Annotated in this window: 58 protein-coding genes and 2 pseudogenes (1 of these 60 running past the window's edge); 4 read left to right on the top strand and 56 right to left on the bottom strand. The window is 60.5% G+C overall.

Annotated features, from left to right (window positions below; translation table 11 throughout):
- Positions 1–354: 354 nt before the first annotated feature.
- The 10 genes from KGA88_RS11825 to ccmA form a co-directional block, all read right to left on the bottom strand.
- Positions 355–762 carry a hypothetical protein gene (locus KGA88_RS11825; protein WP_110659696.1) on the bottom strand — a complete coding sequence of 136 codons (408 nt, stop codon included), beginning with the start codon at positions 760–762 and terminating at the stop codon, positions 355–357.
- Positions 763–777: 15 nt separating this feature from the next.
- The gene (gene ccmI / locus KGA88_RS11830; protein ID WP_223591180.1) at positions 778–1980 is read right to left on the bottom strand and encodes a c-type cytochrome biogenesis protein CcmI; all 1203 of its coding nucleotides are present in this window, start codon (positions 1978–1980) and stop codon (positions 778–780) included.
- Complete coding sequence (locus KGA88_RS11835) at positions 1973–2446, bottom strand: cytochrome c-type biogenesis protein (RefSeq protein WP_223591182.1); 474 nt, start codon at positions 2444–2446, stop codon at positions 1973–1975. The genes ccmI and KGA88_RS11835 overlap by 8 nt, the downstream gene beginning before the upstream one ends.
- Complete coding sequence (locus tag KGA88_RS11840) at positions 2443–2979, bottom strand: DsbE family thiol:disulfide interchange protein (protein WP_223591184.1); 537 nt, start codon at positions 2977–2979, stop codon at positions 2443–2445. Before KGA88_RS11840 ends, KGA88_RS11835 begins: the two co-directional genes overlap by 4 nt.
- Positions 2976–4964, bottom strand: a complete 1989-nt coding sequence (locus tag KGA88_RS11845) for a heme lyase CcmF/NrfE family subunit (protein ID WP_223591186.1) — start codon at positions 4962–4964, stop codon at positions 2976–2978. The genes KGA88_RS11840 and KGA88_RS11845 overlap by 4 nt, the downstream gene beginning before the upstream one ends.
- A 3-nt stretch (positions 4965–4967) precedes the next feature.
- On the bottom strand, positions 4968–5423 hold the full coding sequence (gene ccmE / locus KGA88_RS11850) for a cytochrome c maturation protein CcmE (RefSeq protein WP_110659692.1): 456 nt from the start codon (positions 5421–5423) through the stop codon (positions 4968–4970).
- Entirely contained in the window at positions 5420–5596 is a 177-nt protein-coding gene (gene ccmD, locus KGA88_RS11855; protein WP_008055370.1) for a heme exporter protein CcmD, read from the bottom strand. The genes ccmE and ccmD overlap by 4 nt, the downstream gene beginning before the upstream one ends.
- Positions 5593–6348 carry a heme ABC transporter permease gene (locus tag KGA88_RS11860; protein WP_007980756.1) on the bottom strand — a complete coding sequence of 252 codons (756 nt, stop codon included), beginning with the start codon at positions 6346–6348 and terminating at the stop codon, positions 5593–5595. The genes ccmD and KGA88_RS11860 overlap by 4 nt, the downstream gene beginning before the upstream one ends.
- 92 nt (positions 6349–6440) lie before the next feature.
- Positions 6441–7109 (bottom strand): heme exporter protein CcmB, encoded by a 669-nt coding sequence (ccmB, locus tag KGA88_RS11865; RefSeq protein WP_007980754.1) that lies wholly within the window; start codon positions 7107–7109, stop codon positions 6441–6443.
- Positions 7106–7741 (bottom strand): cytochrome c biogenesis heme-transporting ATPase CcmA, encoded by a 636-nt coding sequence (gene ccmA / locus KGA88_RS11870; protein WP_223591188.1) that lies wholly within the window; start codon positions 7739–7741, stop codon positions 7106–7108. Before ccmA ends, ccmB begins: the two co-directional genes overlap by 4 nt.
- A 199-nt stretch (positions 7742–7940) precedes the next feature.
- Here ccmA and KGA88_RS11875 point away from each other — a divergent pair, with 199 nt between their 5' ends.
- Positions 7941–9515 (top strand): flagellar hook-length control protein FliK, encoded by a 1575-nt coding sequence (locus tag KGA88_RS11875; protein WP_223591190.1) that lies wholly within the window; start codon positions 7941–7943, stop codon positions 9513–9515.
- Positions 9512–9841: an EscU/YscU/HrcU family type III secretion system export apparatus switch protein gene (locus KGA88_RS11880; protein WP_223591192.1), complete on the top strand. Its 330-nt coding sequence runs from the start codon at positions 9512–9514 to the stop codon at positions 9839–9841. Before KGA88_RS11875 ends, KGA88_RS11880 begins: the two co-directional genes overlap by 4 nt.
- Before the next feature lie 181 nt (positions 9842–10022).
- On the opposite strand, the pseudogene KGA88_RS11885 reads toward KGA88_RS11880, so the two are convergent.
- From KGA88_RS11885 to KGA88_RS11915, 7 genes and pseudogenes are all read right to left on the bottom strand, one after another.
- A pseudogene (locus tag KGA88_RS11885) lies at positions 10023–10097 on the bottom strand (DUF2802 domain-containing protein); the annotation flags it as partial.
- Between the two features lie 38 nt (positions 10098–10135).
- Positions 10136–11200, bottom strand: coding sequence for a DUF6396 domain-containing protein (locus KGA88_RS11890; RefSeq protein WP_223591194.1), 1065 nt, complete (start codon positions 11198–11200; stop codon positions 10136–10138).
- An 81-nt stretch (positions 11201–11281) separates the two neighbouring features.
- Entirely contained in the window at positions 11282–12316 is a 1035-nt protein-coding gene (locus KGA88_RS11895; protein WP_223591196.1) for a DUF6396 domain-containing protein, read from the bottom strand.
- Complete coding sequence (locus tag KGA88_RS11900; protein WP_223591199.1) at positions 12317–14278, bottom strand: phospholipase D-like domain-containing protein; 1962 nt, start codon at positions 14276–14278, stop codon at positions 12317–12319.
- Positions 14279–14280: 2 nt separating this feature from the next.
- Positions 14281–17157, bottom strand: coding sequence for a type VI secretion system Vgr family protein (locus KGA88_RS11905; RefSeq protein WP_223591201.1), 2877 nt, complete (start codon positions 17155–17157; stop codon positions 14281–14283).
- A gap of 35 nt (positions 17158–17192) precedes the next feature.
- Positions 17193–18272, bottom strand: a complete 1080-nt coding sequence (locus KGA88_RS11910) for a hypothetical protein (RefSeq protein WP_223591203.1) — start codon at positions 18270–18272, stop codon at positions 17193–17195.
- A gap of 9 nt (positions 18273–18281) precedes the next feature.
- Positions 18282–18536 carry a PAAR domain-containing protein gene (locus tag KGA88_RS11915; protein ID WP_150673909.1) on the bottom strand — a complete coding sequence of 85 codons (255 nt, stop codon included), beginning with the start codon at positions 18534–18536 and terminating at the stop codon, positions 18282–18284.
- A 231-nt stretch (positions 18537–18767) separates the two neighbouring features.
- Here KGA88_RS11915 and KGA88_RS11920 point away from each other — a divergent pair.
- Positions 18768–18895 (top strand): annotated as a pseudogene (locus KGA88_RS11920) (flagellar biosynthesis protein FlhB); the annotation flags it as partial.
- Positions 18896–19051: 156 nt separating this feature from the next.
- On the opposite strand, the gene KGA88_RS11925 reads toward KGA88_RS11920, so the two are convergent.
- The 15 genes from KGA88_RS11925 to flhA all read right to left on the bottom strand — a co-directional run bounded on the left by KGA88_RS11925 (position 19052) and on the right by flhA (position 34484).
- Positions 19052–19549 carry a hypothetical protein gene (locus KGA88_RS11925; RefSeq protein WP_223591206.1) on the bottom strand — a complete coding sequence of 166 codons (498 nt, stop codon included), beginning with the start codon at positions 19547–19549 and terminating at the stop codon, positions 19052–19054.
- 297 nt (positions 19550–19846) lie between these two features.
- Complete coding sequence (locus tag KGA88_RS11930; RefSeq protein WP_110663368.1) at positions 19847–20239, bottom strand: DUF2802 domain-containing protein; 393 nt, start codon at positions 20237–20239, stop codon at positions 19847–19849.
- Complete coding sequence (locus tag KGA88_RS11935; protein ID WP_007980742.1) at positions 20240–20725, bottom strand: chemotaxis protein CheW; 486 nt, start codon at positions 20723–20725, stop codon at positions 20240–20242.
- A gap of 73 nt (positions 20726–20798) precedes the next feature.
- Positions 20799–21737, bottom strand: a complete 939-nt coding sequence (locus KGA88_RS11940; RefSeq protein WP_223591208.1) for a CheW domain-containing protein — start codon at positions 21735–21737, stop codon at positions 20799–20801.
- 262 nt (positions 21738–21999) lie between these two features.
- Positions 22000–22788, bottom strand: a complete 789-nt coding sequence (locus KGA88_RS11945; RefSeq protein ID WP_223591211.1) for a ParA family protein — start codon at positions 22786–22788, stop codon at positions 22000–22002.
- Positions 22789–22831: 43 nt separating this feature from the next.
- Entirely contained in the window at positions 22832–23722 is an 891-nt protein-coding gene (gene motD, locus KGA88_RS11950; RefSeq protein ID WP_223591213.1) for a flagellar motor protein MotD, read from the bottom strand.
- Positions 23723–23737: 15 nt separating this feature from the next.
- On the bottom strand, positions 23738–24478 hold the full coding sequence (locus KGA88_RS11955) for a flagellar motor protein (protein WP_085716992.1): 741 nt from the start codon (positions 24476–24478) through the stop codon (positions 23738–23740).
- Positions 24478–25608 carry a chemotaxis response regulator protein-glutamate methylesterase gene (locus tag KGA88_RS11960; RefSeq protein ID WP_110661499.1) on the bottom strand — a complete coding sequence of 377 codons (1131 nt, stop codon included), beginning with the start codon at positions 25606–25608 and terminating at the stop codon, positions 24478–24480. Before KGA88_RS11960 ends, KGA88_RS11955 begins: the two co-directional genes overlap by 1 nt.
- Positions 25609–25656: 48 nt before the next feature.
- A complete protein-coding gene (locus KGA88_RS11965; RefSeq protein WP_223591215.1) occupies positions 25657–27927 on the bottom strand; it encodes a chemotaxis protein CheA in 2271 nt (756 codons plus the stop codon).
- A 54-nt stretch (positions 27928–27981) separates the two neighbouring features.
- The gene (locus KGA88_RS11970; protein WP_110661503.1) at positions 27982–28770 is read right to left on the bottom strand and encodes a protein phosphatase CheZ; all 789 of its coding nucleotides are present in this window, start codon (positions 28768–28770) and stop codon (positions 27982–27984) included.
- 21 nt (positions 28771–28791) lie between these two features.
- Positions 28792–29163, bottom strand: a complete 372-nt coding sequence (locus tag KGA88_RS11975) for a chemotaxis response regulator CheY (protein ID WP_003183998.1) — start codon at positions 29161–29163, stop codon at positions 28792–28794.
- 167 nt (positions 29164–29330) lie between these two features.
- The gene (fliA, locus tag KGA88_RS11980; protein ID WP_007894214.1) at positions 29331–30071 is read right to left on the bottom strand and encodes an RNA polymerase sigma factor FliA; all 741 of its coding nucleotides are present in this window, start codon (positions 30069–30071) and stop codon (positions 29331–29333) included.
- Complete coding sequence (fleN, locus tag KGA88_RS11985; protein WP_007975361.1) at positions 30068–30898, bottom strand: flagellar synthesis regulator FleN; 831 nt, start codon at positions 30896–30898, stop codon at positions 30068–30070. Before fleN ends, fliA begins: the two co-directional genes overlap by 4 nt.
- A 116-nt stretch (positions 30899–31014) precedes the next feature.
- The gene (gene flhF, locus KGA88_RS11990; protein WP_223591218.1) at positions 31015–32343 is read right to left on the bottom strand and encodes a flagellar biosynthesis protein FlhF; all 1329 of its coding nucleotides are present in this window, start codon (positions 32341–32343) and stop codon (positions 31015–31017) included.
- A gap of 11 nt (positions 32344–32354) precedes the next feature.
- Complete coding sequence (gene flhA, locus KGA88_RS11995) at positions 32355–34484, bottom strand: flagellar biosynthesis protein FlhA (RefSeq protein ID WP_110661507.1); 2130 nt, start codon at positions 34482–34484, stop codon at positions 32355–32357.
- A gap of 222 nt (positions 34485–34706) precedes the next feature.
- On the opposite strand from flhA, the gene KGA88_RS12000 reads away from it, so the two are divergent.
- Positions 34707–35261, top strand: a complete 555-nt coding sequence (locus KGA88_RS12000; RefSeq protein WP_223591220.1) for a cytochrome b — start codon at positions 34707–34709, stop codon at positions 35259–35261.
- Between the two features lie 92 nt (positions 35262–35353).
- Here the strand turns inward: KGA88_RS12000 and flhB are convergent, their stop codons facing one another.
- The 24 genes from flhB to fliD all read right to left on the bottom strand — a co-directional run.
- Positions 35354–36493 (bottom strand): flagellar biosynthesis protein FlhB, encoded by a 1140-nt coding sequence (gene flhB / locus KGA88_RS12005; protein WP_223591222.1) that lies wholly within the window; start codon positions 36491–36493, stop codon positions 35354–35356.
- Positions 36494–36496: 3 nt separating this feature from the next.
- Complete coding sequence (gene fliR, locus KGA88_RS12010; RefSeq protein WP_223591224.1) at positions 36497–37282, bottom strand: flagellar biosynthetic protein FliR; 786 nt, start codon at positions 37280–37282, stop codon at positions 36497–36499.
- A 3-nt stretch (positions 37283–37285) separates the two neighbouring features.
- Positions 37286–37555 (bottom strand): flagellar biosynthesis protein FliQ, encoded by a 270-nt coding sequence (gene fliQ, locus KGA88_RS12015; RefSeq protein WP_007948918.1) that lies wholly within the window; start codon positions 37553–37555, stop codon positions 37286–37288.
- The gene (gene fliP, locus KGA88_RS12020; protein ID WP_110659566.1) at positions 37552–38310 is read right to left on the bottom strand and encodes a flagellar type III secretion system pore protein FliP; all 759 of its coding nucleotides are present in this window, start codon (positions 38308–38310) and stop codon (positions 37552–37554) included. Before fliP ends, fliQ begins: the two co-directional genes overlap by 4 nt.
- On the bottom strand, positions 38310–38723 hold the full coding sequence (fliO, locus tag KGA88_RS12025) for a flagellar biosynthetic protein FliO (RefSeq protein WP_263296104.1): 414 nt from the start codon (positions 38721–38723) through the stop codon (positions 38310–38312). Before fliO ends, fliP begins: the two co-directional genes overlap by 1 nt.
- Before the next feature lie 30 nt (positions 38724–38753).
- A complete protein-coding gene (gene fliN, locus KGA88_RS12030) occupies positions 38754–39200 on the bottom strand; it encodes a flagellar motor switch protein FliN (RefSeq protein WP_095944071.1) in 447 nt (148 codons plus the stop codon).
- Between the two features lie 66 nt (positions 39201–39266).
- The gene (gene fliM / locus KGA88_RS12035; RefSeq protein WP_103394738.1) at positions 39267–40235 is read right to left on the bottom strand and encodes a flagellar motor switch protein FliM; all 969 of its coding nucleotides are present in this window, start codon (positions 40233–40235) and stop codon (positions 39267–39269) included.
- Positions 40236–40244: 9 nt separating this feature from the next.
- Positions 40245–40748, bottom strand: coding sequence for a flagellar basal body-associated protein FliL (gene fliL, locus KGA88_RS12040; protein ID WP_110659564.1), 504 nt, complete (start codon positions 40746–40748; stop codon positions 40245–40247).
- A 183-nt stretch (positions 40749–40931) separates the two neighbouring features.
- Positions 40932–42296 carry a flagellar hook-length control protein FliK gene (locus KGA88_RS12045; protein ID WP_223591228.1) on the bottom strand — a complete coding sequence of 455 codons (1365 nt, stop codon included), beginning with the start codon at positions 42294–42296 and terminating at the stop codon, positions 40932–40934.
- A 99-nt stretch (positions 42297–42395) separates the two neighbouring features.
- Complete coding sequence (locus KGA88_RS12050; protein WP_223591230.1) at positions 42396–42746, bottom strand: Hpt domain-containing protein; 351 nt, start codon at positions 42744–42746, stop codon at positions 42396–42398.
- Positions 42747–42776: 30 nt separating this feature from the next.
- Positions 42777–44483, bottom strand: coding sequence for a fused response regulator/phosphatase (locus tag KGA88_RS12055; protein WP_223591232.1), 1707 nt, complete (start codon positions 44481–44483; stop codon positions 42777–42779).
- Positions 44484–44488: 5 nt separating this feature from the next.
- A complete protein-coding gene (locus tag KGA88_RS12060) occupies positions 44489–44788 on the bottom strand; it encodes an STAS domain-containing protein (protein ID WP_110659560.1) in 300 nt (99 codons plus the stop codon).
- 89 nt (positions 44789–44877) lie between these two features.
- Entirely contained in the window at positions 44878–45327 is a 450-nt protein-coding gene (gene fliJ, locus KGA88_RS12065) for a flagellar export protein FliJ (RefSeq protein WP_110659559.1), read from the bottom strand.
- 6 nt (positions 45328–45333) lie between these two features.
- Entirely contained in the window at positions 45334–46692 is a 1359-nt protein-coding gene (fliI, locus tag KGA88_RS12070) for a flagellar protein export ATPase FliI (protein ID WP_110659558.1), read from the bottom strand.
- Entirely contained in the window at positions 46682–47479 is a 798-nt protein-coding gene (fliH, locus tag KGA88_RS12075) for a flagellar assembly protein FliH (RefSeq protein WP_223591242.1), read from the bottom strand. Before fliH ends, fliI begins: the two co-directional genes overlap by 11 nt.
- Before the next feature lie 4 nt (positions 47480–47483).
- On the bottom strand, positions 47484–48503 hold the full coding sequence (fliG, locus tag KGA88_RS12080; protein ID WP_007983391.1) for a flagellar motor switch protein FliG: 1020 nt from the start codon (positions 48501–48503) through the stop codon (positions 47484–47486).
- Positions 48496–50283: a flagellar basal-body MS-ring/collar protein FliF gene (gene fliF / locus KGA88_RS12085; RefSeq protein WP_110659556.1), complete on the bottom strand. Its 1788-nt coding sequence runs from the start codon at positions 50281–50283 to the stop codon at positions 48496–48498. Before fliF ends, fliG begins: the two co-directional genes overlap by 8 nt.
- A 16-nt stretch (positions 50284–50299) precedes the next feature.
- Positions 50300–50626, bottom strand: a complete 327-nt coding sequence (gene fliE, locus KGA88_RS12090; RefSeq protein WP_008021337.1) for a flagellar hook-basal body complex protein FliE — start codon at positions 50624–50626, stop codon at positions 50300–50302.
- 240 nt (positions 50627–50866) lie between these two features.
- The gene (locus tag KGA88_RS12095) at positions 50867–52252 is read right to left on the bottom strand and encodes a sigma-54-dependent transcriptional regulator (RefSeq protein ID WP_223591244.1); all 1386 of its coding nucleotides are present in this window, start codon (positions 52250–52252) and stop codon (positions 50867–50869) included.
- Between the two features lie 5 nt (positions 52253–52257).
- A complete protein-coding gene (locus tag KGA88_RS12100; protein ID WP_223591501.1) occupies positions 52258–53451 on the bottom strand; it encodes a sensor histidine kinase in 1194 nt (397 codons plus the stop codon).
- Positions 53452–53579: 128 nt separating this feature from the next.
- Complete coding sequence (locus KGA88_RS12105) at positions 53580–55055, bottom strand: sigma-54 dependent transcriptional regulator (protein ID WP_110659843.1); 1476 nt, start codon at positions 55053–55055, stop codon at positions 53580–53582.
- Positions 55056–55227: 172 nt separating this feature from the next.
- Positions 55228–55524: a flagellar protein FliT gene (gene fliT, locus KGA88_RS12110; RefSeq protein WP_110659842.1), complete on the bottom strand. Its 297-nt coding sequence runs from the start codon at positions 55522–55524 to the stop codon at positions 55228–55230.
- Positions 55525–55548: 24 nt separating this feature from the next.
- Positions 55549–55938 (bottom strand): flagellar export chaperone FliS, encoded by a 390-nt coding sequence (fliS, locus tag KGA88_RS12115; protein WP_110659841.1) that lies wholly within the window; start codon positions 55936–55938, stop codon positions 55549–55551.
- A 153-nt stretch (positions 55939–56091) separates the two neighbouring features.
- Positions 56092–56294, bottom strand: partial view of a flagellar filament capping protein FliD gene (fliD, locus tag KGA88_RS12120; RefSeq protein ID WP_110659840.1) — the end only. Its footprint extends 1186 nt past the window's final position; 203 of the gene's 1389 nt are visible here — the last part of the coding sequence; its start codon lies beyond the right edge, outside the window; the stop codon is at positions 56092–56094.

Raw genomic sequence — 56294 nt, forward strand, 5'->3', positions numbered from 1 at the left:
ACTTTCAGGTCCATAGGTTTCAGCTCTCGCCACGGCATGGTCAGATCCTCGGAATCGACCAGTGCCAGTTAAAGACTGTTACCTATGTGCTTGAACTGTTTTGTTACCTATGTGGGTGAGTCATACCGGGGCGAGACCTTTTGGTTCCTTTTGGGGCGTTTGCCAAAAGGGACTCGCCGTAAGGGCGAAACCATAAGCCGCCGTTACCGCAGAAACGGATATGTACTCAATCACCCAAGAACCTGGCCGGCCCGAAGGCCGCCATCGCTGGCAAGCCAACTCCTACAGGAATTGCGGCTGAGCCAAATTATTCAGCAGGCACAAAAAAGGCGACCCGAAAGTCGCCTTGTTACCTCACTGCCCGAATTGCCGCCCCAGCCCCCCCGGCACTCCGTGAATATCAGTATCTTCCCACGGCCCGTTAGGACTGATCGACCGGCTCCAGCCGTTATCCCAGCGGTAATAGGTACGCTGGCGATAAAAGGTATTGGGCTGGTCATCCAACACATACACCCCAAGCTTCTGGTCCCAATGGCTATTCCCCCCAGGTGGCGGCGCGAAGCTGGCTGAGGTGCGTGGCAACGGCTTGGAGGGTTTGGCCGGAATGCTCGGTTTACTTGGCACAGGCGACGTCGATGGCGTGGGACTCGGCTGCGACGGCGGAAACGGTGGCGGTGCCTGATGCTCCGTCGGCTGCTGGACCGCACAAGCACTTAACCCCATAACGACGCTGAGCAGGGTGATACGAGCGAATGCGGTCATGATTGCGTTTTCCTGTTATTTGTCCGGGCTGTCGATGATCAGTGTTTGCGGCGCGGTGGTGCTGCTGGCCAGGGGCTGGCTGCGACCGATCCACTCGCCGGCGGTCGGTTTGCCAGCACGGGAAATGCGCGCAACCAGTTGGACTTCAGGGAAGTTCGACAGTTTCAATTGCGGCATCATCGCGTCGGCATCGCCCAGTTCGACAGTCACCGGCAAGTCCGCCACGGTCATGCGCTTGACCGCCAGCGGGGCCGGCGGGCCGGACATCGCACGGGCGAAAATGAACACGCTATCACCCGGCTGAACCTTGGCTTTCAAATCCGCAGCCAGATCGACGCTGACCTTGAGGACGGCCGAGGCCTTGGCCGCCGGCGCTTGCGCAACCTTGCCGCCACTGGCCACCAGCTTCTCCGTGGCCCGGGTGATCCCGCCTTGCAACGCCTCACGGGACTGGTCGTCCGGCGGCAGTTGCGCCAGCAGGCGATTCCAATAGTCGATAGCGTCCTGATAGCGTTCGCCTTCAAACGCGGCGATGCCGAGCAGGCCGAGGCTGGTGACTTCCTTCGGATCGGCCTTGAGCGCTTCGTCGGTCAGGGCCTGGACCTTGTCCGACCACTTCTTGCCATCAGCGAAGTACTGGGCCTGGGCCCATTGACCGAGCAACTCGGGCTGACGACCGGCCAGGTTCACCGTGCGTTCGAACATCTTCGCCGCATCCGCCGGGCGATCCTGAGCCATGTAGGTGCGACCGAGGAAGTACATGCCTTCGGCGGAATCCGGTTGAGCGGCGACCACACGCTCCAGGCGCTGGGTCATCTCTTCCATCGACTTGGGTGCCTGGGAGAACTCACGGGTCAGTTCGACCTTGTCGCTGGCGCCGTAATGCATGTACAGCCCCAGGCCCAGCACCGGCACCAGAACGGCCGCCAGCAACGGCAAGGGTTTGCCCAGACGCGACACCCGCGGCGCTTCGACGCCCTCGGTGTCCGCGAGCAACTCACGAGCGGCTTCGGCACGACCGGCGTCCATTTGCGTCGCATCGAGCACGCCCTCTTCCTGCTGAGTCTGCAACTCAGCCACACGCTCCTGATAAAGCGCGACGTTCAGGGCGGTACGATCCTCTTCGCGCTGGGCGCGGCGGCTGCGCAGAACCGGGATCAACAGAAAACTCAGGGCAACCAGAAGCAGCAGACCTGCAGCGAGCCAGAAATCAATCATTCTTGGTTTTATCCAACAGTTGGTCGAGGCGCGAGCGCTCCTCGGCAGACAGCGAGCCCGGGGTGTCGGCGCGTTGCACGCGACGACGGCGGACGATCACCGCGATGATCACGACACCACCCAGCAGCAGGCCGGCGGGGCCGAACCAGAGCAAGGCGGTCTTGGCGTTCAGGGCCGGTTTGTAGCGGACGAAATCACCGTAGCGGTCGACCATGAAATCGATGATCTGCTGGTTGTCCTTGCCCTCGCCGAGCATGCGGAAAATCTCTTTGCGCAGGTCGGCGGCAATCGGTGCGTTGGAATCGGCGATGTCCTGATTCTGACACTTGGGGCAGCGCAGTTCCTTGGTCAGCTCGCGAAAGCGTTCGCGATCACCTTCCTTGGCGAACTCGTAAGTGTCGATCGCGGCGTGGGCCACGCCCGCCAGGCTCAAGCCCAGAACAGCGGCAGCTATCCAGCGCTTCATGGCTTGGCCTCATCGACCAGCGCCTGGTACTTGCCCGCCAGTTTTTCGCGCCAGACCTGCTCATCGATCACGCCGACGAACTTGTCGCGGATGATGCCCTTGGCGTCGATGAAGAAGGTTTCCGGCGCGCCGTACACACCGAGGTTGAGGCCCAGCGAGCCTTCGTCGTCACGAATGTCCAGTACATACGGGTTGTGGAAGTCCGTCAGCCACTTCAAGGCATCGGCGTTGGTGTCCTTGTAGTTGATGCCGTAGATCACCACGCCTTGCTGGGCCAGCTTGTTCAGCACCGGGTGCTCGACCCGGCAGGAAATGCACCAGGTGCCCCAGACGTTGACCAGCGCCGGTTTGCCGAGGATGTCCGCGCGGGTCAGGGTCTTGTCGCCCTGCACCGACGGCAGGGAAAACTCCGGGAACGGCTTGTTGATCATGGCCGAAGGCAGCTCAGCCGGATCCAGGTACAACCCACGGTAAAGGAATACAGCGACCACCAGAAAAATCGCCAGTGGCAACAACATCAACCAACGCTTCATGCAGTGGCTCCCGACATGCCCAGTGCTTCACGCACCTTGGATTTCACCTTGACCCGATAACGTCGATCCAGTGCTGCCAGCAGCCCACCGAGACCGGTCAACAGCCCGCCGAACCAGATCCAGCGCACGAACGGCTTGACGTGCACGCGCACGGCCCAGGCGCCATTGCCCAACGGTTCACCGAGGGCGACATAGAGGTCGCGGGTGAAACCGGCGTCGATACCCGCTTCGGTCATCACCGAGTTCTGCACGGTGTACAGGCGTTTTTCCGGGTGCAGCACGCTGACTTCCTTGCCGTTGCGGATCACTCGGACGGTGCCCTTGTCGGACGTGAAGTTCGGACCTTCGAAGTGCTTGGCGCCTTCGAAGATGAAGTGGTAGCCGGCCAGGTCCATGGACTCGCCCGGCGCCAGGCGCAGGTCGCGCTCGGCACTGTTCTGGCTCGACAGCACCACGCCCAGCGCACACACGGCAATGCCCAGGTGCGCAACCTGCATGCCCCAGTAGCTGCGGGTCAGGGTCGGCAAACCTTTGATCAGGCCCTTGTGGCGGGTCTTGTCGAAGATGTCACGCACACCGGCCAGCAACACCCAGGCGGCGAGCATGAAGGTCGCGAGCACGGCCCAGTTGAAATCGCCGTAGGCGACGCCGGCCACTACGGCCATCGCGGCGCTGCCAAGCAATACCGGGGTGAGCATGCTCACCAGCCATTTCACCGGGGTGTCTTTCCAGCGCACGATCATGCCGACTGCCATCACCACCATCAGCAATGCCATCAACGGAATGAACAGCGCGTTGAAGTACGGCGGGCCGACCGACAGCTTGGCGCCGGTCATGGCGTCCAGAATCAGCGGATACAGGGTGCCGAGCAGGATCATCGACGCGGCCACCACCAGCACCAGGTTGTTGCCCAGCAGCAGGGTTTCCCGGGACCAGAGGTTGAAGCCGACCTGACTCTTGACCACTGGAGCGCGCAGGGCGAACAGCGTCAGCGAACCACCGACCACGAACAACAGGAAAATCAGGATGAACACCCCGCGCTCCGGGTCGGACGCAAAGGCGTGCACCGAGGTCAGCACGCCGGAACGCACGAGGAAGGTGCCCAGCAGGCTCAAGGAGAACGCGGCGATGGCCAGCAACACGGTCCAGCTCTTGAACACGCCACGTTTTTCCGTGACCGCCAACGAGTGAATCAGTGCGGTGCCCACCAGCCATGGCATGAACGAGGCGTTTTCCACCGGGTCCCAGAACCACCAGCCACCCCAGCCGAGTTCGTAGTAGGCCCACCACGAACCCAGGGTGATGCCAATGCCGAGGAACGCCCAGGCGACGATAGTCCATGGACGCGACCAGCGCGCCCACGCGGCATCCAGGCGACCGCCCATCAGCGCGGCGATGGCGAAGGCGAAGGCCACCGAGAATCCGACGTAGCCCATATACAGCATCGGCGGGTGCACGATCAGGCCGATGTCTTGCAGCAGCGGGTTGAGGTCGGCACCGTCGCTGGGCATTTGCGGCAGGATGCGCTTGAACGGGTTGGACGTCATGATCAGGAACAGCAGGAAACCGGTGCTGATCATGCCCATCACCGCCAGAACGCGGGCCAGCATGACCTGCGGCAACTGCCGGGAGAACACCGACACCGCGAAGGTCCAGCCGCCGAGGATCAAGGCCCATAACAGCAGGGAACCTTCGTGGGCCCCCCACACGGCGCTGAACTTGTAGTACCACGGCAAGGCACTGTTGGAGTTGTTGGCCACATAGGCCACGGAGAAGTCATCGACCATGAAGGCGTAGGTCAGGCAACCGAAGGCAAACACCAGGAAGGTGAACTGCCCCCACGCGGCCGGCTGGGCCAGGCTCATCCACAGGCGGTCACCGCGCCAGGCGCCGAGCAATGGCACCACGGCCTGGGCCAGGGCGAAGCACAGGGCCAGGATCATCGCCAGATGACCCAACTCGGGAATAAAGATGCCGGATGTCATGGATCAACCCTCCTTCGCGGGCGTTGGAGCCGATTGACCGCTGTCTTTCAACGCCTTGGTCACTTCCGGCGGCATGTACTTCTCGTCGTGCTTGGCCAGCACTTCATCGGCCACCACCACGCCATCGGCATTGATCTTGCCAAGGGCGACGATGCCCTGCCCTTCGCGGAACAGGTCCGGAAGGATGCCGCGATAGGTGATGGTCACGGATTTGTTGAAGTCGGTGACGACGAACTTCACGTCCAGGGAGTCGCCGGAACGCTCCAGCGAGCCCTTCTCGACCATGCCGCCAGCACGAATGCGCGTGTCTTGTGGCGCTTCACCGTTGGCGATCTGCGTTGGTGTGTAAAACAGATTGATGTTCTGCTGCAGGGCGCTCAGGGCCAGGCCGACGGCAGCACCGACCCCGACCAGGATTGCGAGAATGATGATAAGACGCTTTTTGCGCAGCGGATTCACTTGCCGTTCTCCCGGCGCAAACGACGCGCCTCTTGTTGCAGATACCGCTTGCGGGCCAGGATCGGCGCCGCCACGTTGAGGGCCAATACCGCCAGGCAGATGCCATAGGCTGACCAGACATACAGGCCATGATGACCCATGGCGAGGAAGTCGCCGAATGAAGCAAAACTCATCGAGCAACCTCCAGGCTGTTTTCCACTTCGGCCTTGACCCAACTGGCCCGGGCTTCGCGCTTGAGCACTTCAAGACGCATGCGCAGCAGCAGGACCGCGCCGAAGAAACAGTAGAACCCCAACGCCGTCAGCAGCAGTGGCAGCCACATTTCGGCGGGCATCGCCGGTTTTTCGGTGAGGGTGAAGGTCGCGCCCTGGTGCAGGGTGTTCCACCACTCCACCGAGTACTTGATGATCGGGATGTTGATCACGCCGACGATCGCCAGCACCGCGCAAGCCTTGGCCGCGCTGTCACGATTGCTGATGGCGTTGCCCAGCGCAATGAGACCGAAGTACAGGAATAGCAGAATCAACATGGACGTAAGGCGTGCATCCCAGACCCACCACGAGCCCCAGGTCGGCTTGCCCCAGATCGCGCCGGTGACCAACGCCACGGCGGTCATCCAGGCACCAATGGGCGCCGCGCATTGCAGGGCGACGTCGGCCAGTTTCATCTTCCATACCAGCCCGACGATGCCGCACACCGCCAGCATCACGTAGATGGACTGCGCCAGCATCGCGGCCGGGACGTGGATGTAGATGATGCGAAAACTGTTGCCCTGCTGGTAGTCCGGCGGCGCGAAGGCCAGGCCCCAGACCACGCCAACGCTGATCAGCAGCAACGCCGCGACGCTCAGCCAGGGCAGCATTTTGCCGCTGATGCCGTAAAACCATTTGGGCGAGCCAAGCTTGTGAAACCACGTCCAGTTCATACTCTGTTTCCGTCACGGTTGCTCTTTACTGTGAAGAGCCAGGGCCTGCTTTTTTTCAAAAAGAGTGGTTAATTTTTAACCAGGCCTCATTATTATTCGCCGACGCTGATCTTCAGGCCAGCAGCTATTGCAAAAGGTGTCAGGGTTATCGCCAGGGCGGTCAGGCTACCAAGCCACAGGAGATAACCGGTCGCCGGCATGCCCTGCAAGGCAGCCTGCAAGGCGCCACTGCCAAGGATCAACACCGGGATGTACAGCGGCAGAATCAGCAGTGCCAGTAACAGGCCACCGCGCTTCAAGCCCACGGTCAGTGCCGCACCCACCGCACCGAGCAAGCTCAGTACCGGTGTACCGAGCAGCAACGAAAGCAGCAACACCGGCAGACAGGCGGCAGGCAGGCCGAGCATCAACGCCAGTAAAGGCGCGAGCAAAACCAGTGCCAGGCCGGAAAAAGCCCAGTGTGCCAGCACTTTGGCCAATACCAGAAGAGCCAGGGGGTGCGGCGAAAGGACCCACTGTTCAAGCGAACCGTCTTCGAAATCACTGCGGAAAAGCCCGTCCAGCGAGAGCAGAACCGATAAAAGTGCCGCGACCCAGACCAGTCCCGGAGACAAGGTTTGCAACAATTGAGACTCGGGGCCGACCGCCAGCGGGAACAGGGATACCACGATGGCGAAGAATACGAGTGGATTGGCCAACTCCGCCGGACGACGGAACAGCAGACGAGCCTCGCGGGCGACCAGCAGGCCGAAAACACTCATACGGCCCAGCTCCCCAGATCGATGTCGCGATAACCGGCCGGCATCCGGCTCAGCGTGTGATGAGTGGTCAACACCACCATGCCACCGCGTTCACAGTGGCCGGCCAGGTGTTCTTCGAGTTGAGCCACGCCCTGCTTGTCGAGGGCGGTAAAGGGTTCATCGAGGATCCACAGCGGCGGGCTGTCCAGATACAAGCGCGCCAAGGCGACGCGACGCTGCTGACCGGCGGACAACGTATGACAGGGAACATCCTCGAACCCCCGCAGCCCGACCGCGGCCAGCGCCTGCCAGATCGCCTCATGGGTCGCCGGATGATGCAAGGCACATAGCCAGCTCAGGTTCTCTTCCGGTGTCAGCAAATCCTTGATCCCGGCCGCGTGGCCGATCCACAGCAGGTTGCGCGCCAGCTCAAAGCGTTGTTCGTTCAGCGGCTCGCCGTTGAGCAGCACCTGACCGGCGGTCGGCTGCATCAGCCCCGAGAGCAGGCGCAGCAGGCTGGTCTTGCCACTGCCGTTGGGGCCACTGATTTGCACCATTTCGCCACTGGTCAGTCTCAAATCGAGATTTTCGAAGAGCAGCCGAAGGTCTCGCTCACAGGCAAGGGCAACGGTTTGCAGGACAGGACTGGTCAAGGGTTCATGGGCCTTATACGGTTCAAGTCGGCACTGACGCGGCCGTTAAAGAGATGCAGCATAGATGCAATGACGTCTTGTTCTAGAGAGCTGCGTCAAACATTTGCAAAGTTTTCGCCATTTTTGGATACAACGGCGCGGCATTATACATGCCAGGCCTTACTCTAAAGAGTGCATTTTCCTCAGGTTGTGACCGCGTATGACAGGCGAAATGAACATCCTCCCGCTACCGCAAACCATCCCGGCGACGTCACGCCCGCAGGTGGTCAGCGGTGAGTTGCTCAAATTGCTGACACCGGTGGAGGGGCTGATCAGCGTCGGTCAAACCGCCCAGGCCGAAGTGTTGTCGCTCAAGCAGGCGGATCAGACTTTCCAGATGCTGCTCAAGGTCACCCTCGACAGCGGCCGCCAGACCACGGTGCAGACCACCAGCAATCAACCGCTGGCCCAGGGCACGACGCTGCTCGTCAGCCAACCCTCGGCCGGCAACCTGGCCGTGACGGTGCAGCAGGCTATCGCCTCCAGCGTCGCCACCCTCACTAGAATCGACACCGCGCAACTGCCCGTGGGCACCCTGCTGCAGGGCAAAGTGCTGACCTCGCAGGTGCTGCCACAGGTACCCGGCCAACCCATGGTATTTCGCTCGATGGTGGGCCTGCTCAATACCGCACTGAGCGGCAGCACCCTGAGCATCGACAGTCCGCAGCCATTGCGTATCGGCACCTTGCTGAGCGCCCAGGTGCAGGACGCCCAGACCGTGAAGTTCGTGCCCCTGAGCAGCCGCCAGGAACAATTGGCGGTGACCCAGCAACTGGTCGACCAGCAAAGCCGCCAAGGCTCGCTGGATGGCTTGCTCAAGCTCCTGCAGAACCTTCCGGCCTCGGACCAGACCTCCGCCGAACTGCGTAGCGTCGCTGCCCGCCTGCTCGCCGGCCTGCCGGATGTCCAGCAACTGAGCACCCCCAAGGGCCTGGCATTGGCCCTGGCCAGCAGCGGTGCGTTCCTCGAAAGCAAACTGCTGAGCGGGCAGAACCCGGCGCTCGCGCCGGACATGAAAGGCGATTTGCTCAAACTGGTCGCGCAATTGAGTCAGGGCTTGCCGGCCCACACCGGCCTCGGCGCGATCATCGCCGCCAATACCCTGGCCCAGGCCATGCCGAATTTTGTCCGTAATGCCCTGGGCATGCTCGGCCAGGTCAGTGCCAAACCGTCGCCGAGCAGTTTCCCGCTGCCCGAACGCCAGCTGCAAAGCGCCGAGGGTGAAGGCGACCTCGAACACCTGCTGCGCCTGGCCGCCGCCGCGGTTTCACGCCTGCAAAGCCATCAGCTGTCGAGCCTGGAACAAACCGGCGTTACTGCCGACGGACGGCTGATGAGCACCTGGCAGCTGGAAATCCCGATGCGCAATCTGCAAGACATCGTGCCACTGCAGGTCAAGTTCCAGCGTGAGGACGCCCCCGAAAAAGAACCGCCAAAGGAACGTCGCGAAGAACGCGAACCCAAGCAGCAGTTGTGGCGCGTGGAACTGGCCTTCGCCATGGAGCCTTTGGGGCCGCTGCAAATCCAGGCGCAACTGATCAAGGGCAGCCTCTCCAGCCAGCTCTGGGCCGAGCGGCCGTACACCGCCAGCCTGATCGAAAGCAATCTGGCCGGCCTGCGTAACCGCCTACTGTCCGCCGGCCTCAACGTCGGCGACCTGGACTGCCACCTCGGCACACCACCCCAAGGCCCGCAAACCCGCCTCGAACAACGCTGGGTCGACGAAACCGCATGAAAAACCCCAACGCCCCACGCCAGGCCATCGCCCTCAAATACGACGGCACCCACGCCCCCACCCTCACCGCCAAGGGCGACGAAGAGCTCGCGGAAGAAATCCTGCGCATCGCCCGCGACTGCGAAGTGCCGATCTACGAGAACGCCGAGCTGGTGAGGTTGTTGGCGAGGATGGAGCTGGGGGACAGCATTCCCCAGGAGCTCTATCTGACGATTGCCGAGATCATTGCGTTTGCGTGGAGTTTGAAGGGGAAGTTTCCGGCGGGGCAGGATCCGGATGCGTTGATGGTGGAGAAGGACGTCACCGAACGCGGGGATGACTACTGAAATTTCAAGGGCGCCATCGCGAGCAAGCTCGCTCCCACAGGTGTCTGCAGTGATTTTGTGCCCGGCATAGAACCACTGTAGGAGCGAGCCTGCTCGCGATGGAGGTATGAGCACCGCGTTTCTTCAGGAAACCCGCGTCATCGTTAACGTCCATCGCGAGCAGGCTCGCTCCTACAGGTTTCTAGCTGCTCTTGTGAAGCTTGCTCATCAACTCCGCCTCAGCCTGGGTCAAGCCGCAGGACTGGGTCAGCCCATCCCGACCATCACGTGCAGTTATTGCAGGAACAGCATTAATTAGAGGTTCCCGGCGGTTTTTGGCAGCGGCAAACCCGTGGCGGGATCAAGTCCCTTTTCGGCGCTGAGTTTCTCGATCAGCTCTGCTGATGGAACGATGGGAACAGCCGAGTCACGCTCTCGTTTCCATTGGAAGGTACCGTCCCACTCGGGGAGGGTCGCAGGTGGGAGTGGGACGATGTCATCCAGATCGGGCATTTTTGCCCCGAGATGTTCGTGTCGCGTCAGGAAGTCGCTGATTTTATTGTATCGATCAACGCGCTCGCCATCTTGCTTAACAGCCAGGTAGTACAGTTCTTCGGACGCTGGCGGCCCTTCGAAGGCACTCGCCAGTTGACTAGCACTGCTGTCATCGCCATTGCGAATTGCTATTTGAAAGCCTTGTAGAGCTTCTTGGTATAGCTCTGAACCTTGCGAATAAATTGCGTAATTTCTTCCCGCCGAGTGATTACCTTGTTCCATCGCACACTTGTACATCGCCAGCATGGTTTCGGCCGTATTGGGTACATAGGATAGAAGCCTGCCTATGTAGTATTGGGCGTCCGGATTCCCCAAATCGGCCGCTCGCCGAAAATAGGCTCTGGAGGCCGCGACATCCTGTTTGACTCCATAACCCAACTCCAGGTAATGCGCCATGTCGTAATAAGCCCCCGGGATACCTTGAGCAATATAAAATTCGGCCAGATCGATGACCTCTTTACTCGCGTCAGGAGAGCGGGCTTGTCCGGTTGACAGTAGAAATTGCAGATTGGTCGCGGCCTTGTAATGATCGTGTGCAGCCGTGATACGATAATAGCGGGCGATCTCGTCGTAATCCTTCTGCCCTTTACGCTTTTCCAAGTAAAGGCCATACCGATACAAGACGTCCGCGCCCTGACTCATCACCGGTAATGCATCGCGCTCATATACGCACTTGAACTCCAAACTACTGCGAGCAATTTCCACCGACGCGGCATCAGGCATCTGCTCTTCTTTTTTTGAGCAGGCCATGATCATCAAGAAGCTGAACAATGCCAGCAGCAGCTTATTCGCCCCGACCTGATTATTTATTAAATTCCCCCGCATAACTTCACTCGACAATTAATGACTTGCCCATATCTATTCACTTTCTCCAAACTAACCAAACAGGATGCACGACGGTAATGATCAGGTATTCCCGGTGGATTTTGGCAGCCGCAAGCCCGTGGCGGGATCAAGTCCCTTTTCGGCGCTGAGTTTCTCGATCAGCTCTGCTGATGGAATGATGGGGACAGCCGAGTCACGCTCTCGTTTCCATTGGAAGGTACCGTCCCACTCGGGGAGGGTCGCAGGTGGGAGCGGGACGATGTCATCCAGATCGGGGATTTTTGCCTCTAAATGTTCGTGTCGCCTCAGGAATAAGTTAATTTTTTTATATCGTTCTACACGTTCGGAATCTTTCTCAAGTGCCAAATAATAAAGCTCATCGGACACTGGGGGACCTTCAAATGCGCTAGCCAGTCGACTAGCACTAGCGGCATCGCCATACCGAACTGCTATTTGATAGCCTTGCACGGAGTCTTTGTAATCACCTGACCCTTGTGAATATATTGAGTATCTTCTTCCGGCTGCTCGATTGCCCTGCTCCATCGCACATTTGTACATCGCCAACATAATTTCGGCCGTATTGGGCACATAGGACAAAAGCCTGCCTATGTAATACTGAGCGTCCGGATTTCCCAAGTCAGCCGCCCGACGAAAGTAAGCCCTGGAGGCCGCGACATCCTGTTTGACGCCATAACCCAACTCCAGGTAATGCCCCATATCGTAATAAGCCCCAGGAATGCCTTGAGCAATATAGTATTCGGCTAGGTTGATGACCTCTTTACTCGCGTCAGGAGACTGAGCCTGTCCGGCTGACAGCAGGAACTGCAGATTGGTCGCGGCCTTGTAATGATCGTGTGCAGCCGCGATACGATAATAGCGGGCGATCTCGTCGTAATCCTTCTGCCCTTTACGCTTTTCCAAGTAAAGGCTATACCGATACAAGACGTCCGCGTCCTGACTCAACACCGGTAATGCATCGCGTTCATATACACACTTAAATTCCAGCCTGTTGTAGGCAAAGGCTGTCTGCGAGATATCGGGCATCCCTTCTTCCTCTTTTGAACAAGCAGCAATGAAAATACAAAAAATAAAAACAGCAACTATTTTTTTCTTCACTTAGTCTAAGTTTCTCCTGACAGAACTTTCTTGTAAAAACTCAACCAATGATGCAATCGGGGGATTGGGGGTGAATTCTGTTTTTCGTTGCAAACCGTGCACTCTTCTCTCGTCATTTTTTTCAAGAATGTAGTCCCATATCTCGGACACCTCAGCCATATCATTCCCCATCGCCCTCCCCCCCGTATGCACCCCAAACAAATGCTCCCTCAACGGCCTTGTAACCGCAGGATCCTCAATACAAATATTCAACTCACTGTCCACCTGCATACTCCGCGTATTGATGTTCGCAGAACCCAGCGTGGTGAACACGTCATCGACAATCATCAACTTGCTGTGCACATACACATCCATCCAGTTTTCCGGCGGGGAATCTGGGGCCACCAGGGTACAAATGTGTACTTTCAGGCCGGGAATTTCCGTGGGGGATATGACGGCCTGGTCTTGCTGGGGAAACTCTTTTTCAAGCTGCGCAACCCTGGCGCGTGCGCGTTCCCGCTTGTCTTTCAAGGTTTCGTAGTACCGAGCCGCCGCCGGGTCATGCTCGGTATCGCGTTGATCCTTGAAAATGCGCGCATTGATGGAAGCCAGGCGCTCGGCCAGCTTGGCTTGGTCAAGTTCGGCCTGTAGACCGTCACGCCGTTCGGCCCTGGCGACACCCGGCATCAACTCCGGGCGGCCCAACTGCTTCAACATGCGGAAAGTATTGACCGAGCCATCGCCCATGGCTTCGCTGGAGGAGTTGGTCACGACGAACAGGTACAGCGGCCCGTCTTTTTCAAGATCGCGCCCGCCTTTGAGAAGGTTTTGCACGACGCTCTTGATCTTGTCCGCCAGCGGTGGCCAGCGAAAGTACTGGTTCTCGATGTAGATGAATCGGGTCGTGTTGTTGACGGCCTTCAGGTAGACCTTCTCGATGTCACGGATGTTTTCCTGGCTTTGGGTCCTGAGTATCTGCGCCATGACGGGAGGGCCGTAGCCTGGGCGCAGGCGCAGTTGTCCGGCGAGGTGTTGACGAGGGCCGAGCAGGTCGACGCGGGTTTCTTTTTTCCAGGCGGCGCAGAAGTTGTCGTTCAAGAACTCAAGCACCGGACCGCTCACTCGGCTGGAAATATCCTGCCGGGGCGTTTCGCCGTTGCGTCCGAACTGCGCATGGTGTCGCACATGGCTGTGATCATCATTGTCCCAATAGGCATCCAGCGTGTTGTGCCCCATCACGAACCCGACGGCGACCTCCGGTTGCTCGTAGTCCACCAGCACCATTTTCTGGTGGTGGCTCGGCTCGGCAACCATGGCCACCGAACTCATGACTTTGTTGGTCGTGTCGCGATCCTTGTCCAGTGCCTTCAAGGTCAGGCGCCAGGCAATTTCTGCACGATCCAGCAGGCCGAAGTCGCGAGTGACGAATTCGATGTTCTTGATGCTCAGAGAGGGGTCATTGCCCCATCGCATCAGGCGAAAGAAACGCTGGCCCAGCTCGATGGGGCCGGTTTCGGCGCCCGTGTAGGCCAGCCGGATCTGGCGATACCACATCTTGTCATATTCGATTTGTACGTCGTTGCGGTTCTGCTTGTACTTGCCGAACCAGTTGGTGACGTTGTCACCGGGCGTCGGGTTTTCCGAGGTCTGGGCGAGGCGCAACGTGTCGTACCAACACAGGATTCGGACTTGAACGCCTTCAAGGGCTTTCTTGATCAACAGATCGCCGATGCACAGCGAACCGGTATCGCCGCGCTTGAAGTACATCGACGGCTGAAACCCCCAACAGATGATTTCCACGCTGGTTTTGGCGGCCGAGATGGCGTCATACACCGAGCTGAAGGCGCGCTCGCCATTCACCAGCGGCTCGAAGGTGGCGGGCGCCGGGACGTATTCGGTGCACTGTACGAACCACGGCAGGTTGAGCTGGCAGGAGGTGGTCTTGCTCGTGGCGATCGGGACTGTGATCGTGGGTGTGGTCATCTTCAAGCCTCCGGTTCTGCAGTGTTCAATTGGGCATAGGTCTGGCGGAACCCGCTGGAGCTGTCTGGCGGCGTATCGCCCGGTCGAGGTTGTTGCTCATGACGGTGGAAACCCTGGTTGGCCCGTTGGGCATTGCCCGGCTCTCCCAGGTAAGCGCCGCCCACCGGCACCTCGTAGCTGACGCCGTTGGCCAGTTCGATGTGATAACGGCGGGTGGTGACGTGGTGGTCGACGGCAATCCGGCCACTGGTATCCATGACACCTTTTGCGGCCTGAACCCCATCGGCAAAGAGTGTGTAAGGCATGCCCGCCCACGGCTGAAAACCTGCGGCGCTGCTTTGCCCGACCGCCAATACCAGCGTCTGACTGACCGAGCCCGTTGGCCACGCCGGGTTGTCGCGGTTGAGTTGTGCCGGGCCCCTGAAGGACTTTTTCACGCCCCTTACATCAACGGTGCCAGGCGCATGGATGTCGATGTTGCCGTCCTTGATGCGAATGTAAGCGCCGCCGCTGGTCAGCAGAATTTCATCCTGAGCGGCAATTTCGACGGAACGCCCGGTCGAAGTGATACGCACGCTGTCCTGGGCGGTGAGCTCGATGGCATCGCTCTGTGCCTGTATTTCAATCTTGCCTTTGGCCGCGAACAGCTTGGCGCCCGCTGCCTTGGCGAACAGGCTGATGCTTTGAGCAACACTGGCCAGCAATGACTGGCCGCTGGCAAGGTTGATGTCTTCTCCGCTCGACAAGGTCAACTGCTTGCCGCTATGAATGTGGGTATTTTGCGGCGTCGCGGTGACGATGTCGGCAGGCGCTGAGGCGATCAATAGCGGCTTGTGAAAGCCCGCCGTGCGGCCACGGCCACCACTGCTGATCGCCGCATCGGTGTCACCGCCATTGCGTGGTTGTCGTTGATTGCCGGTGAGGTGTTTGCCTTCACTGCCATAGTCCAGCCGAGTATCGACATCAAGTTGACCGAGGCTGTCGACACTTCCCTGCATCGGCAGGGCATTGTGCTGGCGAGCGGCCTCGGACAATGCCTTGACCCGCTCCTGGGCGTTTATCAGTTGCGTGCGGGCTTCCTCGACATCGACCTGGCCGCCTTGCGCTTTGGTGCGTGGCCAGGTGCTGAGATACAAACCCTGCTGCGCGCGCAAGGCACCGTAGGCATCGGTGCGCAACTCAAAACCTGTACCCCGCAGGGCGCCACGCTGATTGCCCTGCTGGTCGATTAGATAACCGAGGTTCAACTGGCTGTGGCCATGGCTGCTGTGGATCTGGGTCCGTATCTGGCCGGTGGAGTCGTCCATCACCCACTGGTTGTAGCCAAGTCCTTTGATCTCCTGGCTCTTGTAACCGCTCATCAACCCGCTTGAGTGCCAGGCGGGCTTGTGTCCGCCATAGACCTGCCCCATCACCAGGGGGCGGTCGATGTCGTTGTCGAGGAACGTCACCACGACCTCTTCCCCCGAGCGAGGCACGTTCACGCTGCCCCAGCCCTCGCCACTGCTGGCCTGCATCATGCGCAGCCAGCATGAGCCCAGTTCGCCATCCTTGAGCAGACGGTCCCAATGAAAACGTACGCAGATACGGTTGAGCTGGTCGGTAAAGACCTCGCGACCGCTCGGGGCCACGACGACGGCGGTCTGCGGGCCGGGGTTGGCCGGTTTGGCATGAACGAAAGGGCTGCGATAAGCAATGTCCAGTCGCTGGGTCTCGAAGCGGTTCAGGTAAAAGCCTTCGCTATCCACTTCGTGCATCGACTGACGCTGCTCGGATTCGAAAAGCGCTTTCAGGCTACCGGGCGGGCTTGCTCGCTGCGTGCCGACCGGCAGGTTGCTCTGGGCAAAAAACTCGACCGCGATGATCAGGAACTGGCGTTCCTTGGGCGTCCTGGATTCATACAACGGATGTTGGGTCAGCTCGAAACCATGACCCGGTTGCATCTGGCGCACGCCACCTTGCCCATGGATGCGTCTGGCAGCCGATTCGTCCTGCTCAATCTGCACGCGGCTCAGCCAGTCGCCACGGTCCGGGTTTTGCCAGGCATATTGCCCACGGTATTGATAACGCTCGAGGTCTGGTGGCGCCGAAGATGCTGGCAGCGCCGGGGTTCGGGTGATTTGTGATCGGGCATGACAGAGGTAGTCGCTGCTGCTTGATTGCACCAGGCCATTGAGCAATCGGGCTCCGGGGCTCCATTGAGTAATGCTGTCTTGCCGGTCAGCGGCCTGTTGCGTATGAAAACGCAAGGCAGATGGGTTCAAGGTCGGTAAAAGCATGGCGCTGTCAGTGAAGACGATGCAGTGGCTATCAAGCGCGTGTTCCACGTACCAGAACAAACCTTCCTGTTCGCACCAGCGCTGCACGAAATGGGCATCGGTCTCGTTGAACTGGGTGACGTAGGACAGCAGCGGATATTCCCGTGACAGTTCGAAGCGGTACGCGCCACGCGCCTGGCTGTAGTGCTGGAACACCTGGGCGAGGATGTCGGGAAGGCTCACCTCCTGCCAGATCCTGCAATCCACACGGTATTCCAGCAGGCTGAACCAGGGAGCGAAGACCAGTTGCCAATCGTCCAGACCGCCGTCACTTCCCAGGTAGCGCACGCTTTCCACCCAGCCATGCCTTGGGCTCAAACTGCCGTCGTCCAGCTTGATGCTCAGTTGGACCGCCTGACCAATCAGTTGTTCGGGGTCGAACACCGTCGCCTGGTTGATCACGTCAACCGTGTAGCGGGGCACCCGGCCCAGCCGCTCCCGGGCATGGGCTCGCAGCGCGAACAGCTCCTGCCCTTGGGGCGTCGTCAGTTGCAACAGGCGTCCGGCCTGGCTCAATGGCTGGACAAACGAAGCCAATGCCGTGTCTGTGATTGAATTCACCGTTCAAACTCCCTGTTTCACAAATGCATGAGGCTTCAGCCGATCAGCCAGCCCCGGGTCTGGTCGGACAACCTGCGATCCAGTATCCATACTGCGCAGCCAGGTTTAGCGGTTGCAGTCAGCCAGGCGAGGCCGATTTGCACCCATTGCTCGGTCACAGGCCCGAACCGGGCGCTGAGTGTGTTGAGGCGAACCTGATGATCGAGGTCCAGCCCAGGCAAGAATTTCCGGGCATATTCGCCGAGCTGAGTGAGACGGTTGTCACCGAGTGCGCCCTCTCCGATCAGCACGCTGACTCGCGCCGGATCGATGGCCGTGAGCTTGCACAGTTTTGCCATCAACAGCTCGAGGGTTTGCGTGTCGGTACGCGCCTGGGAAGTGCGCGCCGGGTGATCCAGCTGGATCGGCGCAAACAGTTTCAGAGCGTTGGCGGTCTGCGGGTCCGTCAGCTTTGGCTGACGACGCAGCAACACCGCGCTGACCGCTTCGCCAGCCATCTCATCAGGTGCGCAACACGACGCCTGCTCCTTGCAGACCCATGTGTCCAGACTCAGGCACAACAGGTACTGCGGCCCGGCACTGTGACCAAGGACCTCGAGCAACCACTGCCCCGGGGCTTGGGTCTGCAGGTCAAAACCATGTAGCGGCATCAGCTCCCGAGGCCACAGGCCCTCGGCTCGATCAATCCAGTCCATCGCGCCGACAGCATCTGGAACAAACAACACAACCTGAGTGTTCGACCAGTCGATTGAGTCCCGCATTGTCGACGCCCATTTTTTCAGGGCGCCCTGCAGGATTTCACTGGAACGCCCAAGCGCCTCGACTGCTGGCCATCCCGCGGCGGGAGTGGCGAGACGGCGAATGGGCCGCCGCAGTCCGCGCGCATCAAGCAGGCGTGGGTCATGAGAGAAGTTGCTACGCATCCTTGCCAGTTCGCTCACTGGCAACGGTGCGTCATAGGGGCCGCAAGGTAGCCAGACCCAGGCCCGTGCAATGCTGACGCAGCTGGAGGCGAAATCCCCCGTGGAAAATAACGCGTCCGCCAGACGTTGCGCCTCCTGCGCCGCCAACCGTCGTTCGGAGATCCGATCGTAGATACTTGTTCGATATTCCATCTCTGTTCCTTAGAGAAGGCCAGTGTCCTTTTGCGTAGCGATCAGCCTTGCACCGCAGGAAGTCAGGTCACCGTCACGAGCAACCGCCCTGTCATCGACCAGCAGTGTTTCATCACCACTTTCGATCATGCATTCCCCGTGCGGACACAAGACTCGATCTCCGACTCTCGCAACCGCGAGACCGTTGATATCCGTCCAGGGCGATCCTTCACACACCCGCCCTCCATCAGAGGTCGGGTCGTCGATTACGATGATGGGGCGCATGGTGAATTTCCGTGTTTGAACATGTGCAGGACATCAGCCCAAAACCAAGAGCAAATACAGGCACCGCACGGTACGGACGGAAGCCGACCGTCTCAAGTCAGCCCTTTCCTCAAATCAAGTAGTCCAATTCCTAGGACCACGTAGGTCGTATCCCAGGGGCGACCCTGCCCGAGATCTCGAAGCGCCTGTTCGCGAAAATGGATGTACTGGGATTGCGGACGTGGATGGGGGCTTTATCTCTCGATCGCCGAGATCATTACGTGTGTGTGTCGAAGGTGAAGGGGAAGTTTCCGGCTGGGCAGGATCCGGATGCGTTGATGGTGGAGAAGGATGTTACCGAGCGCGGGGATGATTACTGAGCTTTTGAGGACGCCTTCGCGAGCAAGCCCGCTCCCACATTTGGGCCTTCGCGAACACAAATTTTGTGTGCGACATTGATCCAGTGTGGGAGCGGGCTTGCTCGCGAAGGCAATCTCAAAAAACCGCAAAAACTCAGTTCTTGCGCAACTTGCTCATCAACTCCGGCGCGTGACGTGTTCAAACTTGAAAAAATGCAATAGCTTGAAACTGCGACCGACAATCAGGCCATTGATGAGCCCCGCCCCGAGCGCCGCTCCGGCAACCGTCGACATTTCATTGGCCAGTTCCGGATACATGGCCGCCTGGTAACCTTCGTAATAACGCCAGGCAAAAAAGCCCCAATACACAATCAGTATCTTGATCGTACCGGGTAGAACCAGATATTTCCCTTCGCACTGCAGATTGTTGTACGAGAAAAAACGCTGTGCCAGCAACCACCCCGCGAGTAATCCCGACGCATAGGTTGAAAGCTGGATTGCAATGTCCTGGGAGGGATTGAGCGATGCGAGGGACAGAGCCACGAATATCACCGGGGATATCTGCAATGACCTTTTCGATATGTGGTTCCTGAAACAGGCGATGACACCGTAGTAACTCAGAATAAAAAACACCGCATAAACCCACAGCGGTGTACCACGCAAAATGTCGATCATAAGCCTTCCTGGCACTGTATAGGTTTGAGTGGTTCAAACTACTGATCGCTGGCTGCGAGCTCAAGACGGTGGAGTCTGAGAGTGTTATAGGCTGGAGACTACGAAGGCGTAGTCCCGGTCTGAGGATAGAGAGGAATGCGTCGGATCGCGAGGAAGATTGCTGCGCATTCGAGGACGCCTTCGCGAGCAAGCCCGCTCCCACATTTGGTCCTCTGTGAACACAAATTTTGTGTACGACATTGATCCAGTGTGGGAGCGGGCTTGCTCGCGAAGGCGATTTCAGCCGGATAGCAACACTCAGTTCTTGTGCAACTTGCTCATCAACTCCGCCTCAGCCTGGGTCAAGCCGCAGGACTGGGTCAGTTCGTTGACGCTGGCGCCCATCCCGACCAGTCGCGCCGCCTGGGCGAACGACAGGCTCGAGGGGTCGCGTTGTTCCAGCTGAGCGAGTTTGTCCGGCAATGGCGCAACGATCGCCCGCAATTCATGCAGGTCTTCGCCCATGCGCACGTTGCCGTTCTGGTAGTCGTCGACGCGTTTGCCCAGGTCCTTGATGCGCTGGTCACGCAGCGCATCACCCTTGGCCTGTTGCACGGCGATCTGCTTCTGGGCGCGAATGTACGCCAGGAACATTGCCAGCGTACCTGCCCAAAACAGGAACAGGACAATGACCGCAACCTCGAGAATCAATCAGATACTCTCCAGTTCCGACCATTCTTCTTCGCTCATCATCTTGTCCAACTCGACCAGGATGAGCAATTCGTTGTTCTTGTTGCACACGCCTTGAATGAACTTGGCGGACTCTTCATTACCCACGTTCGGCGCGGTTTCGATTTCCGACTGACGCAGGTAAACCACTTCGGCCACGCTGTCGACCATGATCCCGACCACTTGCTTGTCGGCTTCGATGATGACGATACGGGTGTTGTCGCTGATCTCGGCATTCATCAGGCCGAAGCGCTGGCGGGTGTCGATCACGGTGACGACGTTGCCGCGCAGGTTGATGATGCCCAGCACGTAGCTCGGCGCACCCGGGACCGGGGCGATTTCGGTGTAGCGCAGGACTTCCTGGACGCGCATCACGTTGATGCCGTAGGTCTCGTTGTCCAGCTTGAAGGTGACCCATTGCAGGATCGGATCTTCGGAACCCTTTGCCGCCGTCGCCTTATCATTCATACCCTGACCCCTCAAGAAACCGCCCTAGCGGTGTGTGTTCCGTGCAACGCCATCGAGTGCCGTCGCCTGTTGTTTATTTAACGTTTGTCGGTTTGTGGTTCGGCTTGCTGCCGGACATGTGCTTTGCCCCGCCACTGGCGATCAACTCCGCCAACGAGGCGACGTCGAGCAAGGCGCACATGTGCTCAATCACCGTGCCGGCGAGCCATGGCCGCTGACCTCGATGACTTCTCCATTTGATTTCATTCGGGTCCAGGCGCAACGAGCGGCTGACCTGATGCACCGCCAGCCCCCACTCGTAGCCTTGCACCGAAATCACGTATTGCAGGCCCTGCTTGAAATCGTCGCGGTAGCGATCGGGCATGACCCAACGCGCGGTATCGAGCACCTTGAGGTTGCCGGCCTGGCTCGGCAGGATGCCCAGGAACCATTCGGGTTGGCCGAACAGCGGCGTCAGCTCGTGACCGGCCAGGGAATAGATCGACCCCAGGCACACCAGTGGCACTGCCAGGGTCAAACCGGCGACATCGAACAGCAGGCACTCGAACGGTTCGGCAGCCCAGGATGGACGACCGTCGGACTCCACCGGTGGCGGCGTGTTGCTCGGTGGCAGGTGCACTTCGACGACGGGCGGAACCAGCGTCTGAGGCTCTTCGATAACCGGAGTCTCTAGCGCCACAGGCGCTTCAATGACGGGAGCGCTCAGGGTTTGCAACAGCGGCGCAAGGGTCGATACCGGTGCCATGACGGGCTCCGGCGCTTCGACCACAGCCACCGGCACCTTGGCCACCGGTGCGACTGGCGCAACCACAGGCGCGGTTTTCTGCGCATCCCGGGCCTGTTCTTCGAGCACGGCAGCCTGGAACTCGTCCAGCACGGTTTCGGCGGTGATCTCCTCGGCCACTGCCTCCAGGGGCAGCGTCAACTCTTCAGTCACTTCCTGCAGCAGGCTGTCCAGGTAGGACTGCAACGCCAGTTGCGGGCGCGAGGAGGTCTTCAATGGGCGGTTCATGCGCACGCACCTGTAGGAGCGAGCCTGCTCGCGATGAGCCTGAGCGCGCCATGGGGTGTCAGGTTTCCCGCGTCATCGTTGACGACCATCGCGAGCAGGCTCGCTCCTACAAGGATCGGGGTCATGTCAGGTTTCCCGCGTCATCGTTGACGACCATCGCGAGCAAGCTCGCTCCTACAGGGATCGGGGTCATGTCAGGTTTCCCGCGTCATCGTTGACGACCATCGCGAGCAGGCTCGCTCCTACAGGGATCGGGGTCATGTCAGGCCACCTGCGGAACGAGTTGCGCCGCCAGCAGATGCTTGAGCAACGCACGGTAGGCGAGAACGCCACGGCTCTTGCCGTCGAACTGCGAAGGTGTCAACCCGGCACGGCTGGCATCGCGCAGGCGCGTGTCCACCGGGATGTAGCCTTGCCAGATTTCGTCGGGGAATTTGTCGCGCAGCACACGCAATGTGCTGAGGGACGCCTGGGTGCGCCGGTCAAACAGGGTCGGCACGATGGTGAATGGCAATGCCTGTTTGCGTGAGCGGTTGATCATCGCCAGGGTGTTGACCATGCGCTCGAGGCCCTTGACCGCCAGGTGTTCGGTCTGCACCGGGATCACCAGTTGCTGGCTCGCCGCCAAGGCATTGACCATCAGCACGCCGAGCAATGGCGGGCTGTCGATCACCGCGTAATCGAAGTCCTGCCACAGTTGCGCCAGGCTCTTGGCAATCACCAGGCCCAAACCGCTCTGCCCCGGCGACTGGCGCTCAAGGGTGGCCAGCGCGGTGCTGGAGGGCAACAGGGAGATGCGTTCGTCGCTGGTCGACAGCAGCAGTTGACCCGGCAGGCCTTGGGGCACGTTGCCCTTGTGCAGGAACAGGTCGTAATTGCTGTGTTCCAGGGTGTCGGGGTCGTAACCGAAGTAGCTGGTCATGGAGCCATGAGGGTCGAGATCGACCACGACCACGCGCTTGCCCGCCTCGGCCAGCAACCCGGCTAAAGCGATGGAGGAAGTGGTTTTACCGACACCACCCTTTTGATTGGCGACTGCCCAGACTCTCATTCGGATTGTTCCTCCCGGCCGAACGGATCGTCCGAGAAATAGCTCAACGTGTTAATACGGGTGACGGAGAATTGACGGCGTTCTCTCGTACCGGCGACTTGACCGGGGTCGGTGCAGTTTGTGTGCCAGCACGCTTCAAGGCGGCATCCGGTTGCGCATTAGCGGTTCCGGTGCCGGTCAGGCTGCGGCGCACATCGAGGTTGCGCGACACCACCAGCACCACGCGACGGTTGCGCGCGCGGCCTTCGGCGGTGGCGTTGTTGGCCACTGGCTGAAACTCGCCATAACCGACCGAAGCCAGGCGACCGGGGTTCACCCCCTGCATCGCCAACATGCGCACGATGCTGGCCGAGCGGGCCGAGGACAGCTCCCAGTTGGTCGGGTACTGCGCGGTGCGGATCGGCTGATCGTCAGTGAAACCTTCGACATGAATCGGGTTGTCGAACGGCTTGAGGATCGCCGCGACCTTGTCGATGATGTTGAACGCGATGTCGCTGGGCATGGCATCGCCACTGCCGAACAACAGACTTGAATTGAGCTCGATCTCGACCCACAACTCGTTGCCACGCACGGTCATCTGGTTGGAGCTGATCAGGTCACCGAACGCCGCACTGATGTCGTCGGCGATGCTTTTGAGCGGGTCGTTGGCGCCGGAGACACCGGCATCGACCTGGTCACTGTCCTTGACCAGCGGCTTGGCCGGGGTCACGGTCTTCGGCCGCTCGTCACCAATGGGGATCGGCTTGAGCGAGCGATCGGAGTCGGTAAAGACCCCGACCAGCGCTTCGGAAATGACCTTGTACTTGCCTTCATTGATCGACGAGATCGAGTACATCACCACGAAAAAAGCAAACAGCAAGGTGATGAAGTCGGCATAGGAAACCAGCCAACGTTCATGGTTTACATGTTCATCATGTTGACGACGACGAGCCATAGTCCATTACCCCCATCAATCCATGAAGCCCTGGAGCTTCAACTCAATTGAGCGTGGGTTTTCACCTTCGGCGATCGACAGCAGTCCTTCCAGCAACATTTCGCGATAACGCGACTGGCGCAGCGCGATGGATTTGAGTTTGGCGGCAATCGGCAGCAGCACCAGGTTGGCACTGGCCACGCCGTAGATGGTGGCGACGAAGGCCACGGCGATGCCGTTACCCAGTTGCGACGGATCACCGAGGTTGCCCATCACGTGAATCAGGCCCATCACCGCACCGATGATGCCGATGGTCGGCGCGTAACCGCCCATGCTTTCGAAGACCTTGGCCGCTTCGACATCGCGGCTTTCCTGGGTGTAGAAATCCACTTCCAGAATGCTGCGGATCGCTTCCGGCTCGGCGCCGTCGACCAGCAGTTGCAAGCCTTTGCGCGCGTAGTTGTCGGGCTCGGCGTCGGCGATTCCTTCAAGGCCCAACAGGCCTTCCTTGCGCGCGGTCAGGCTCCAGTTCACTACCCGGTCGATGCCACCGGCGAGGTCAACGCGCGGCGGGAACAGGATCCAGGCAAGGATCTGCATGGCGCGCTTGAAGGCGCTCATCGGCGATTGCAGCAGCGCGGCGCCAATGGTGCCGCCGAGCACGATCAGCGCTGCCGGGCCGTTGGCCAGGGCGCCGAGGTGACCGCCTTCAAGGTAGTTGCCGCCAATGATGGCGACGAAGGCCATGATGATGCCGATCAGGCTTAGAACATCCATCAGATACAAGCCTCGACCAGGTGCTTGCCAATGTCGTCGAGGCTGTACACCGCGTCGGCCAGTTCAGCTTTGACGATGGCCATCGGCATGCCGTAGATCACACAACTGGCTTCGTCCTGTGCCCAGATCGAACTGCCGCCCTGCTTGAGCAGGCGCGCGCCTTCACGACCGTCGGCGCCCATGCCGGTCAGGACGACCGCCAGAACTTTGTCGCCGTAGGTCTTGGCGGCCGAGCCGAACGTGATATCCACGCACGGCTTGTAGTTCAGACGCTCGTCACCCGGGAGGATTTTCACCGCGCCACGGCCGTCGATCATCATCTGCTTGCCACCCGGTGCCAGCAGCGCCAGGCCCGGACGCAGGATGTCGCCATCCTCGGCTTCCTTGACGCTGATGCGGCAGAGCTTGTCCAGGCGTTCGGCGAAGGCCTTGGTGAAGGCCGCCGGCATGTGTTGAACCAGCACGATCGGCGCCGGGAAATTGGCCGGCAACTGAGTCAGGACCCGCTGCAGGGCGACCGGTCCGCCGGTGGAGGTGCCGATGGCAACCAGCTTGTAGTTTTTGCGTTTTGGCGCAGGTGACGACGGGCTGGCCGCATGCGTACGCGCAGGGATCGGTGCCGGAGCCGGACGCACGGGCGCGCTGCTGCCAAAACTGCCCACGCTCGAAGGCGCGGGCATCGGGGCTGGCGCAGCGACAGGTGCTGGAGCGCTGTAGTGACTGACACGACGATTACTGCGCGAGATGCTCAGGATCTTCTCGCACAGCAGTTGCTTGACCTTCTCGGGGTTGCGCGAGATGTCTTCGAAGTTCTTCGGCAGGAAGTCCACCGCGCCGGCATCCAGCGCATCCAGGGTGACCCGGGCGCCTTCGTGGGTCAGCGAGGAGAACATCAGGACCGGGGTCGGGCAGCGTTGCATGATGTGCCGCACGGCGGTGATGCCGTCCATCATCGGCATCTCGTAGTCCATGGTGATCACGTCTGGCTTGAGCGCCAGTGCCTGATCGATCGCCTCTTTGCCGTTGGTCGCCGTGCCGACGACCTGGATATTGGAATCCGCTGAAAGAATTTCCGAGACGCGGCGGCGGAAAAACCCCGAATCGTCCACCACCAGGACCTTGACTGCCATAAACACTCCATTAGATGGAGCGAGGCCAGGCGCCCCGCTCCACCAGAATCAAATACGCCGTGTGGCGTAACGCTTGAGCATGCTCGGAACATCGAGAATCAGCGCGATGCGGCCGTCACCGGTGATGGTGGCGCCGGACATGCCCGGAGTCCCCTGGAGCATTTTGCCCAATGGCTTGATGACCACTTCTTCCTGGCCCACCAGTTGATCGACGACAAAGCCGATCCGCTGCGTGCCCACCGAAAGGATCACCACGTGGCCCTCGCGCTGCTCTTCGTGAGCGGCGGAGCTGACCAGCCAGCGTTTGAGATAGAACAATGGCAGCGCCTTGTCCCGCACGATTACCACTTCCTGGCCGTCCACGACGTTGGTGGTCGACAGGTCGAGGTGGAAGATCTCGTTGACGTTCACCAGCGGGAACGCAAACGCCTGGTTGCCGAGCATGACCATCAGCGTCGGCATGATCGCCAGGGTCAGCGGCACTTTGATGACGATCTTCGAACCCTGGCCCTTGGCCGAGTAGATGTTGATCGAGCCATTGAGCTGGGAAATCTTGGTTTTCACCACGTCCATGCCCACGCCGCGACCCGATACGTCGGAAATCTCGGTCTTGGTCGAGAAACCCGGGGCGAAGATCAGGTTGTAGCATTCGGTATCGCTCAGGCGATCGGCGGCATCCTTGTCCATCACACCGCGTTTTACCGCGATGGAACGCAGGACATTCGGGTCCATGCCTTTGCCGTCGTCGGAGATCGACAGCAGGATGTGATCGCCTTCCTGCTCGGCCGCCAGGATCACCTTACCGCCACGGGCCTTGCCCGAGGCTTCGCGCTCTTCCGGCGACTCGATGCCGTGGTCGACCGCGTTGCGCACCAAGTGGACCAGCGGGTCGGCCAGGGCCTCGACGAGGTTCTTGTCGAGGTCGGTTTCTTCGCCGACCAGTTCCAGGTTGATCTCTTTCTTGAGCTGGCGCGCCAGGTCGCGAACCAGGCGCGGGAAGCGCCCGAAGACTTTCTTGATCGGTTGCATCCGGGTCTTCATGACCGCGGTCTGCAGGTCGGCCGTGACCACGTCGAGGTTCGACACGGCCTTGGACATGGCTTCGTCGCCGCTGTTGAGGCCCAGGCGGACCAGGCGGTTACGCACCAGCACCAATTCGCCGACCATGTTCATGATCTCATCGAGGCGCGCAGTGTCGACGCGTACGGTGGTCTCGGCTTCGCTCGCCGGTTTTTCCGCCGGTGGCGCGGCCGGAGCGCGGGACGATGCCGGTGCAGCAGCCGGGGCGGCAGCGGCTGCCGGGGCTTCGGCTTTTGGCTCCGGGGCCTTGGCGACCGGTTTCGGCGCCGCGGCCTTGGCTGCCGGTGCCGCAACAGTCGCATTCGAACCATTGGCCACAGTCGCGGTGCCGACTTCGCTGAACTTGCCCTTGCCGTGCAGTTCGTCAAGCAGCGCTTCGAACTCGTGATCGGAAATCAGATCGCTGCCGGCCGCCGCGGCGGTAGGTGCTGCAGGTGCAGGCACCGAAGCAATGGCCGATTCCAGCGCCTCGACGGCGAAGTTGCCCTTGCCGTGCAACTGGTCGAGCAGTGCTTCAAATTCGTCGTCAGTAATATCGGAACTGTCGCCCGCCGCTTTCGGTGCTTCTGGCGCAGCCGGAGCCGGCGCAACCGCATCGACGGCGAACTGGCCTTTGCCGTGCAACTGATCGAGCAACGACTCGAACTCGGCATCGGTGATTTCATCGCTGGCAGCGGTATCGCTGACCGGCGCAGACACAGCCGCCGGCGCCTCGGCCTGGGCCTTGACGGCATTCAGCGAGTCCAGCAACTGTTCAAATTCATTATCGGTAATGTCGCCCGAATCGGCTTCAGCCACCGGCGCTTCGACCACGGCGGCAACAGGCGCAGAGGCCACCTCGTCAGCCGACTGCGGCTCGGCCAGACGGGCCAGTGCCGCCAGCAGCTCAGGCGTTGCAGCCGTGATCGGGCCGCGCTCGCGGACTTCGCTGAACATGCCGTTCACCGCGTCCAGCGCTTCGAGAACCACGTCCATCAGTTCCGAATCGACGCGACGCTCACCCTTGCGCAGGATGTCGAACACGTTCTCGGCGATGTGGCAGCACTCCACCAGCTCGTTGAGCTGGAGGAAGCCGGCGCCCCCTTTTACAGTGTGAAAACCGCGAAAAATTGCATTGAGCAGATCCGCATCATCCGGACGGCTTTCCAGCTCGACCAGTTGCTCGGACAGTTGCTCTAGAATCTCGCCGGCCTCAACCAGGAAATCCTGAAGGATCTCTTCATCGGCGCCGAAGCTCATTAAGGGGGTGCTCCTACAGGTCTAAAAACCCAAAAAACCTAAAATGCTAAAACTCTAGAATCCCAGGCTGGATAACAAATCGTCCACATCGTCCTGACCGGACACAACGTCTTCTCTTTTATCGGCATGAATCTGCGGACCTTCACCCTGAGAGAGATGTTTTTGTGGATCTTTTTCAGCAAGCATCGCTTCACGGTCATGTTCGATGCCCGCAAAGCGGTCCACCTGGCTGGCCATGAGCACGAGCTTGAGCAGGTTGCTTTCAACTTCGGTGACCAACTGGGTCACGCGCTTGATCACTTGCCCCGTGAGGTCCTGGTAATCCTGGGCGAGCAGGATGTCGTTGAGGTTGCCCGACACCGCGCGATTGTCCGTGCCGCTGCGTGCCAGGAAGCCGTCGACCCGCCGGGCCAATTCACGGAACTCCTCGGCGCCGACTTCACGACGCATGAAGCGTCCCCAGTCCGTACTCAAGGCCTGGGCCTCATCCGCCAGGCTGTTGACCAGAGGCGTGGCACTTTCCACCAGATCCATGGTGCGATTGGCTGCGGCCTCGGTCAGCTTGACCACATACCCCAGGCGCTCGGCGGCATCGGTGATCTGCGACACTTCTTCGGCTTGCGGCATGTGCGGGTCAATCTGGAAATTGACGATCGCGCTGTGCAGCTCGCGGGTGAGCTTGCCCACCTCCTGATACAGGCCGCGGTCACGGGTCTGGTTGAGCTCATGGATCAATTGCACCGCGTCGCCGAACTTGCCTTTTTCAAGGCTCGCGACCAATTCGACGGCGTGTTTTTTCAGGGTCGACTCGAAATCGCCCAATGAAGATTCGTTATTGCCCATAGCTCCCCCGTGGCGCACTCATCAACCGATGCGTTCGAAAATCTTCTCGATTTTTTCTTTCAACGCCTGGGCCGTGAAGGGTTTGACCACATAGCCGTTAACGCCGGCCTGGGCCGCTTCGATGATCTGCTCACGCTTGGCTTCAGCGGTCACCATCAGCACCGGCAGGTGCTTGAGCTTCTCATCGGCACGCACGTGGCGCAGCAGATCGATACCGGTCATGCCAGGCATGTTCCAGTCCGTTACCAGAAAGTCGATGCTTCCGCTGTTGAGCACCGGAATGGCGGTAGTGCCATCGTCGGCCTCGACGGTGTTGGTGAACCCAAGGTCACGCAGCAGGTTCTTGATGATCCGCCGCATCGTTGAGAAGTCATCAACGATGAGGATTTTCATGTTCTTGTCCAATTCGACCTCCAAGCAGTCTTAAACGCGCCCAGCACCTGGACGCGCCATTTCAATCAATCCGGCAAAGCACTCAATGACTGTATGGAGCACAACAGATCGAGACCGGGGTAGTTCAACACCACACCAGCCTCGTTCGCAGTGTCCCCACACTGCCTTCAGCGCGCTCGCCACTCCCCCAAACGCCCCCGCAAACGGGCCGCGCACTGGCTGTGTAACTGGCTGACCCGCGATTCGCTGACCCCCAGGACCTCACCGATTTCCTTGAGGTTCAACTCTTCGTCGTAGTACAGCGCCAACACCAGTCGCTCACGCTCCGGCAAATTGGCAATCGCATCCGCCAGCGCAGCCTGGAAGCGTTCATCTTCCAGATCGCGTGACGGCTCGAGATGAGCACTCGCGCCATCCTCGTGCAGCCCTTCGTGTTCGCCGTCCTGCAACAGGTCGTCGAAACTGAATAAGCGGCTGCCCAGCGTGTCGTTCAAAATTCCGTAGTAATCGTCGAGACTCAATTGGAGTTCGGCCGCAACTTCGTGATCTTTAGCGTCACGGCCGGTTTTCGCTTCAATCGAGCGAATAGCGTCGCTGACCATGCGCGTATTGCGGTGAACCGAACGAGGCGCCCAGTCCCCCTTGCGCACTTCATCGAGCATGGCGCCGCGGATTCGAATGCCCGCGTACGTCTCGAAACTGGCGCCTTTGCTGGCGTCATATTTGGTAGACACTTCAAGCAGGCCGATCATCCCGGCCTGGATCAGGTCTTCGACCTGGACACTGGCCGGCAAGCGCGCCAGCAAGTGGTAAGCAATGCGTTTAACCAGCGGCGCGTAACGCTCGATCAGCTCGTACTGCGCATCACGAGCTGATTTTTTGTAGAGGTTGTAACCGCTGGCTGTCATAGCACAGGTCCTGCTGTCTGCTGCACGAGACGCTCGACGAAAAACTCCAGGTGCCCGCGCGGGTTGGCCGGCAGCGGCCAGGTATCGACCTTCTGCGCGATGGCCTTGAACGCCAGCGAGCACTTGGAGCGCGGGAACGCCTCGTAGACAGCGCGCTGCTTCTGCACGGCCTTGCGCACGCTTTCGTCGTAAGGCACCGCGCCGACGTATTGTAGGGCGACGTCGAGGAAGCGATCCGTGACCTTGGTCAACTTGGCGAACAGGTTGCGCCCTTCCTGCGGGCTCTGGGCCATGTTGGCCAGGACGCGGAAGCGGTTCATGCCGTAGTCGCGATTGAGCAACTTGATCAAGGCGTAGGCATCGGTAATCGAGGTCGGCTCGTCGCACACCACCAGCAGTACTTCCTGGGCTGCGCGAACGAAGCTGACGACCGACTCACCAATGCCCGCGGCGGTGTCGATCACCAGGACGTCGAGGTTGTCGCCGATATCACTGAAGGCCTGGATCAGGCCAGCGTGTTGCGCAGGGCTCAGATGAACCATGCTTTGTGTGCCGGATGCGGCCGGAACGATACGAATGCCGCCTGGTCCCTGCAGCAGTACATCGCGCAGTTCGCAGCGGCCCTCGATCACGTCGGCCAGGGTACGTTTGGGTGTCAGGCCCAGCAGAACGTCGACGTTCGCCAGTCCCAGGTCGGCGTCCAGCAGCATGACGCGCCGGCCAAGCTCGGCCAAAGCCAGGGACAAGTTCACTGACACGTTAGTTTTCCCGACGCCACCTTTGCCGCCGGTCACCGCGATCACCTGTACGGGATGCATGCTGCCCATGTTATTTCTTTACCTTGTCTTGCATAGACGGAGGCCACATTACTGGCTGCGCGTTCACAAACGGAACAATGCATGGCAGACCATCGATGTAGGTACAAAAACGATTCATTATTACCTCAGCCAACCTGCTTGGTCGGGCTGTGGTAGATGTCAGCGAACATGTCAGCCATGGCTTCCTCGCTGGGTTCTTCCTGCATTTGCACGCTGACGGCGCGACTGACCAACTGATGACGGCGCGGCAGATGAAGATCATCCGGAATCCGCGGACCATCGGTCAGGTACGCCACCGGCAGCTCATGACTGATGGCCAGGCTCAACACCTCGCCCAGGCTTGCCGTTTCATCCAGTTTAGTCAGGATGCAGCCAGCGAGCCCGCAACGCTTGTAACTATGATAAGCGGCGGTTAGAACCTGTTTCTGGCTGGTGGTTGCCAGGACCAGATAATTTTTCGAGCGGATGCCACGACCGGCCAGACTCTCAAGCTGCATGCGCAGGGCCGGATCGCTGGCCTGCAGGCCGGCGGTATCGATCAGCACCACGCGCTTGCGCAGCAATGGCTCCAGCGCCTGCACCAGGGACTGGCCCGGATCGACGTGGGTCACCGACACATTGAGAATGCGCCCCAGGGTCTTGAGCTGCTCCTGGGCACCGATGCGGAAGCTGTCCATGCTCACCAGCGCAATGTTCTGCGCGCCGTACTTGAGCACGTAACGGGCCGCCAGCTTGGCCAGGGTGGTGGTCTTGCCCATGCCGGCAGGACCGACCATGGCGATCACACCGCCCTCTTCCAGTGGCTCGACTTCCGGGGTAACGATCATGCGCGCCAGGTGCGCCAGCAGCATGCGCCAGGCCTGACGGGGCTCCTGGATTTCAGTGGTCAGCGCCAGCAAATCGCGCGACAGCGGGCCAGACAGGCCAATACGTTGCAGGCGACGCCAGAGATTGGCCTGGTCCGGACGGCTGCCTTGCAGCTGATTCCAGGCCAGGGACCCGAGCTGGACTTCCATGAGTTCGCGCAGGCTGTTGAGCTCGAAACGCATCGAGTCGAACGCGCGCGGGTCCACGCCAGCGGATGCCGGTGCAGCGGCCGGTGCGGGACGACGAGGTTCGGCGTACGTTGGTTCGATCAATGGTTCCGCGGCGGTCAACGGCAGGCCTGCGAACAACTGACGGTTGGTGCTGTTGTCGCTCTCGCCCTCGCCACGCAGGCTCAATTCGGCCTGGGCGGTGACGATCCGCGACTGCGTCTTGCGCAGCTCGTCTTCGAGTTCCATGTTCGGAACACGCGGCGCCAGCGCCGACAATTTGTAGTCCAGCGCAGCCGTCAGCTCGACCCCGCCGGCGATCCGGCGGTTGCCGATAATGGCGGCATCAGCGCCCAGCTCATCGCGAACCAGCTTCATGGCCTGACGCATATCGGCGGCGAAAAAACGCTTAACTTGCATAAACCACTACCTCAGCCGTTGGGCCCTACTGTCGCAACGATGGTCACTTGCTTGTTGTCAGGGATTTCCTGATAAGCCAACACGTGCAATCCCGGGACTGCGAGCCGGCCAAATCGCGAGAGCATCGCGCGAACCGGACCGGCCACCAGCAGAATCACCGGTTGACCTTGCATCTCCTGGCGCTGCGCCGCGTCGATCAGCGAGCGCTGCAGCTTCTCAGCCATGCTTGGCTCCAGCAGAACACCCTCTTCCGAGCCTTGCCCTGCCTTCTGCAGACTATTGAGCAATATCTGTTCCAACCTTGGCTCCAGCGTGATAACTGGCAGCTCCGACTCAGTGCCTACAATGCTTTGCACGATTGCGCGGGATACGCCAACCCGCACGGCAGCCACCAACGCGGCGGTATCTTGACTCTTGGCGGCATTGTTGGCGATGGCCTCGGCAATGCTGCGGATGTCACGCACAGGCACTTGTTCGGCCAGCAGCGCTTGCAGGACCTTGAGCAGCTGCGACAGCGAAACCACGCCCGGCACCAGCTCCTCGGCCAGTTTCGGCGAGCTTTTGGCCAGCAATTGCATGAGTTGCTGCACTTCTTCGTGACCGATCAGTTCACTGGAATGCTTGTAGAGTATCTGGTTCAGGTGGGTTGCCACTACTGTACTGGCATCGACCACCGTATAACCGAGGGATTGCGCCTGGGCGCGCTGGCTGATTTCGATCCAGACCGCCTCCAGGCCGAAAGCCGGATCTTTGGCGGTAATGCCGTTGAGCGTGCCGTAGACCTGCCCCGGGTTGATCGCCAGCTCGCGATCCGGGTAAATCTCTGCCTCGGCCAGGATCACCCCCATGAGGGTCAGGCGATAGGCGCTTGGCGCCAGGTCGAGGTTGTCGCGGATATGCACCGTCGGCATCAGGAAGCCCAGATCCTGGGACAGCTTCTTGCGCACCCCCTTGATCCGCGCCAGCAACTGGCCGCCCTGGTTGCGGTCCACCAGCGGAATCAGGCGATATCCCACTTCCAGGCCGATCATGTCGATGGGCGTCACGTCATCCCAGCCAAGCTCCTTGGTTTCCGCGGCGCGGGCCGGCGACGGCAGCAACTCCTGCTGGCGCTTGACCTCTTGCAGGGCCTGCACCTTGGCGACGTTCTGCTTTTTCCAGAACAGGTAGGCGCCACCGGCCGCCAGGGCCGCCATGCTCAGGAACGAGAAGTGCGGCATGCCGGGCACCAGGCCCATGACCGCCATCAAACCGGCTGCTACCGCCAGCGCCTTGGGCGAAGCGAACATCTGCCGATTGATCTGCTTGCCCATGTCTTCCGAACCGGAAGCACGGGTCACCATGATCGCCGCCGCTGTCGATAACAACAGTGATGGCAATTGCGCCACCAAACCGTCACCGATGGTCAGCAGCGCATACACCTTGCCGGCGTCGCCGAAGGTCATGCCGTGCTGGAAGATACCGACCGCCATGCCGCCGATCAGGTTGATGAACAGGATCAGCAGGCCGGCGATGGCATCACCACGGACGAATTTGCTGGCACCGTCCATCGAACCGTAGAACTCGGCTTCCTGAGCGACTTCCATCCGGCGCAGCTTGGCCTGGTTCTGATCGATGAGGCCGGCGTTGAGGTCGGCGTCGATCGCCATTTGCTTGCCGGGCATCGCATCGAGGGTGAAACGCGCGCTCACCTCGGAAATCCGCCCCGCGCCCTTGGTGACCACGACGAAGTTGATGATCATCAAGATCGCGAAGACCACGATACCGACCACGTAGTTACCGCCGATCACCACCTCGCCGAAGGCCTGGATCACCTTGCCGGCGGCCGCGTGGCCGTCCTGGCCGTGGAGCATCACCACTCGCGTGGAGGCCACGTTCAACGCCAGGCGCAACAGCGTCGCCACCAGCAGAATGGTCGGGAACACCGCAAAATCCAGCGGCCGCAAGGCGTAGACGCACACCAGCAGCACGACGATGGACAGGGCAATGTTGAAGGTGAAGAACACGTCGAGCAGGAACGGCGGCACCGGCAGCATCATCATCGCCAGCATGACCAGCAGCAACAGCGGCACGCCCAGATTGCCTCGACTGAGGTCGGCAATGTTGCTGCGGGCACTGTTGATTAACTGAGAGCGATCCACCGGTATTCCCCGTTCCTTTAAAGCAAACTTTTGACGCCTGAAGCAGGCTCGGGGCGGCTACTGCAAGAAGCTTTCCAACTTTTGCGAAGGGGCGAAACAGAGGGCTTTCGCTGGCCGCGACCGCTTGAATTTGCGCCGGCCTAATAGTCGGTTAATGCACCCCCTCCAACATCGCGCGCCACGATGCAAATCGACAAGACCTTGAATAGGAGGAAGGCAACGATGCCGAAGGCAAAAACCACGGAATACACCAACACCGCCAAGTGGCTGCACTGGGGCATGGCACTTGTCTGGATGAGCAGTTGGACGCTGGGGATCCTGGCCACGCACTGGCGAGATGAACTGAACCCCCACCACGAACTCACTTTTTTGCACAAGGCATTGGCTAGCACGCTGCTTTTCATGATTGTCGCGCGAGTTGCCTGGCGCCTGAAGCATCGGCCTCCAGCGCTGCCAGAGCATATGAGCGGACTGATGAAGCAAGGCGCGATGATGGGGCACATCCTGCTTTACGCCATTGCGCTGATTGGCTTGCCTCTTTCAGGCTGGTACTGGAGCTCTGTTGCAGACAAACCGATTCTTGTGGCGGGACTGTTTCTTTTACCGCCTCTGGTTGCCCCTGATCCAGACCTCTACGACCTGGCCAAGTACATTCATACCTGGACATCGTGGTTCTGTGGCGCACTGGTCGGCGGACATCTGCTGGTGGCCATAAAACACCACTTTATCGACAAGGACGACGTCCTCGCCGGAATGCTACTCAAAATCAGGCGCTGAGCTGAAAAGGCCGGCGCAGGCCAGTGCGGCTTGCGCAGAACCCAGTGGGAGCGGGCTTGCCCGCGAAGGAGCCAGCAGCGACAGCGCGAAACTCAGGAATCGCGGCGCAAATCCGGCGGAATCGGCAGGTCATCCTTGAGCGGATCCGGTCGCTTGCCCTTGCCCGCGCGGTACTGACGAATCTGGTAGACGTAAGCCAGCACCTGCGCGACCGCCAGATACAGCCCGCCGGGAATTTCCTGCTCAAGCTCGGTGGAGTAGTAGATCGAGCGTGCCAGCGCCGGAGATTCCAGCAGCAAAATCTCGTTGGCCGCCGCGATCTCGCGGATTTTCAACGCCAGGAAGTCACTACCCTTGGCGATCAGCATCGGCGCCCCGCCTTTGTCCGGGTCGTACTTGAGGGCCACGGCGTAGTGCGTCGGGTTGGTGATGACCACGTCGGCATCGGGAATCGCCGCCATCATCCGCCGCTGCGACATCTCGCGCTGCAACTGACGAATCCGCTGCTTGACCTCCGGACGACCTTCCTGGTCCTTGTGCTCGTCGCGCACTTCCTGCTTGGTCATCTTGAGTTTCTTGATGCTTTCCCAGAGCTGTATCGGCACATCGACGGCGGCGATGATGATCAGCCCGCAAGCCATCCACAGGGTGCTCCAGCCGACCACTTGCAGGCTGTGGATGATCGCCCGGTCCAGCGGTTCGTGGGCGATGCGCAGCAGGTCATCGATGTCCGCCGACAACACCAGCAAGGCCACGAACAACACGATGAAAAACTTCGCCAGAGCCTTGAGCAGTTCGGCCACGGCCTTGGCCGAGAACATGCGCTTGAGGCCTGCACCGGGGTTCATTCGGCTGAATTTCGGGGCCATGGAACCGGCTGCGAACAACCAGCCGCCGAGGGATATCGGACCGATCAAGGCGGCGAGCAACAAGGTGATCATCACCGGCTGAATCGCCAGCAGGGCAATCTGCCCCGAGTGCAGCAGATAGGTGCCCATCGCGCGCTGATCCAGCACCACCTCCCGCGACAGGGAAAAATTCAGGCGCATCAACTCCATCATGTCCTGGGCCAGCGCTCCGCCGAACACCAGCAGGGCACCGGCACCGGCGAGCATGATCGCCAGGGTATTGAGCTCCTTGGAACGGGCGATCTCACCCTTCTCCCGGGCGTCCTTTGTCTTTTTCTCAGTGGGGTCTTCTGTCTTGTCCTGACCGCTTTCGCTCTCAGCCATGTCTCAGCGCGCCTTTGCCAGTTCGCGTAAAAACTGCAGGGCCTCGGTGGCCAGCGGTTGATACTGGTTGAGAATGTCCGCCAGCCCGACCCAGACGATAAACAGGCCGAGCACCAGGGTCAGTGGGAAACCGATGGAAAAGATGTTCAGTTGCGGCGCGGCCCGGGTCATCACGCCAAAGGCGATGTTGACCACCAGCAGCGCGGTGATGGCCGGCAGCACCAGCAACAGTGCCGCACCGAGCACCCAGCCGAGCTTGCCGGCCAGTTCCCAGTAATGATTGACCATCAACCCACTGCCGACCGGCAGCGTGGTGAAGCTTTCGCTGAGCACCTCGAACACCACCAGATGGCCATTCATCGCCAGGAACATCAGCGTCACCAGCATGGTGAAGAACTGCCCGATCACCGCCACCGACACGCCGTTGGTGGGGTCGACCATCGAGGCGAAACCCATGCCCATCTGGATCGCGACGATCTGCCCGGCAACCACGAACGCCTGGAAGAACAACTGCAGCGAGAACCCCAGGATCGCGCCGACCAGGATCTGCTCGGCAATCAGCAACAACCCGCTCAAGTCCAGCGCATTCACCGCCGGCATCGGTGGCAGGCTGGGCGCGATGACTACGGTGATGGCCAGGGCGAAATACAGGCGGATGCGCTTGGGCACCAGGGACGTGCCGAACACCGGCATGACCATCAGCAAGGCGCCGACGCGAAACAACGGCAACATGAACGCCGCCACCCAGGTACTGATCTGGGTATCCGTCAGTTGCAGCAGCGAGGACATGGTTTAACCGATGACCTGCGGAATGCTGCCGTACAACTGCAGGATGTACTCCATGAAAGTCTGCACCAGCCACGGTCCGGCGACGATCAGGGTCACCAGCATCACCAGCAGGCGCGGCAGGAAGCTCAAGGTCTGTTCGTTGATCTGGGTGGCCGCCTGGAACATCGCCACCAGCAGGCCCACCAGCAGACTCGGAATCACCAGCACCGCCACCATCATGGTGGTCAGCCACAGCGCTTCACGGAAGATGTCGACCGCAACTTCTGGTGTCATGGCGAGACACCGCCAAAACTGCTGGCCAGTGTGCCGATGATCAGCGCCCAGCCATCCACCAGCACGAACAACATGATCTTGAACGGCAGGGAAATGATCAGCGGCGAGAGCATCATCATACCCATGGCCATCAACACACTGGCCACGACCAGGTCGATGATCAGGAACGGAATGAAGATCATGAAGCCGATCTGGAACGCCGTTTTCAACTCGGAGGTCACGAAGGCCGGCACCAGGATGGTCAAAGGCGCCTGATCCGGCGTCGCGATGTCAGTGCGCTTGGACAGGCGCATGAACAGCTCCAGATCGCTGGTGCGGGTCTGGGCGAGCATGAAATCCTTGATCGGCACCTGCGCCTTGGCGACCGCATCCTGGGCCGTCAGCTTTTCCGCCAGGTACGGCTGCAAGGCGTCCTGGTTCACCCGGTCGAACACCGGCGCCATGATGAACAGGGTCAGGAACAGCGCCATGCCGGTAAGGATCTGGTTCGACGGTGTCTGCTGCAGGCCCAGGGCCTGGCGCAGGATCGAGAAGACAATGATGATCCGGGTAAAGCTGGTCATCAGCATGACAAACGCCGGGATGAAGCTCAGCGCGGTCATGATCAGCAGGATTTGCAGGCTGACCGAGTATTCCTGCGCACCCTGCGCATTGGTACCCAGGGTGATGGCCGGGATCGACAGCGGATCGGCGGCGAATGCCAACGGCGCGGCCAGGATCAGGGCCAGCGTCAAGACGATGCGTAGCGCACCCATTACTTCTTATCCTTCTGATCTTTACCCAGCATCTCCAGCAGTCGCTGCGCAAACTCCGGTGTCGGCTTGTCGGTAGCCGGCACTTGCACCGGCTCCTTGAGGACGTGCAGCGCCGTGATGCTGCCAGGGCTCAAGCCCAACAGAATCTGCTCGTTGCCGACCTGTACCAGCATCAGGCGATCACGCGGCCCCAGCGCACGGGAGCCGACAATCTCGATCACCTGCCCCTTGCCCGCAGGACCCGCCTGCTGGACCCGACGCAGCAACCAGGCGAGGAGGAAGATCAGCCCCAGCACCAGCAGCAAGCCGAACACCAGTTGTGTCAGCTGGCCAGCCACACCGCTGCTCACTGCTGGCGCAGCAGCCGTGGTCGCCGTTGCGACAGGCTCAGCCGCCAGCACGCTGAACGGCATCGCCAACACAAATCCGAGAACCTTTTTCACTCAGCGCAGCTTCTTGATGCGTTCGCTTGGGCTGATCACATCCGTCAGGCGGATGCCGAACTTCTCGTTGACCACCACCACTTCGCCGTGGGCGATGAGCGTGCCGTTGACCAGCACGTCCAGCGGCTCGCCGGCCAGGCGATCGAGCTCGATCACCGAACCCTGGTTGAGTTGCAGCAGGTTGCGGATGTTGATATCGGTGCTGCCCACTTCCATGGAAATCGACACCGGGATATCGAGGATCACGTCCAGGTTCGGGCCTTCGAGGCTGACCGGGTCGTTGTTTTTCGGCACGCTGCCGAACTCTTCCATTGGCAGGCGGTTGGACGCGGAATTGCCGGAATCGGCCGCCAGCAAGGCGTCGATATCAGCCTGTCCGGCATCACCGGTTTCTTCCAGGGCCGCAGCCCACTCATCGGCCAGAGCCTGATCGTCTTGCGTACTCATAGTGTCAGTGTCCTCGGCGAGCAAAAATTCAGAATTCGGTTAATTGCGAATGGGTACGAGCGCCGGTCAGCGGCGCTCGATCGGCTCGATCACTTGCAACGCCAGGTTGCCCTTGTGCGAACCCATCTTGACCTTGAAGGCCGGCACGCCGTTGGCGCGCATGATCATTTCTTCCGGCATGTCGACCGGAATCACATCCCCCGGCTGCATGTGCAGGATGTCGCGCAGGCGCAGCTGACGACGGGCGACTGTCGCACCGATTGGCACGTCGACGTCCAGCACGTCCTGGCGCAGGGCGTTGACCCAGCGCTCGTCCTGGTCGTCGAGGTCCGACTGGAAGCCGGCGTCGAGCATTTCGCGCACCGGCTCGATCATCGAGTACGGCATGGTCACGTGCAGGTCACCGCCACCGCCATCGAGTTCGATGTGGAAGGTCGACACCACAATGGCTTCGCTCGGGCCGACGATGTTGGCCATGGCCGGGTTCACTTCCGAGTTGATGTACTCGAAGTTGACTTCCATGATCGCCTGCCAGGCCTCTTTCAAATCGACGAACGCCTGCTCCAGCACCATGCGCACCACACGCAGCTCGGTCGGGGTGAACTCACGCCCTTCGATCTTGGCGTGCCGGCCGTCGCCACCGAAAAAGTTGTCCACCAGCTTGAACACCAGTTTGGCGTCGAGGATGAACAGCGCGGTGCCGCGCAGGGGCTTGATCTTGACCAGGTTGAGACTGGTCGGCACGTACAGCGAGTGCACGTATTCGCCGAACTTCATCACCTGCACGCCGCCAACCGCCACGTCTGCCGAGCGACGCAGCATGTTGAACATGCTGATGCGGGTATAGCGGGCGAAACGCTCGTTGATCATTTCCAGGGTCGGCATCCGTCCGCGGACGATGCGATCCTGGCTGGTCAGGTCGTAGCTTTTGACGGTGCCGGGTTCGGCAGCGTTTTCGGTCTGTACCAGACCATCGTCGACGCCGTGCAACAGCGCGTCGATCTCATCCTGGGACAGCAGGTCCTGCACGGCCATGTCGTGTTCCTACTGCAGTACGAAATTAGTGAAAAGCAACTGTTCGATCACCACTTTGCCGAGCTCTTTCTGCGCCACTTCCTGCACGCTGGCGGTGGCTTTCTGCCGCAGCATTTCCTGGCCGACCGGCGAGGCGAGCGTGGCGAAGTCCTGCCCGGAGAACAGCATGACCAGGTTATTGCGGATCACCGGCATGTGGACCTTGAGCGCATCCAGGTCCACCTGGTTGCGCGCGAGCATGGTGATGCTCACTTGCATGTAGCGCTGGCGACCGTTCTGGTTGAAGTTGGCCACGAAAGCCGGTGCCATCGGCTCGAAAATCGCTGGCTGTTTACCGACGAGAGCGGTCTGCGCATCGGCGGCGGCAGGCTTGCTCTGAGCGCTGTGCATGAAGTACCAGGTCGCGCCCACGGACACACCGATCGCCAGCAGCAGGGCCACCACGATCAGGATAATCAGCTTGAGTTTGCCTTTGGTTGCGGGGTCTTTTACTGCTGCGTCGCTCTTCGCCATGCCAATAATCCGTCACTAATCGGGTTTTCACAGTCGCACGGCAAGGCAAGAGCAAGTGTTATGCCATGTAGGAGCGAGCTTGCTCGCGATGGACGTTAACGATGACGAGGGTCATCTGGATAAACGCGGCGCTCTCACGTTTTTCGCGAGCAAGCTCGCTCCTACAGGGGGTTTTGCGTTTGGTCAGGCGTAGTAATCGACCGCGCTGGAGCCGATCACGCTGGTGGTGTTGGCAGCCACTTCAGCCACCCCGGGAGTCAGGTCGTCATCCATTGAATCGAGGCGGCCGCCGTTGGCGCTGGTCCGCCCGGCCTGGCTTTGCCGGGCTTGTTCCTGCCCTTGCTGCGAACCACGGGACTGGTCCGAAACGTTGACATCGACCTGCCCCATGCCCTGCTGGGCGAACATGTCGCGCAAGCGATGAACCTGGCCATCCAGCGCTTCACGCACGCCCGGGTGCGCGCTCATGAACGTAACCTGGGTCTGTTGATCGGGCACCATGTTCACCCGAATGTCCAGGCGTCCGAGCTCAGCGGGCTGCAACTGGATGTCCGCCGCCTTGAGATTGGCGCTGGACAGGTACATGACCCGGTTCACCACCTCTTCGGTCCATCCGCTCTGGTGCATGGCGATCGGTTGGTTCACCGGCAAGGCGTTGGCAGTCTTCGGGGTAGCCGCCTGGGTCAGCGCGGCCAGGCGGTTGGCGAAATCATCGACACGGGTGTCGCTGCTGGCGGACTTGAGGTCCTTCAGGCCGTCATCGATCAAGCCGCTGAAAGCCTTGTCGTCGCCCTGACCGGTGCTGTCTTTGTCGGCCTGAACATCCAGCAGGGTCGCCATGCCGGCGGCAAAGTGTTGCGCCGACGTCACCTCGCCATCAACCTGGGCTTGCGCCTGGGTCGGTGCAGCCTTGGACTGCGCCTGGCTGGAAGCCGACACGTGACCGCTCTGCTCCATCGCCAGGCGTAGTGCCGGCAGGGCGTCGAGAGGATCAGCCTCTGGATCGAAACTGTCGTCTGTAGCGGTCTGTGCCGACGTGATTGTCGTGGTGATGGCTGCGGCAACCGACGCGTCAACCGCTGGCGGCACAGTGTCGGCTACGGCGGGAGTTGTCGGTACTGGCGCAGGTGTCACTGGCTGTACGGCTTGCTGCAATGAGGGATCAAGCGCCGGATCGACAGGCGCGGCATCGACGACCGGAGCCTGGTCGGCATCCGCCGCATCATCGTCGGCCGTCTTGCCGTCAGCCCGCGACGCCGTATCGGCAGGCAAGGATTTGCCGCCATCGGCAACCACCGGCTCGCCGGCGGCAGACGTGTCGTTGCCAGCGTCTTTTTTTCCGGCAGCATCAGAGCTTTTGTCACGACCCGGCTTGACCGAGGCATCCGCCAACGCATCGGGCTTGCTCTGGGCCTGGCTGGCGTAGACATGAGCGAAGCTTGCGGCCTTGTCCCCGGGCTCAGCGGTCAGCGCCGGGGGATTGGCGGACGCAGCCTGAGTCTTGGCCTGCCTGGAGGCCTGAAGCAAAATATCGGGGGTAACGGGCATGAAACGGTCTCCGCTGCACGGGGCTCTAAGTACAGTTGAATGAGTTGACTGCAAAGGTCGAGCCAGTTTCACTCGAAGGAGAGCCAATACAGCTTATGCTCAGATTTTCGCCGGGCAACGCTGTCGTTCAGCTTCGTACAGAGGCCGGATACCGGCAAACTCGTTATCGATTTTGCCGACCAGCTCCTGAATGGCCGCGCACGGCAAACTGGCGGCCTGCTGCTCAAGCTGGTGGAGGAGCCTGGTCAGCCTGACGGCGCCCATATTGCTGCTGCTGCCCTTGAAGCTATGGGCCGTTTCAACCAGCAGTGCGGCACTGTCAGCTGTTCTCAAGACTTTCAGGCGCTCTTCGGAGTCCGCAAGAAAGATATCCAGCAGACCCGGATAGCTCTCTTCCATCACTTCGCGCAATGCACTCAGCACGCCGCGATCCACATGTGTCTCGTCCACTTGCTCACTCCTTGATCAAGAATGCGCGGATTATGCCAGAGCCTCCCAGGTAAACTCCACGCGTGCACTTCGACCCTCGTCGGTCCAGCGGGCATTGCGCCCCAACTGGCGGATCAGACTGACCCCTCGTCCCGACAGGCGGATGTCATCCAACGGCCTTGCCATCACTCGCTCGACATCGAATCCCTTGCCGCTGTCTTCGATATGAATGGTCAGGCAACCGCCGCCATCTGTCGGCGCCACCTGCAAATGTACCCGTACAAAACCATCCTGCAGTTCGCCGAGCCGGGTATTGCGCTCGTGATAATACCGCGCAAACCCCGACGCATCGCGCTTGAGACTCGAATCCAGCCCCAGCACGCCATGCTCCAGCGCATTGGAATAGAGTTCCGCCAGCACACTATAGAGCGCACCGCTCTGAGCCCGAAGGCCATGGACCTCAAGCAGCAACTGCAACAGATAGGGCAACGGATTGAAACGCTTGAGCGTGGCGGCGCGAAATTCGAAACTCACCGACCAGTCCAGCGGGCAGGACTGCCCACTGTCGGAGTAGACCAACGCCGGCGGAGTGATCTGGGCCGTCTGCAGCAGGCTGATTTCGACCATGCTGACATCGTCACGCGCCTCTCCGCCAAACTGTCGCAACGCTTGTTCAATCTCTTCAAACAGTGCATCTGGCTGACGATTGGCGGCAAACACCTGCTGTAACCGCTGCACGCCGAACAACTGATCGTTGGCGTCGCAGGTATCGATCACGCCATCGGACAGGAGAAACACCCGATCGCCGAGGGCCATGGGGTACACGTCGGTACGGTCATCGAAGGATTCCGGGCTCAGCACCCCCAAAGGCAAGTGCCGCGCTGGCAGAGGCGTTCGCTCCCCGCTGGCAATGCGATGCAGGTAACCGTCGGGCATGCCGCCGTTCCAGACTTCCACCGAACGGCGCTGAGAACTCAGGCACAGCAACGTGGCACAGCAGAACATGTCCACCGGCAGGATGCGCTTGAGCTTGGCATTCATCTCGCGCAGGGTTTCCGCCAGGCCATAGCCCTTGGCGGTCATCCCGTAGAAGACTTCGGCCAGGGGCATGGCGCCCACCGCCGCCGGCAGACCGTGGCCGGTGAAGTCGCCCAGCAGCACGTGCATGTCTCCGGCCGGGGTGAACGCGGCCAGCAACAGGTCGCCGTTGAACAGCGCATAGGGCGATTGCAGATAACGGATATTCGCAGCGGCATTCAGGCAGCCGGAGTGCGCCACCTTGTCGAAAACGGCCTTGGCCACGCGCTGTTCGTTCAGCAGGTAGTCGTGGTGCCGGGCGATCTGGTCACGCTGTTGCAGCACCGTGTCCTGCAAGCGCCGCAAGCGATCCATCGCCTTGATCTTGGCCGCGAGAATCACCTGGTTGTAGGGCTTTGCCAGAAAGTCGTCACCGCCGACTTCCAGGCAGCGGGCCAGGGCTTCGCTTTCGGACAATGACGTGAGGAAGATGATCGGCACCAGGGTTTCCCCGGCCAGGGCCTTGATCTGTCGGGCCGCCTCGAAGCCATCCATGACCGGCATCAGCGCATCCATCAACACCAGGTGCGGTTGTTGCTGGCCAAACACCTCGACCGCTTCGGCACCGTTGGCCGCCGTCAGCACTTCGTGCCCCTGGCGGCGCAAGATGCTCGACAACAGCAGGCGATCGGCGGCGCTGTCCTCGGCAATCAGGATCGTCAGCGGCTCCAGTGGCTGCATGGCAATCAACTGATGTCGAACAGCTTGTCGAAGTTGGAGATGGCGAGGATTTTACGCACGTCGGTACTGCTGTTGACGACGCGCACATCGGAGTCGTCGCCACCGGCGTGATCGCGCAGCAAAAGCAGCATGCCCAGGGCCGAGCTGTCGAGGTAAGTGGCCTCCTTCAGGTCGACCACAACCGCCGATAGCTGTTTATCTTCGTAGGACTGACGAAATTCCTGATGCTTGGCGAAGTCGAAACGACCCTTGATCGAGATCGTCAGCTTTTGCCCGTCCTGGGACACTTCTGAAACGACTGACATTTAATGGCTTCCTTGTCTTTGGAACACGTCTAGAAGGTTTAGCATCAGGAGGGGATGGCGGCAAGCCAGCCGGTTTTTTGAAAGCACGCTCAATAGGGGTTCTCACGCGGCAAGCGCTGGGACAATTCATCCAGCAATTTCTGTTCACGCCGGTCTTCAAGCGCCCGGGCCTCGTCGGCATAGCGCTGAACCAGCTTGCGCAAACCTTCGACCCGGGCAAACGCCTGCTGCCAGGTTTCCCGAGCCTTGTTCAGGTTGTTCTGGTGCCAGGCCAGGCTTTGCCGCTGCTGGTCAATGGCCGTGCCCAGTTGCGCGAGAAAGCCCTGATAGCCCAGCAACCATTGGCCCGAGACGCCGCCGCTGCCGCGCACGATCCATTGTTCCTGATAGTCGAGGCGGAAGGCTTCAAGGTCAGCGAGCTTGCTTTCCGCCAGACGCACCTGCCCTTGAAAGTGCCCCAGGCGCTGGACTGCGGTTTTTTCGGCCTTTTCAGCCATTTCCACCACCGGCGCCAGCCGCCCTGCCCGAGTCTGCGCCATGAGCGCTTAACCGCCCGTCGCGGGCGCGAAGATCGAGGCGAGATACGCTTCGCTTTCGCCCAGGCTGATGCTGTCGTTGAGGCCCTGGCGCAGGTATTTGACCAGTTGCGGTTGCAGGGAAATCGCCAGGTCGGTTTCGCGATCGCCGCCGGCGACATAGGCGCCAACGCTGATCAGGTCGCGGCTCTGCTGATATCGCGACCACAACTGCTTGAAGTACTGCGCACGGACCATGTGTTCCGGCGACACCACCGCCGGCATCACCCGGCTGATGGACGCTTCGATATCGATGGCCGGGTAATGCCCCTCTTCGGCCAGGCGCCGGGACAGCACGATGTGCCCGTCGAGCACGCCTCGCGCCGAGTCGGCAATCGGGTCCTGCTGGTCATCGCCTTCGGACAGCACGGTGTAGAACGCGGTGATCGAACCACCGCCCTTCTCCGCGTTACCAGCCCGCTCCACCAGTTTCGGCAGCTTGGCGAACACCGACGGCGGATAGCCCTTGGTCGCCGGCGGCTCGCCAATGGCCAGGGCGATTTCCCGCTGGGCCTGGGCGAAACGGGTCAGCGAATCCATCAGCAACAGGACGTTCTTGCCCTTATCGCGGAAATACTCGGCGATGCGCGTGCAATACATGGCCGCACGCAGACGCATCAGCGGTGCATCGTCCGCCGGGGACGCCACGACCACTGAACGCTTGAGCCCTTCTTCACCGAGGATGTGCTCGATGAACTCTTTAACTTCACGACCCCGCTCACCGATCAGCCCGACGACGATGATGTCGGCCTCGGTGAAGCGGGTCATCATGCCCAACAGCACGGATTTACCGACACCGGTACCGGCAAACAGCCCGAGCCGCTGGCCACGGCCGACCGTCAACATGCCGTTGATGCAACGGATGCCCACGTCCAGCGGCTCGCTGATCGGTTCGCGCTTGAGCGGGTTGATGGTCGGGCCGTCCATCGGCACCCAGTCTTCGGCTTTCATCCCGCCCTTGCCATCCAGGGCACGACCGGCACCATCGAGCACCCGCCCGAGCATGCTCATGCCCATGGGCAGGCGACCGGTATCGGCCAAGGGCACCACGCGGGCGCCGGGGGCGATGCCGGCGACGCTGCCGACGGGCATCAGAAAGACCTTGCTGCCAGAGAAGCCCATCACTTCGGCTTCAACTTGCACCGGGTGATAGCTGTCGTCGTTGATGACCATGCAGCGGCTGCCCATGGCGGCGCGCAGGCCTTCGGCTTCGAGGGTCAGGCCGACCATGCGTAGCAGGCGGCCTTCAAGGATCGGCGCGCCGGCAAGCTCCGTGGCCTCGGCATAGCTGCCCAGGCGCTTGGCGAAGCTGGTGCGTTCAAGGCGCATCAGGTGCATCCGGTTCCGGCGCGGTCGCAGGCTTGCTCTCGATCGGCAGTTCCAGGCTCAGGTCCGGCGCGGCCGGGTGCAAGGCCTGCTCGTGCAACTGGTCGAACAGCTTGTCCATGACCCGCGCGACGCGGGTTTCGACCGTGGCATCGATGCGACTGTGTTCGGTCTCGACCCGGCAACCACCCGGCAACAACGCTTCGTCCTCGACGATACGCCAGGTTTCTTCATGGCGTTCGCGCAGGGCTTTGACCTGTTCGAAGTCCTGCGGATTGATGTACAGCCGCACATTGCCCACGCCCAACGGCAGGAGCTTGAGGGCATCGCGCATGACATGTTCGATCTGCGTCGAGTCGATGGCCAGTTCGCGCTGGATCACCTGCCTGGTGATGTGTTGCACGAGGTCGACCAGGGACTTTTCGATCAGGGTGTCCTGCTCGGCGATAGGCTCGAACAGGTGGCCCATCAATTGCTCCAGCGCCCCGATCTTGGCCGTCAGGGCTACTTCGGCTTCCTGGCGGACCTTGAGCGTGGTGCTGTGGAAACCTTCCTTCTCGCCCACCGCGAAACCTTCGTTGTAGGCTTCCTGGCGAATGCTTTCGAGTTCTTCGAGCGTCAGTGGCTGGACTTCTTCCAGCGGCACTTCCTGCATTTCCGGCGGTTCGGGTTCCGGCTCAGGTTCAGGCTCGGGTGCCGGCGGATCGAAGCTGGGCAGCGCCCAGGACTCGAAGCCACTGACATCCCTGGCCCGGATCAGGTCAGTGGGTGCATCATCATTGTTGACCATGGTGTTAGATCATTTCCTCGCCGCCCTTGCCGCCGAGAACGATTTCTCCGGCTTCGGCCATACGGCGGGCAATGGTGAGGATTTCCTTCTGCGCGGTTTCCACGTCGCTGACGCGCACCGGGCCCTTGGCTTCCAGGTCGTCGCGCAACAGTTCGGCCGCACGCTTGGACATGTTCTTGAAGATCTTCTCCTTGACGCCTTCGTCCGACCCCTTGAGGGCCAGCACCAATACATCGGAGGACACTTCGCGCAACAGGGCCTGGATCCCGCGGTCGTCGACATCGGCCAGGTTGTTGAACACGAACATGAGGTCTTCGATCTGACCGGACAGGTCTTCGTCGACTTCGCGGATCGAGTCCATGAGCTGGCCTTCGATCGAGCTGTCGAGGAAGTTCATGATGTCCGCCGCGCGCTTGATGCCACCCAGGGTGGTGCGCGAGGCATTCGAGTTGCCGGAGAACTGCTTCTCGAGAATCTGGTTGAGCTCTTTCAGGGCCGCTGGCTGTACAGTGTTCAGCGAGGACACGCGCAGGATGATGTCCAGTCGCACCTTGTGGTCGAAGTTGCCGAGCACTTCACCGGCCTGGTCCGGATCGAGATACGCCACCACGATCGCCTGGATCTGCGGGTGCTCGTAACGGATCACGTCGGCAACGGCGCGCGGCTCCATCCACTTCAGGCTGTCGAGGCCGCTGGTGTTGCCACCGAGCAGGATGCGGTCGATCAGGCCATTGGCCTTGTCCTCACCCAGGGCCTGGGTGAGCATCTTGCGCACATAGTCGTCGGAGCCGACGCCCAGGCTGGTCTGGTCGCCGACGATGTCGACGAACTCGCTCATCACCTGCTCGACCTGCTCGCGGTGCACATTACCCATCTGGGCCATGGCCACACCCACGCGCTGAACCTCTTTGGGGCCCATGTGACGCAGCACTTGGGCAGCGTCGGTGGAGCCCAGGGACAACAGCAGGATTGCGGCTTTGTCGACCTTGGACAGTTTGGCGGCAACGGCTCGGTTATCACTCATCTGCGTTAATCCACTCTTTCACGACCTGGGCCACACGACCCGGATCTTCGGCCACCAGACTCTTGATTGCGTTCAACTGTGCGTCATAGCCTTCGCTCGGGCTCGGCAACAGGATGCTGGTCGGGCCGCCGAGGCTGACGCGGTCGTTGGCCAACTCGCCATCCAGGCCGCCCATGCCACCCAACTCGACGTCGCTGCCAATACCGGCCAGCTGCTTGCCCTTGCCGCCACCGGTGATGTTGTTGAGCACCGGACGCAGCACACCGAACACCAGCACCAGGATGAACAGCACCCCCAGCACTTGCTTGACGACGTCCCAGAACCACGGCTGGGAGTAGAACGGAATATCGGCAATCACTTCGCCGCGCTCGGCGGAGAACGGCATGTTGATCACGCTGACACTGTCGCCACGGCTGGCGTCGAAGCCGACCGCGTCCTGTACCAGGCGCGTGAAGCGCGCCAGTTCATCGGCGCTCCATGGCGCACGGGTGGTTTCGCCGTTGGCCGGGTTGATCTTGACCTGATCATCGACCACGACCGACACCGACAGGCGATTCAAACGACCCTGCTGCTGCTTGGTATGGCTGATGGAACGGTCGAGCTCGAAGTTCTTGGTCGACTGTTGACGCTTGTCCGCAGGATACGGCGCGAGCATCGGCTGGCCGGTGGCCGGGTCCATGATTTGCTGGCCGTTGGCATCGATCAGCGGCTGGCCTGGCTGCACCATGCCCGCCGACGCGGTGGCGCCACCAGTGGTCTGCGGCGCGGAGGCTGGCGACGGCGGCTGGTTGCTCAACGCACCCGGCACACCTTGCGGGCCATTGCTGGCGGTACGCTGTTCGTTGACCGACTGTTCGCTGCGCAACGCCGGCTGATCCGGGTTGAATTGCTCGGAAGTCGACTCGACCGCACTGAAATCCACATCGGCCGAGACTTCGGCCTTGTAACGGTCGTTGCCCAGTACCGGCTGCAGGATGTTGTGCACGCGCTGGGTGAGCATGCTTTCCATGCGACGGCTGTAGTCGAACTGCTTGCCGGCCATGGTCAGTTCGGAGTTTTCCGCCTGATCCGAGAGCAGGTTGCCTTTCTGGTCGACGACGGTGATCTGCGACTTGCTGAGTTCGGGAACGCTGGTCGCCACCAGGTTGATGATGGCCACGACCTGGCCTGGCTCGAGGGAGCGGCCGGAATAGAGTTCAACCAGAACCGAAGCGCTCGGCTTGCGCTCGTCGCGCACGAACACCGAACTCTTCGGGATCGCCAGGTGCACGCGGGCACCCTTGACGTTGTTCAGGCTGGAAATGGTGCGGGCCAGTTCGCCTTCGAGGCCGCGACGATAGCGGGTCGCTTCCATGAACTGGCTGGTGCCGAGCCCCTGTTCCTTGTCGAGGATTTCAAAACCGATGTTGCCGTCGCTGGGAGTGACACCAGCGCCCGCGAGCTTGAGCCGCGCACGGGACAAATCTTCAGCCTTGACCAGCAAGGCACCGGAGTTCGGTTCAACGGTGTAAGCAATATCGGCGGCGGCCAGGGTATCCATGACCTGCTTGGCGTCCATGCCGGCAAGGCTGCCGTACAGAGGCCGGTAGTCCGGCTGCTGGGACCACAACACCACGGCAAAACCAATCGCCACGCTCGCAGCCAGGCCGACCAACAGGCCCACCTGACGCAACATGGTCATCTCGGAGAGGTTTTCCAGAAAGGACAACCCGAACAACGGCGGTTTACCGTCTACCGGGGTGGCCTTGGCCGGAACATTATCGGCGACTGCTTCTGCCATGACTCAATCTCGTCCTTTAAACCGGCATCTGCATGATGTCTTGGTAGGCCTGAACCAGCTTGTTGCGCACCTGGGTCAATGCCTGGAACGACACGCTGGCCTTCTGCGAGGAGATCATCACGTCCGTGAGGTCGACACCGCTCTTGCCGATTTCGAAGGCGCTGGCCAACTGAGTGGAAGCCTGTTGGGTGTCGTTCACTTTATTGACGGCCTGGCCGAGCATGTCAGAAAAGCTGCTGCCCGCCACTTCAGGGACGGCAGTCGATTTCGGCGCAGACATGGCATCCATTTGCATGGCGCGCATATCCAGCATCAACCGATTGAATTCAATACCTTGGCTCATGATCTACTCTCGTTGGCGGCCCGCAATTTTTTGACGCTCACTCGGCGGGTAATGAGGTGTTAGCAACAAGGGTGCCAGCTCCGTGGCCTTTCTCACAAAAGCCCTTCCCATCGCCGCCGCCCCCTGTAGGAGCGAGCCTGCTCGCGATGAACCCGAGAACACCGCGGGGTGTCAGGTTCCCAGCGTTATCGTTCACGCCCATCGCGAGCAGGGCTCGCTCCTACAGGGACACGATCAGGATCAGGTGGCGAACAGATACGCTTCCACATCCATGCCGGCGTCGCGCATCTGCGCCAGCTTGTAGCGCAGGGTTCGCGGGCTGATCCCCAGGCGCTCGGCCGCCTCTTTGCGGCGACCGCGCTCGGCGCGCAGGGTATCGACGATCATCTGGAACTCACGGCGACGCAGGTCATCACCCAGCGCACCGGCCGATTCGGACTCGATTTCCACAGCACGCACTGGCGCCACAGCCAACGCAGGCAATGGAGCGCAGGCCACCGGCCCGGCCAGGCAGAAGTCCTGCGGCTGGATCAAGCCACCCTGTTGCAGAATCAGCGCACGCTGGATTGCGTTGTCCAGCTCACGCACGTTGCCTGGCCACGGGTAACCGATCAGGCACGCCTGGGCCTCGGGCGACAGCCTGGCAGCCGAATGCTTCATTTTATTGACGTACTTGGCCAGCAGACGCTCGGCCAGCGGCAGGATGTCGGCGGTGCGCTCGCGCAGCGGACGCCAGGCCAGGGGAAACACCGACAGGCGATAATACAGATCCTCGCGGAAGCGCCCCGCCGCCACCTCACCCGCCAGGTCGCGATTGGTGGTCGCGACCACACGAATATCCAGGGTGATCGGTTTGCGCGCCCCAACCCTTTCGACCTCGCGCTCTTGCAGCACGCGCAGCAGTTTGGCCTGGAGCCCTAAAGGCATTTCGGAAATTTCATCGAGCAGAATGGTGCCGCCGTCGGCCTGCTCGAACTTGCCGGCTTGCGCGGCAATGGCGCCGGTGAAGGAGCCCTTCTCGTGACCAAACAAGGTCGCTTCGAGCATGTTGTCCGGGATCGCCGCGCAGTTGATCGCAATGAACGGCTGACTGGCGCGATGAGAATACTGATGGATGTAACGTGCCAGCACTTCCTTGCCCGTGCCCGACTCGCCCGAAATCAGCACCGTGGAATCGCTGCGCGCGACCCGCGCCGCCAATTCGAGCAGCTGCGCGCTCGCTGGCTCGAACGCAACCGGCCCCTCGCTCTCGGTCGGGCCGAGATTGCCCTGGGCATGACGTGCCACCAGATCAAGCAACGCCTTGGGCTCGAATGGCTTGACCAGGTAATCCGCCGCCCCTTGGCGCATCGCATCGACCGCACGCTCGACCGCACCGTGAGCCGTCATCAGCAACACCGGCAATTGCGGCTGCCGCGCTCGCAACAGCCCCAGCAACTGGTGGCCGTCCATGCCCGGCATGTTGACGTCGCTGATCACCAGGCTGAAGGCCTCGCCACCGACAGCAGCCAGGGCCTCCTCCGCTGAACCCACCGCCGTGTAATCGTGCCCCGCGAGCAACAGCGTATCCGCCAGTGCCTCGCGCAACGCGCGGTCATCCTCGACCAATAAAACCTTGATACCCATTTGTCTCACTCCGTTCCCTGAGCGCTGCTGAACAGCGGCAGGATCACCTGCGCGCAAGTGCCGCGACCGAGCCGCGAACGCAGGTGCAATTCTCCCTGATGAGCACGCGCCACGGCTTTGACCACGGTCAAACCAAGACCGGTGCCGGTGGTCTTGGTGGTGAAAAAGGGCTCGCCCAATCGCGCCAGGACGGCGGCACCGATACCCGAGCCACTGTCACTGACGCACAGGCGCAGGTCGTTGCCGCGGGTATAGAGGTGAATCTTCAGACGCAATTGACCGGCACTGGCCTGAATGGCGTTTTCGATCAGGTTGAGGATCGCGCCCACCAGGGTGTCGCGATTGCACAGCAACTCCCCCGAATGACTGTCGCACTGCCAGCGGATCGGCAGATCCTGCACGTGGGTCAGCGCGGCTGCCTGCAGCGATTGCATCAGTTGGCCCGGGGTTACGCGGTCGGTCAGCGGCAACTCGCCACGAGCAAATACCAGCATGTCCCGAACCTGGTGTTCGAGCTCGTGCAGGCGCTCCTTGAGGCGCCCGGCAAAGCGCTGCTGGGTAGCGACTGGCAGCTCTTGCTCGGTCAGATGACTGGCGTACAGCAACGCGGCGGACAACGGCGTGCGTATCTGATGAGCCAACGAAGCGACCATGCGCCCCAGCGACGACAGACGCTCATGCCGAGCCAGCTGATCCTGCAGATGGCGGGTTTCAGTCAGGTCATTGAGCAACACCAACTGGCCGGGCTCGGCGTCCAGCGAGCGCGTGGCGATCGACAGACGCCGGCCATCCTTGAGGGAGACTTCATGACCATCGTCTTCGCGCGGGGCAAAACTGCGGGCAATGACGTGACGCCACAACTCACCTTCCAGCGGCAGCCCCAGCAACTCGCACGCCGCCGGATTGGCTTCGCGCACGATGCCCTGGGCATCAATGACGATGACACCGCCAGGTAACAGATCGAGGAGGTTTTGCAGACGGTTGGCCAGGCGTTCTTTTTCCGCCAGCTCCTGCATGCGCTGGGCGCTGACCACCGCCAGTTCACCCTTGAGCTCGGTCACCCGGGCTTCAAGCATGCTGTAGGAGTCGGTCAACTGACTGGACATCTGATTGAACAGCGCGAATGCCTGCTCAAGACCCAGCCGACTCGCCTGTTCTACGGACGACGGTTGTCCGCTTGCATCAGGGACAGGTGACATCTGGGCGGCTTGGGGCATTGTGCTCTCTCGCTTGGCTGACCGTCAGTGAAACGGAACGTTGCGAGGGATGTAGCAATACCCGTGCCTAAAAAAAACTTGTTATAAATGAATGGATTGAAAAACAGGCGTCAATCATCCGCCTGTTCATCCCCATCACGACGGCTCATGCCGTACTTGCGCATCTTCTCCACCAGCGTGGTACGACGAATGCGCAGGCGCTCGGCCGCGCGCGCCACAATGCCATTGGCATCATCCAGCGCCTGCTGAATCAACCCTTGCTCCAGACCACCGAGGTAGTCCTTCAGGTCCAGGCCCTCCGGCGGCAACATGGCGTTGGCCGTGAAGTCCTGCGTATGTCCGTTGATGGCCACGCGTTCTTCCAGATCGCTGCGCAGACTGTCGACCAGTTGCTCGTCTTCATCGTCGACGTAGCGGAATTTCTTCGGCAGTTCGATCACGCCGATCACCCCGTATGGATGCATGATCGCCATGCGCTCCACCAGGTTGGCCAGTTCGCGGACGTTGCCTGGCCAGCCATGCCGGCACAGCGACATGATCGCCGCCGAGTTGAAACGGATCGAACCGCGCTTCTCGTGCTCCATGCGCGAGATCAGCTCGTTCATCAGCAGCGGAATGTCCTCGACACGCTCACGCAGCGGCGCCATTTCGATCGGGAACACATTCAGGCGGTAGTACAGGTCTTCGCGGAAGGTGCCGATCTCGATCATGCTTTCGAGATTCTTGTGGGTCGCCGCAATGATGCGCACGTCGACGCTCTGGGTCTTGTTGCTGCCCACGCGCTCGAAGGTGCGTTCCTGCAACACGCGCAGCAACTTGACCTGCATTGGCAGCGGCATGTCGCCGATTTCATCAAGGAACAGGGTGCCGCCATTGGCCAGCTCGAATCGACCGGCACGGCTGGTGATCGCCCCGGTGAAGGCGCCCTTCTCATGACCGAACAATTCACTTTCCAGCAACTCGGCCGGGATCGCCCCGCAGTTGACCGGCACGAACGGCGCTTCGCGGCGCTTGGAATGGTAATGCAGGTTGCGCGCAACCACTTCCTTGCCGGTGCCGGACTCACCGAGGATCAGCACGCTGGCATCGGTGTCGGCGACTTGCTGCATCATCTGGCGGACGTGTTGGATCGCCCGGCTGGTGCCGACAAGACTGCGGAAAAGATTGGGTTCGCGATGACGACCGCGCTCGCGGGCCTGGTCGTACATCTCGCGATAGACCTGGGCACGGTGCAGCGAATCGAGCAACTTGCTGTAGCTGGGCGGCATTTCGAGGGTCGAAAGTACCCGACGACGCTGGTCTTCCGGCAGGTCAATGGAAGAATTATCGCCCATTAACAAAACCGGAAGGAACTCATCCCAGGTCGAGAGTGTCTTTAGCAAGCCCAGAAGTGCACCAGGAGCATTGACCGTCCCGATGAGGACGCAGATTACTTCACGACTTGACGACAAAGAGCCGACAGCCTGCTGCCAGTCATGGCTACCGCAGGGTAAATTTTCTTCACCGAGAAAATTTAAAATCACCGCCAGGTCGCGGCGGCGGACGCTATCGTCATCAATCAGCAGAATTTTGGTTTCACGCCACATGCAATAGCAACTTCCCTAGTCAACTCAATGCCCAAAATGCTGGGGCAAGCTAGACGCTTGCAGACACGTTATGCCTGAAGACGACTGAAATCTGGAACCAGCCACTAGTTAAGTCAAAAAACCGTGCACAGTCAAATTTATGGCGCACATGTCTGGATTAACTTAGGGTTAATTAACCAAACAGATGGTAAACCTTTGCCGCGTTGCGCGCTTGATTGATCTGCGACATCTCATCGACTATCGCCTGACGCTCGACCGTGGTTGCGCTCAACAGCTCTTTGTAAACGGCCAGCAACCCTTCCAGATTAGCCCGCAGCGCCTCTTCGTCGATCGGCACTTCGCTGAGCACTTCGTCGACGCATTCGCGACAGGCTGCGTCCAACTCGCCAATGGCCTCCCAGTTTCTCTCCGCCAGGGCATCGACCAAAGCTTCGCGCGTTTCTTCAATCCGCTGCAGTGCTTGACTCATGACGTCATCCTCAGACCCGCAGGCCTATTGATTGGCAATTGCGTCCCAACCGCTTTTCAGGGTTTCGAGCAAACCCGATACTTCGTCGATGATCGCGGTATCGTTACTTGTGTTCGCTTCCATCAAGCGATTCGTCATGTAGGCATACAAGCTATCAAGCTGCTGGACAGATGCGGGATCCTCGGTTTTCTCCGGATTCAGACCGTCGCGGAGCCCGATGAGGATGTCTGTGGCCTTGCCCAGCATCAACCCCTTATGCGCAATATCGCCACGCTCTAGAGCGCCCTTGGCTTGAGCCATCCGGTCCAGGCCACCCTCCATCAGCATTTGCACCAGCCGATGTGGGCTGGCTTCAGAGATCTGGGCATGGGAATTGACCTTCTGATATTGGCGAAGGGCTCTCATGGGGTTCATGGTTCTACCTCGTGACAGACAACTACTGAAAAAGGGAAGGCTCTGGTCTTTATGTCGACTGATCGACACATAACTTTAATGCAGCCCATCACCAATGAAAAAACCCAGACACCGTCATTGCAGACTGCCTGGGCTTTTTATGCCTGAACCGAGTCAGTTATCGGACTTCGGATTGTTCAAGGCATTGAGCGTGGTCATGATGCTGTCGCTTTGAGCGCGAAGCTTGGCTACCAGGGAGTCCATGGCATTGTATTTGGCCGAAAGACTGGACTGCAGAAGCGTCATGCGCTCATCCAGAGTGTCTTGCTGTTTCTTCAGATCGTTCAGGCTTTCGGTCAAGGATTTGGAACGCTCAG

The organism is Pseudomonas sp. A-R-19 (assembly GCF_019956575.1).
Lineage (GTDB): Bacteria > Pseudomonadota > Gammaproteobacteria > Pseudomonadales > Pseudomonadaceae > Aquipseudomonas.

Coding starts and splice junctions, on each gene's coding strand:
- KGA88_RS11825 (WP_110659696.1), bottom strand. CDS start 762: ATGACCGCATTCGCTCGTATCACCCTGCTCAGCGTCGTTATGGGGTTA.
- ccmI (WP_223591180.1), bottom strand. CDS start 1,980: ATGATTGATTTCTGGCTCGCTGCAGGTCTGCTGCTTCTGGTTGCCCTG.
- KGA88_RS11835 (WP_223591182.1), bottom strand. CDS start 2,446: ATGAAGCGCTGGATAGCTGCCGCTGTTCTGGGCTTGAGCCTGGCGGGC.
- KGA88_RS11840 (WP_223591184.1), bottom strand. CDS start 2,979: ATGAAGCGTTGGTTGATGTTGTTGCCACTGGCGATTTTTCTGGTGGTC.
- KGA88_RS11845 (WP_223591186.1), bottom strand. CDS start 4,964: ATGACATCCGGCATCTTTATTCCCGAGTTGGGTCATCTGGCGATGATC.
- ccmD (WP_008055370.1), bottom strand. CDS start 5,596: ATGAGTTTTGCTTCATTCGGCGACTTCCTCGCCATGGGTCATCATGGC.
- KGA88_RS11860 (WP_007980756.1), bottom strand. CDS start 6,348: ATGAACTGGACGTGGTTTCACAAGCTTGGCTCGCCCAAATGGTTTTAC.
- ccmB (WP_007980754.1), bottom strand. CDS start 7,109: ATGAGTGTTTTCGGCCTGCTGGTCGCCCGCGAGGCTCGTCTGCTGTTC.
- KGA88_RS11875 (WP_223591190.1), top strand. CDS start 7,941: ATGACAGGCGAAATGAACATCCTCCCGCTACCGCAAACCATCCCGGCG.
- KGA88_RS11880 (WP_223591192.1), top strand. CDS start 9,512: ATGAAAAACCCCAACGCCCCACGCCAGGCCATCGCCCTCAAATACGAC.
- KGA88_RS11890 (WP_223591194.1), bottom strand. CDS start 11,200: ATGCGGGGGAATTTAATAAATAATCAGGTCGGGGCGAATAAGCTGCTG.
- KGA88_RS11900 (WP_223591199.1), bottom strand. CDS start 14,278: ATGACCACACCCACGATCACAGTCCCGATCGCCACGAGCAAGACCACC.
- KGA88_RS11910 (WP_223591203.1), bottom strand. CDS start 18,272: ATGGAATATCGAACAAGTATCTACGATCGGATCTCCGAACGACGGTTG.
- KGA88_RS11915 (WP_150673909.1), bottom strand. CDS start 18,536: ATGCGCCCCATCATCGTAATCGACGACCCGACCTCTGATGGAGGGCGG.
- KGA88_RS11925 (WP_223591206.1), bottom strand. CDS start 19,549: ATGATCGACATTTTGCGTGGTACACCGCTGTGGGTTTATGCGGTGTTT.
- KGA88_RS11935 (WP_007980742.1), bottom strand. CDS start 20,725: ATGAATGATAAGGCGACGGCGGCAAAGGGTTCCGAAGATCCGATCCTG.
- KGA88_RS11940 (WP_223591208.1), bottom strand. CDS start 21,737: ATGAACCGCCCATTGAAGACCTCCTCGCGCCCGCAACTGGCGTTGCAG.
- KGA88_RS11945 (WP_223591211.1), bottom strand. CDS start 22,788: ATGAGAGTCTGGGCAGTCGCCAATCAAAAGGGTGGTGTCGGTAAAACC.
- motD (WP_223591213.1), bottom strand. CDS start 23,722: ATGGCTCGTCGTCGTCAACATGATGAACATGTAAACCATGAACGTTGG.
- KGA88_RS11955 (WP_085716992.1), bottom strand. CDS start 24,478: ATGGATGTTCTAAGCCTGATCGGCATCATCATGGCCTTCGTCGCCATC.
- KGA88_RS11960 (WP_110661499.1), bottom strand. CDS start 25,608: ATGGCAGTCAAGGTCCTGGTGGTGGACGATTCGGGGTTTTTCCGCCGC.
- KGA88_RS11965 (WP_223591215.1), bottom strand. CDS start 27,927: ATGAGCTTCGGCGCCGATGAAGAGATCCTTCAGGATTTCCTGGTTGAG.
- KGA88_RS11970 (WP_110661503.1), bottom strand. CDS start 28,770: ATGGGCAATAACGAATCTTCATTGGGCGATTTCGAGTCGACCCTGAAA.
- KGA88_RS11975 (WP_003183998.1), bottom strand. CDS start 29,163: ATGAAAATCCTCATCGTTGATGACTTCTCAACGATGCGGCGGATCATC.
- fliA (WP_007894214.1), bottom strand. CDS start 30,071: ATGACAGCCAGCGGTTACAACCTCTACAAAAAATCAGCTCGTGATGCG.
- fleN (WP_007975361.1), bottom strand. CDS start 30,898: ATGGGCAGCATGCATCCCGTACAGGTGATCGCGGTGACCGGCGGCAAA.
- flhF (WP_223591218.1), bottom strand. CDS start 32,343: ATGCAAGTTAAGCGTTTTTTCGCCGCCGATATGCGTCAGGCCATGAAG.
- KGA88_RS12000 (WP_223591220.1), top strand. CDS start 34,707: ATGCCGAAGGCAAAAACCACGGAATACACCAACACCGCCAAGTGGCTG.
- flhB (WP_223591222.1), bottom strand. CDS start 36,493: ATGGCTGAGAGCGAAAGCGGTCAGGACAAGACAGAAGACCCCACTGAG.
- fliR (WP_223591224.1), bottom strand. CDS start 37,282: ATGTCCTCGCTGCTGCAACTGACGGATACCCAGATCAGTACCTGGGTG.
- fliQ (WP_007948918.1), bottom strand. CDS start 37,555: ATGACACCAGAAGTTGCGGTCGACATCTTCCGTGAAGCGCTGTGGCTG.
- fliP (WP_110659566.1), bottom strand. CDS start 38,310: ATGGGTGCGCTACGCATCGTCTTGACGCTGGCCCTGATCCTGGCCGCG.
- fliO (WP_263296104.1), bottom strand. CDS start 38,723: ATGCCGTTCAGCGTGCTGGCGGCTGAGCCTGTCGCAACGGCGACCACG.
- fliN (WP_095944071.1), bottom strand. CDS start 39,200: ATGAGTACGCAAGACGATCAGGCTCTGGCCGATGAGTGGGCTGCGGCC.
- fliM (WP_103394738.1), bottom strand. CDS start 40,235: ATGGCCGTGCAGGACCTGCTGTCCCAGGATGAGATCGACGCGCTGTTG.
- fliL (WP_110659564.1), bottom strand. CDS start 40,748: ATGGCGAAGAGCGACGCAGCAGTAAAAGACCCCGCAACCAAAGGCAAA.
- KGA88_RS12045 (WP_223591228.1), bottom strand. CDS start 42,296: ATGCCCGTTACCCCCGATATTTTGCTTCAGGCCTCCAGGCAGGCCAAG.
- KGA88_RS12055 (WP_223591232.1), bottom strand. CDS start 44,483: ATGCAGCCACTGGAGCCGCTGACGATCCTGATTGCCGAGGACAGCGCC.
- KGA88_RS12060 (WP_110659560.1), bottom strand. CDS start 44,788: ATGTCAGTCGTTTCAGAAGTGTCCCAGGACGGGCAAAAGCTGACGATC.
- fliJ (WP_110659559.1), bottom strand. CDS start 45,327: ATGGCGCAGACTCGGGCAGGGCGGCTGGCGCCGGTGGTGGAAATGGCT.
- fliI (WP_110659558.1), bottom strand. CDS start 46,692: ATGCGCCTTGAACGCACCAGCTTCGCCAAGCGCCTGGGCAGCTATGCC.
- fliH (WP_223591242.1), bottom strand. CDS start 47,479: ATGGTCAACAATGATGATGCACCCACTGACCTGATCCGGGCCAGGGAT.
- fliG (WP_007983391.1), bottom strand. CDS start 48,503: ATGAGTGATAACCGAGCCGTTGCCGCCAAACTGTCCAAGGTCGACAAA.
- fliF (WP_110659556.1), bottom strand. CDS start 50,283: ATGGCAGAAGCAGTCGCCGATAATGTTCCGGCCAAGGCCACCCCGGTA.
- fliE (WP_008021337.1), bottom strand. CDS start 50,626: ATGAGCCAAGGTATTGAATTCAATCGGTTGATGCTGGATATGCGCGCC.
- KGA88_RS12095 (WP_223591244.1), bottom strand. CDS start 52,252: ATGGGTATCAAGGTTTTATTGGTCGAGGATGACCGCGCGTTGCGCGAG.
- KGA88_RS12100 (WP_223591501.1), bottom strand. CDS start 53,451: ATGTCACCTGTCCCTGATGCAAGCGGACAACCGTCGTCCGTAGAACAG.
- KGA88_RS12105 (WP_110659843.1), bottom strand. CDS start 55,055: ATGTGGCGTGAAACCAAAATTCTGCTGATTGATGACGATAGCGTCCGC.
- fliT (WP_110659842.1), bottom strand. CDS start 55,524: ATGAGTCAAGCACTGCAGCGGATTGAAGAAACGCGCGAAGCTTTGGTC.
- fliS (WP_110659841.1), bottom strand. CDS start 55,938: ATGAACCCCATGAGAGCCCTTCGCCAATATCAGAAGGTCAATTCCCAT.